The sequence below is a fragment of the Sulfurimonas sp. genome, from assembly GCF_047622445.1.
Classification (GTDB): Bacteria; Campylobacterota; Campylobacteria; order Campylobacterales; family Sulfurimonadaceae; genus Sulfurimonas.
The window spans coordinates 1-53,657 of the sequence record NZ_JBLHOE010000005.1 but is presented as its reverse complement, the minus strand read 5'-3'; the positions used below and the strand labels follow the sequence as shown (position 1 = coordinate 53,657).

75 protein-coding genes (1 of these 75 running past the window's edge) are annotated in these 53,657 nt (G+C 33.5%); 56 read left to right on the top strand and 19 right to left on the bottom strand.

Features of this window, described 5'->3' with window-relative positions; genetic code table 11:
• Nucleotides 1–1,192: the 5' portion of an NAD(P)H-hydrate dehydratase gene (locus ACI9TV_RS02300; protein WP_415249144.1), read on the bottom strand. 203 nt of this gene lie to the left of the window's left edge; only the first 1,192 of its 1,395 coding nucleotides appear in the window; the start codon lies at nucleotides 1,190–1,192; its stop codon lies beyond the left edge, outside the window.
• A gap of 85 nt (nucleotides 1,193–1,277) precedes the next feature.
• Here ACI9TV_RS02300 and ACI9TV_RS02295 point away from each other — a divergent pair, with 85 nt between their 5' ends.
• From ACI9TV_RS02295 to ACI9TV_RS02265, 7 genes are all read left to right on the top strand, one after another.
• The gene (locus ACI9TV_RS02295) at nucleotides 1,278–3,431 is read left to right on the top strand and encodes an EAL domain-containing protein (protein WP_415249143.1); all 2,154 of its coding nucleotides are present in this window, start codon (nucleotides 1,278–1,280) and stop codon (nucleotides 3,429–3,431) included.
• 37 nt (nucleotides 3,432–3,468) lie between these two features.
• Nucleotides 3,469–4,431: a KpsF/GutQ family sugar-phosphate isomerase gene (locus ACI9TV_RS02290; RefSeq protein ID WP_415249142.1), complete on the top strand. Its 963-nt coding sequence runs from the start codon at nucleotides 3,469–3,471 to the stop codon at nucleotides 4,429–4,431.
• A 2-nt stretch (nucleotides 4,432–4,433) separates the two neighbouring features.
• A complete protein-coding gene (locus ACI9TV_RS02285) occupies nucleotides 4,434–5,243 on the top strand; it encodes a pseudouridine synthase (RefSeq protein WP_415249141.1) in 810 nt (269 codons plus the stop codon).
• Between the two features lie 8 nt (nucleotides 5,244–5,251).
• Nucleotides 5,252–6,433 carry a replication-associated recombination protein A gene (locus tag ACI9TV_RS02280; RefSeq protein ID WP_415249140.1) on the top strand — a complete coding sequence of 394 codons (1,182 nt, stop codon included), beginning with the start codon at nucleotides 5,252–5,254 and terminating at the stop codon, nucleotides 6,431–6,433.
• Between the two features lie 63 nt (nucleotides 6,434–6,496).
• Nucleotides 6,497–6,784 carry a hypothetical protein gene (locus tag ACI9TV_RS02275; RefSeq protein ID WP_415249139.1) on the top strand — a complete coding sequence of 96 codons (288 nt, stop codon included), beginning with the start codon at nucleotides 6,497–6,499 and terminating at the stop codon, nucleotides 6,782–6,784.
• 1 nt (nucleotide 6,785) lies between these two features.
• Entirely contained in the window at nucleotides 6,786–8,768 is a 1,983-nt protein-coding gene (locus ACI9TV_RS02270) for a nitrate- and nitrite sensing domain-containing protein (RefSeq protein ID WP_415249138.1), read from the top strand.
• Entirely contained in the window at nucleotides 8,768–10,438 is a 1,671-nt protein-coding gene (locus tag ACI9TV_RS02265) for a response regulator (protein ID WP_415249137.1), read from the top strand. Before ACI9TV_RS02270 ends, ACI9TV_RS02265 begins: the two co-directional genes overlap by 1 nt.
• 22 nt (nucleotides 10,439–10,460) lie before the next feature.
• On the opposite strand, the gene rplT is transcribed toward ACI9TV_RS02265, so the two are convergent.
• Nucleotides 10,461–10,820, bottom strand: coding sequence for a 50S ribosomal protein L20 (gene rplT, locus ACI9TV_RS02260; protein WP_415249136.1), 360 nt, complete (start codon nucleotides 10,818–10,820; stop codon nucleotides 10,461–10,463).
• A 107-nt stretch (nucleotides 10,821–10,927) separates the two neighbouring features.
• Nucleotides 10,928–11,119 (bottom strand): 50S ribosomal protein L35, encoded by a 192-nt coding sequence (gene rpmI / locus ACI9TV_RS02255; RefSeq protein ID WP_415249135.1) that lies wholly within the window; start codon nucleotides 11,117–11,119, stop codon nucleotides 10,928–10,930.
• 96 nt (nucleotides 11,120–11,215) lie between these two features.
• On the opposite strand from rpmI, the gene ACI9TV_RS02250 reads away from it, so the two are divergent.
• Nucleotides 11,216–11,443, top strand: coding sequence for a hypothetical protein (locus tag ACI9TV_RS02250; RefSeq protein WP_415249134.1), 228 nt, complete (start codon nucleotides 11,216–11,218; stop codon nucleotides 11,441–11,443).
• A 12-nt stretch (nucleotides 11,444–11,455) separates the two neighbouring features.
• Here the strand turns inward: ACI9TV_RS02250 and ACI9TV_RS02245 are convergent, their stop codons facing one another.
• Nucleotides 11,456–12,004, bottom strand: a complete 549-nt coding sequence (locus ACI9TV_RS02245; protein WP_415249133.1) for a ribonuclease HII — start codon at nucleotides 12,002–12,004, stop codon at nucleotides 11,456–11,458.
• Between the two features lie 183 nt (nucleotides 12,005–12,187).
• Here ACI9TV_RS02245 and ACI9TV_RS02240 point away from each other — a divergent pair, with 183 nt between their 5' ends.
• From ACI9TV_RS02240 to ACI9TV_RS02230, 3 genes are read left to right on the top strand one after another with little or no spacing between them, the layout of a single operon-like run.
• Nucleotides 12,188–12,550 (top strand): hypothetical protein, encoded by a 363-nt coding sequence (locus ACI9TV_RS02240; protein WP_415249132.1) that lies wholly within the window; start codon nucleotides 12,188–12,190, stop codon nucleotides 12,548–12,550.
• Nucleotides 12,550–13,782, top strand: a complete 1,233-nt coding sequence (locus tag ACI9TV_RS02235; protein ID WP_415249131.1) for a hypothetical protein — start codon at nucleotides 12,550–12,552, stop codon at nucleotides 13,780–13,782. Before ACI9TV_RS02240 ends, ACI9TV_RS02235 begins: the two co-directional genes overlap by 1 nt.
• An 11-nt stretch (nucleotides 13,783–13,793) precedes the next feature.
• Nucleotides 13,794–14,102 carry a metal-sulfur cluster assembly factor gene (locus ACI9TV_RS02230; RefSeq protein ID WP_415249130.1) on the top strand — a complete coding sequence of 103 codons (309 nt, stop codon included), beginning with the start codon at nucleotides 13,794–13,796 and terminating at the stop codon, nucleotides 14,100–14,102.
• Here ACI9TV_RS02230 and ACI9TV_RS02225 read toward each other — a convergent pair.
• Nucleotides 14,099–15,163, bottom strand: coding sequence for an ATP-binding protein (locus tag ACI9TV_RS02225; RefSeq protein ID WP_415249129.1), 1,065 nt, complete (start codon nucleotides 15,161–15,163; stop codon nucleotides 14,099–14,101). The genes ACI9TV_RS02230 and ACI9TV_RS02225 overlap by 4 nt on opposite strands.
• Before the next feature lie 176 nt (nucleotides 15,164–15,339).
• On the opposite strand from ACI9TV_RS02225, the gene rpsJ reads away from it, so the two are divergent.
• The 23 genes from rpsJ (at nucleotide 15,340) to infA (ending at nucleotide 26,008) form a co-directional block, all read left to right on the top strand.
• Entirely contained in the window at nucleotides 15,340–15,651 is a 312-nt protein-coding gene (rpsJ, locus tag ACI9TV_RS02220; protein WP_415249128.1) for a 30S ribosomal protein S10, read from the top strand.
• A gap of 9 nt (nucleotides 15,652–15,660) precedes the next feature.
• A complete protein-coding gene (gene rplC, locus ACI9TV_RS02215) occupies nucleotides 15,661–16,236 on the top strand; it encodes a 50S ribosomal protein L3 (protein WP_415249127.1) in 576 nt (191 codons plus the stop codon).
• Nucleotides 16,236–16,850, top strand: a complete 615-nt coding sequence (gene rplD, locus ACI9TV_RS02210) for a 50S ribosomal protein L4 (RefSeq protein ID WP_415249126.1) — start codon at nucleotides 16,236–16,238, stop codon at nucleotides 16,848–16,850. The genes rplC and rplD overlap by 1 nt, the downstream gene beginning before the upstream one ends.
• Nucleotides 16,851–17,132, top strand: coding sequence for a 50S ribosomal protein L23 (locus ACI9TV_RS02205; protein ID WP_415249125.1), 282 nt, complete (start codon nucleotides 16,851–16,853; stop codon nucleotides 17,130–17,132).
• Between the two features lies 1 nt (nucleotide 17,133).
• Nucleotides 17,134–17,979 carry a 50S ribosomal protein L2 gene (gene rplB, locus ACI9TV_RS02200; RefSeq protein ID WP_415249124.1) on the top strand — a complete coding sequence of 282 codons (846 nt, stop codon included), beginning with the start codon at nucleotides 17,134–17,136 and terminating at the stop codon, nucleotides 17,977–17,979.
• 1 nt (nucleotide 17,980) lies between these two features.
• Nucleotides 17,981–18,256: a 30S ribosomal protein S19 gene (gene rpsS, locus ACI9TV_RS02195; RefSeq protein ID WP_415249123.1), complete on the top strand. Its 276-nt coding sequence runs from the start codon at nucleotides 17,981–17,983 to the stop codon at nucleotides 18,254–18,256.
• 2 nt (nucleotides 18,257–18,258) lie between these two features.
• Nucleotides 18,259–18,576 carry a 50S ribosomal protein L22 gene (rplV, locus tag ACI9TV_RS02190; protein ID WP_415249122.1) on the top strand — a complete coding sequence of 106 codons (318 nt, stop codon included), beginning with the start codon at nucleotides 18,259–18,261 and terminating at the stop codon, nucleotides 18,574–18,576.
• Between the two features lies 1 nt (nucleotide 18,577).
• Complete coding sequence (gene rpsC, locus ACI9TV_RS02185; protein ID WP_415249121.1) at nucleotides 18,578–19,294, top strand: 30S ribosomal protein S3; 717 nt, start codon at nucleotides 18,578–18,580, stop codon at nucleotides 19,292–19,294.
• Nucleotides 19,295–19,296: 2 nt separating this feature from the next.
• A complete protein-coding gene (gene rplP / locus ACI9TV_RS02180) occupies nucleotides 19,297–19,722 on the top strand; it encodes a 50S ribosomal protein L16 (protein ID WP_415249120.1) in 426 nt (141 codons plus the stop codon).
• Entirely contained in the window at nucleotides 19,709–19,897 is a 189-nt protein-coding gene (gene rpmC, locus ACI9TV_RS02175) for a 50S ribosomal protein L29 (protein WP_415249119.1), read from the top strand. Before rplP ends, rpmC begins: the two co-directional genes overlap by 14 nt.
• Nucleotides 19,898–19,908: 11 nt before the next feature.
• A complete protein-coding gene (gene rpsQ / locus ACI9TV_RS02170) occupies nucleotides 19,909–20,157 on the top strand; it encodes a 30S ribosomal protein S17 (protein WP_415249118.1) in 249 nt (82 codons plus the stop codon).
• Nucleotides 20,157–20,525, top strand: coding sequence for a 50S ribosomal protein L14 (gene rplN / locus ACI9TV_RS02165; RefSeq protein ID WP_415249117.1), 369 nt, complete (start codon nucleotides 20,157–20,159; stop codon nucleotides 20,523–20,525). Before rpsQ ends, rplN begins: the two co-directional genes overlap by 1 nt.
• Nucleotides 20,525–20,755: a 50S ribosomal protein L24 gene (gene rplX / locus ACI9TV_RS02160; RefSeq protein ID WP_415249116.1), complete on the top strand. Its 231-nt coding sequence runs from the start codon at nucleotides 20,525–20,527 to the stop codon at nucleotides 20,753–20,755. Before rplN ends, rplX begins: the two co-directional genes overlap by 1 nt.
• A 2-nt stretch (nucleotides 20,756–20,757) precedes the next feature.
• Nucleotides 20,758–21,303, top strand: a complete 546-nt coding sequence (gene rplE / locus ACI9TV_RS02155; protein ID WP_415249115.1) for a 50S ribosomal protein L5 — start codon at nucleotides 20,758–20,760, stop codon at nucleotides 21,301–21,303.
• Nucleotides 21,303–21,488 carry a type Z 30S ribosomal protein S14 gene (locus tag ACI9TV_RS02150; protein ID WP_415249114.1) on the top strand — a complete coding sequence of 62 codons (186 nt, stop codon included), beginning with the start codon at nucleotides 21,303–21,305 and terminating at the stop codon, nucleotides 21,486–21,488. Before rplE ends, ACI9TV_RS02150 begins: the two co-directional genes overlap by 1 nt.
• Before the next feature lie 76 nt (nucleotides 21,489–21,564).
• Nucleotides 21,565–21,963: a 30S ribosomal protein S8 gene (gene rpsH, locus ACI9TV_RS02145; protein ID WP_415249113.1), complete on the top strand. Its 399-nt coding sequence runs from the start codon at nucleotides 21,565–21,567 to the stop codon at nucleotides 21,961–21,963.
• A 9-nt stretch (nucleotides 21,964–21,972) separates the two neighbouring features.
• Nucleotides 21,973–22,509, top strand: coding sequence for a 50S ribosomal protein L6 (gene rplF, locus ACI9TV_RS02140; protein WP_415249112.1), 537 nt, complete (start codon nucleotides 21,973–21,975; stop codon nucleotides 22,507–22,509).
• 16 nt (nucleotides 22,510–22,525) lie between these two features.
• Nucleotides 22,526–22,882 (top strand): 50S ribosomal protein L18, encoded by a 357-nt coding sequence (rplR, locus tag ACI9TV_RS02135; RefSeq protein ID WP_415249111.1) that lies wholly within the window; start codon nucleotides 22,526–22,528, stop codon nucleotides 22,880–22,882.
• 9 nt (nucleotides 22,883–22,891) lie between these two features.
• Entirely contained in the window at nucleotides 22,892–23,332 is a 441-nt protein-coding gene (gene rpsE, locus ACI9TV_RS02130) for a 30S ribosomal protein S5 (protein WP_415249110.1), read from the top strand.
• A 3-nt stretch (nucleotides 23,333–23,335) separates the two neighbouring features.
• Nucleotides 23,336–23,734, top strand: coding sequence for a 50S ribosomal protein L15 (rplO, locus tag ACI9TV_RS02125; RefSeq protein WP_415249109.1), 399 nt, complete (start codon nucleotides 23,336–23,338; stop codon nucleotides 23,732–23,734).
• Nucleotides 23,735–23,736: 2 nt separating this feature from the next.
• The gene (secY, locus tag ACI9TV_RS02120) at nucleotides 23,737–24,999 is read left to right on the top strand and encodes a preprotein translocase subunit SecY (RefSeq protein WP_415249108.1); all 1,263 of its coding nucleotides are present in this window, start codon (nucleotides 23,737–23,739) and stop codon (nucleotides 24,997–24,999) included.
• Between the two features lies 1 nt (nucleotide 25,000).
• Nucleotides 25,001–25,759, top strand: coding sequence for a type I methionyl aminopeptidase (map, locus tag ACI9TV_RS02115; RefSeq protein ID WP_415249107.1), 759 nt, complete (start codon nucleotides 25,001–25,003; stop codon nucleotides 25,757–25,759).
• A gap of 30 nt (nucleotides 25,760–25,789) precedes the next feature.
• Nucleotides 25,790–26,008: a translation initiation factor IF-1 gene (gene infA, locus ACI9TV_RS02110; RefSeq protein WP_013326041.1), complete on the top strand. Its 219-nt coding sequence runs from the start codon at nucleotides 25,790–25,792 to the stop codon at nucleotides 26,006–26,008.
• A gap of 30 nt (nucleotides 26,009–26,038) precedes the next feature.
• On the opposite strand, the gene ACI9TV_RS02105 is transcribed toward infA, so the two are convergent.
• The 3 genes from ACI9TV_RS02105 to ACI9TV_RS02095 form a co-directional block, all read right to left on the bottom strand.
• Complete coding sequence (locus ACI9TV_RS02105) at nucleotides 26,039–26,332, bottom strand: chorismate mutase (RefSeq protein WP_415249106.1); 294 nt, start codon at nucleotides 26,330–26,332, stop codon at nucleotides 26,039–26,041.
• Nucleotides 26,333–26,467: 135 nt separating this feature from the next.
• Complete coding sequence (locus ACI9TV_RS02100; protein WP_415249105.1) at nucleotides 26,468–26,680, bottom strand: hypothetical protein; 213 nt, start codon at nucleotides 26,678–26,680, stop codon at nucleotides 26,468–26,470.
• Between the two features lie 2 nt (nucleotides 26,681–26,682).
• On the bottom strand, nucleotides 26,683–27,534 hold the full coding sequence (locus ACI9TV_RS02095; RefSeq protein WP_415249104.1) for a S1 RNA-binding domain-containing protein: 852 nt from the start codon (nucleotides 27,532–27,534) through the stop codon (nucleotides 26,683–26,685).
• 150 nt (nucleotides 27,535–27,684) lie between these two features.
• Here ACI9TV_RS02095 and ACI9TV_RS02090 point away from each other — a divergent pair, with 150 nt between their 5' ends.
• The 3 genes from ACI9TV_RS02090 (at nucleotide 27,685) to ACI9TV_RS02080 (ending at nucleotide 29,984) form a co-directional block, all read left to right on the top strand.
• Nucleotides 27,685–27,885: a hypothetical protein gene (locus ACI9TV_RS02090; RefSeq protein ID WP_415249103.1), complete on the top strand. Its 201-nt coding sequence runs from the start codon at nucleotides 27,685–27,687 to the stop codon at nucleotides 27,883–27,885.
• 62 nt (nucleotides 27,886–27,947) lie between these two features.
• Entirely contained in the window at nucleotides 27,948–28,688 is a 741-nt protein-coding gene (locus ACI9TV_RS02085; protein WP_415249102.1) for a M15 family metallopeptidase, read from the top strand.
• Entirely contained in the window at nucleotides 28,689–29,984 is a 1,296-nt protein-coding gene (locus ACI9TV_RS02080; protein ID WP_415249101.1) for a M99 family carboxypeptidase catalytic domain-containing protein, read from the top strand.
• A gap of 26 nt (nucleotides 29,985–30,010) precedes the next feature.
• Here the strand turns inward: ACI9TV_RS02080 and ACI9TV_RS02075 are convergent, their stop codons facing one another.
• The 3 genes from ACI9TV_RS02075 to ACI9TV_RS02065 are packed head-to-tail and all read right to left on the bottom strand — an operon-like array spanning nucleotide 30,011 to nucleotide 34,442.
• Complete coding sequence (locus ACI9TV_RS02075; RefSeq protein WP_415249100.1) at nucleotides 30,011–31,186, bottom strand: NnrS family protein; 1,176 nt, start codon at nucleotides 31,184–31,186, stop codon at nucleotides 30,011–30,013.
• Nucleotides 31,183–32,433, bottom strand: coding sequence for an SPL family radical SAM protein (locus ACI9TV_RS02070; RefSeq protein ID WP_415249099.1), 1,251 nt, complete (start codon nucleotides 32,431–32,433; stop codon nucleotides 31,183–31,185). The genes ACI9TV_RS02075 and ACI9TV_RS02070 overlap by 4 nt, the downstream gene beginning before the upstream one ends.
• Before the next feature lie 29 nt (nucleotides 32,434–32,462).
• On the bottom strand, nucleotides 32,463–34,442 hold the full coding sequence (locus ACI9TV_RS02065) for a methyl-accepting chemotaxis protein (protein ID WP_415249098.1): 1,980 nt from the start codon (nucleotides 34,440–34,442) through the stop codon (nucleotides 32,463–32,465).
• A gap of 165 nt (nucleotides 34,443–34,607) precedes the next feature.
• Here ACI9TV_RS02065 and ACI9TV_RS02060 point away from each other — a divergent pair, with 165 nt between their 5' ends.
• From ACI9TV_RS02060 to ACI9TV_RS02050, 3 genes are read left to right on the top strand one after another with little or no spacing between them, the layout of a single operon-like run.
• Nucleotides 34,608–34,952 carry a hypothetical protein gene (locus ACI9TV_RS02060; protein ID WP_415249097.1) on the top strand — a complete coding sequence of 115 codons (345 nt, stop codon included), beginning with the start codon at nucleotides 34,608–34,610 and terminating at the stop codon, nucleotides 34,950–34,952.
• Between the two features lie 23 nt (nucleotides 34,953–34,975).
• A complete protein-coding gene (locus ACI9TV_RS02055; protein WP_415249096.1) occupies nucleotides 34,976–36,190 on the top strand; it encodes an ATP-binding protein in 1,215 nt (404 codons plus the stop codon).
• Nucleotides 36,180–36,857, top strand: coding sequence for a response regulator transcription factor (locus ACI9TV_RS02050; RefSeq protein WP_415249095.1), 678 nt, complete (start codon nucleotides 36,180–36,182; stop codon nucleotides 36,855–36,857). Before ACI9TV_RS02055 ends, ACI9TV_RS02050 begins: the two co-directional genes overlap by 11 nt.
• Nucleotides 36,858–36,870: 13 nt before the next feature.
• Here the strand turns inward: ACI9TV_RS02050 and ACI9TV_RS02045 are convergent, their stop codons facing one another.
• The 3 genes from ACI9TV_RS02045 to ACI9TV_RS02035 are packed head-to-tail and all read right to left on the bottom strand — an operon-like array spanning nucleotide 36,871 to nucleotide 39,786.
• Nucleotides 36,871–37,545, bottom strand: coding sequence for an anaerobic ribonucleoside-triphosphate reductase activating protein (locus ACI9TV_RS02045; protein ID WP_415249094.1), 675 nt, complete (start codon nucleotides 37,543–37,545; stop codon nucleotides 36,871–36,873).
• The gene (gene nrdD / locus ACI9TV_RS02040; protein WP_415249093.1) at nucleotides 37,535–37,687 is read right to left on the bottom strand and encodes an anaerobic ribonucleoside-triphosphate reductase; all 153 of its coding nucleotides are present in this window, start codon (nucleotides 37,685–37,687) and stop codon (nucleotides 37,535–37,537) included. Before nrdD ends, ACI9TV_RS02045 begins: the two co-directional genes overlap by 11 nt.
• Complete coding sequence (locus tag ACI9TV_RS02035) at nucleotides 37,684–39,786, bottom strand: ribonucleoside triphosphate reductase (protein WP_415249092.1); 2,103 nt, start codon at nucleotides 39,784–39,786, stop codon at nucleotides 37,684–37,686. Before ACI9TV_RS02035 ends, nrdD begins: the two co-directional genes overlap by 4 nt.
• A 370-nt stretch (nucleotides 39,787–40,156) precedes the next feature.
• Between ACI9TV_RS02035 and rpmJ the strand changes: the two genes are divergently transcribed.
• The 14 genes from rpmJ (at nucleotide 40,157) to ACI9TV_RS01965 (ending at nucleotide 48,751) form a co-directional block, all read left to right on the top strand.
• Complete coding sequence (gene rpmJ, locus ACI9TV_RS02030) at nucleotides 40,157–40,270, top strand: 50S ribosomal protein L36 (RefSeq protein ID WP_011371958.1); 114 nt, start codon at nucleotides 40,157–40,159, stop codon at nucleotides 40,268–40,270.
• 2 nt (nucleotides 40,271–40,272) lie between these two features.
• Nucleotides 40,273–40,635 carry a 30S ribosomal protein S13 gene (gene rpsM, locus ACI9TV_RS02025; RefSeq protein ID WP_275848990.1) on the top strand — a complete coding sequence of 121 codons (363 nt, stop codon included), beginning with the start codon at nucleotides 40,273–40,275 and terminating at the stop codon, nucleotides 40,633–40,635.
• A 10-nt stretch (nucleotides 40,636–40,645) separates the two neighbouring features.
• Nucleotides 40,646–41,038, top strand: a complete 393-nt coding sequence (gene rpsK / locus ACI9TV_RS02020) for a 30S ribosomal protein S11 (protein ID WP_415249091.1) — start codon at nucleotides 40,646–40,648, stop codon at nucleotides 41,036–41,038.
• An 11-nt stretch (nucleotides 41,039–41,049) separates the two neighbouring features.
• Nucleotides 41,050–41,676, top strand: coding sequence for a 30S ribosomal protein S4 (gene rpsD / locus ACI9TV_RS02015; protein WP_415249090.1), 627 nt, complete (start codon nucleotides 41,050–41,052; stop codon nucleotides 41,674–41,676).
• Nucleotides 41,677–41,696: 20 nt separating this feature from the next.
• On the top strand, nucleotides 41,697–42,695 hold the full coding sequence (locus tag ACI9TV_RS02010; protein WP_415249089.1) for a DNA-directed RNA polymerase subunit alpha: 999 nt from the start codon (nucleotides 41,697–41,699) through the stop codon (nucleotides 42,693–42,695).
• A gap of 14 nt (nucleotides 42,696–42,709) precedes the next feature.
• Entirely contained in the window at nucleotides 42,710–43,060 is a 351-nt protein-coding gene (gene rplQ / locus ACI9TV_RS02005) for a 50S ribosomal protein L17 (protein WP_415249088.1), read from the top strand.
• Between the two features lie 85 nt (nucleotides 43,061–43,145).
• Complete coding sequence (locus ACI9TV_RS02000; RefSeq protein ID WP_415249087.1) at nucleotides 43,146–44,363, top strand: aldo/keto reductase; 1,218 nt, start codon at nucleotides 43,146–43,148, stop codon at nucleotides 44,361–44,363.
• 93 nt (nucleotides 44,364–44,456) lie between these two features.
• A complete protein-coding gene (locus tag ACI9TV_RS01995) occupies nucleotides 44,457–44,732 on the top strand; it encodes a NifU family protein (protein WP_415249086.1) in 276 nt (91 codons plus the stop codon).
• A gap of 14 nt (nucleotides 44,733–44,746) precedes the next feature.
• On the top strand, nucleotides 44,747–45,328 hold the full coding sequence (locus ACI9TV_RS01990) for a hypothetical protein (RefSeq protein WP_415249085.1): 582 nt from the start codon (nucleotides 44,747–44,749) through the stop codon (nucleotides 45,326–45,328).
• 2 nt (nucleotides 45,329–45,330) lie between these two features.
• Nucleotides 45,331–46,623: a UDP-N-acetylmuramoyl-L-alanyl-D-glutamate--2,6-diaminopimelate ligase gene (locus ACI9TV_RS01985; RefSeq protein WP_415249084.1), complete on the top strand. Its 1,293-nt coding sequence runs from the start codon at nucleotides 45,331–45,333 to the stop codon at nucleotides 46,621–46,623.
• Nucleotides 46,624–46,695: 72 nt separating this feature from the next.
• Nucleotides 46,696–47,070, top strand: a complete 375-nt coding sequence (locus ACI9TV_RS01980) for a (2Fe-2S) ferredoxin domain-containing protein (protein ID WP_415249083.1) — start codon at nucleotides 46,696–46,698, stop codon at nucleotides 47,068–47,070.
• A 19-nt stretch (nucleotides 47,071–47,089) separates the two neighbouring features.
• Entirely contained in the window at nucleotides 47,090–47,455 is a 366-nt protein-coding gene (gene panD, locus ACI9TV_RS01975; protein WP_415249082.1) for an aspartate 1-decarboxylase, read from the top strand.
• Between the two features lie 3 nt (nucleotides 47,456–47,458).
• Entirely contained in the window at nucleotides 47,459–47,767 is a 309-nt protein-coding gene (locus tag ACI9TV_RS01970) for a YbaB/EbfC family nucleoid-associated protein (RefSeq protein ID WP_415249081.1), read from the top strand.
• A complete protein-coding gene (locus ACI9TV_RS01965; RefSeq protein ID WP_415249080.1) occupies nucleotides 47,768–48,751 on the top strand; it encodes a PDZ domain-containing protein in 984 nt (327 codons plus the stop codon). It begins immediately after the preceding gene.
• On the opposite strand, the gene ACI9TV_RS01960 is transcribed toward ACI9TV_RS01965, so the two are convergent.
• The 4 genes from ACI9TV_RS01960 to ACI9TV_RS01945 form a co-directional block, all read right to left on the bottom strand.
• Complete coding sequence (locus tag ACI9TV_RS01960; protein WP_415249079.1) at nucleotides 48,748–49,290, bottom strand: hypothetical protein; 543 nt, start codon at nucleotides 49,288–49,290, stop codon at nucleotides 48,748–48,750. The two genes, ACI9TV_RS01965 and ACI9TV_RS01960, sit on opposite strands and share 4 nt — an antisense overlap.
• Nucleotides 49,290–50,501 carry a gephyrin-like molybdotransferase Glp gene (gene glp, locus ACI9TV_RS01955; protein WP_415249078.1) on the bottom strand — a complete coding sequence of 404 codons (1,212 nt, stop codon included), beginning with the start codon at nucleotides 50,499–50,501 and terminating at the stop codon, nucleotides 49,290–49,292. Before glp ends, ACI9TV_RS01960 begins: the two co-directional genes overlap by 1 nt.
• A 162-nt stretch (nucleotides 50,502–50,663) precedes the next feature.
• Entirely contained in the window at nucleotides 50,664–51,101 is a 438-nt protein-coding gene (locus tag ACI9TV_RS01950; protein WP_415249077.1) for a molybdopterin synthase catalytic subunit, read from the bottom strand.
• Between the two features lie 3 nt (nucleotides 51,102–51,104).
• Nucleotides 51,105–51,326 (bottom strand): MoaD/ThiS family protein, encoded by a 222-nt coding sequence (locus ACI9TV_RS01945; protein ID WP_415249076.1) that lies wholly within the window; start codon nucleotides 51,324–51,326, stop codon nucleotides 51,105–51,107.
• 88 nt (nucleotides 51,327–51,414) lie between these two features.
• Between ACI9TV_RS01945 and ACI9TV_RS01940 the strand changes: the two genes are divergently transcribed.
• Together ACI9TV_RS01940 and ACI9TV_RS01935 are read left to right on the top strand one after the other, a co-directional pair.
• The gene (locus ACI9TV_RS01940) at nucleotides 51,415–52,056 is read left to right on the top strand and encodes an MqnA/MqnD/SBP family protein (protein ID WP_415249075.1); all 642 of its coding nucleotides are present in this window, start codon (nucleotides 51,415–51,417) and stop codon (nucleotides 52,054–52,056) included.
• A gap of 18 nt (nucleotides 52,057–52,074) precedes the next feature.
• The gene (locus ACI9TV_RS01935) at nucleotides 52,075–52,695 is read left to right on the top strand and encodes a hypothetical protein (RefSeq protein ID WP_415249074.1); all 621 of its coding nucleotides are present in this window, start codon (nucleotides 52,075–52,077) and stop codon (nucleotides 52,693–52,695) included.
• A 24-nt stretch (nucleotides 52,696–52,719) separates the two neighbouring features.
• Here ACI9TV_RS01935 and ACI9TV_RS01930 read toward each other — a convergent pair.
• Nucleotides 52,720–53,657 (bottom strand): malic enzyme-like NAD(P)-binding protein (locus ACI9TV_RS01930; protein ID WP_415249073.1); only part of this gene is annotated, 938 nt, incomplete at its 5' end.

Genomic DNA, 53,657 nt, shown 5'->3' with positions numbered 1-53,657 from the left:
GATTTATAAAGAACCGATCATTTTGAGCAATAATAACATTTGCTCCCTTTAGTAGTAAAGTAATATTGGGATATTTTTTACAAAATACTTCACTATACTTAAATCGATCGTTTTGTAATTCATTAATACTGATATCAGCAATATTTGTTCGGTGTAAAAGAGCAATAAATTCTCTAGGATGGGGAGTTATTACAACATTTTCTTTTTTGAGTAAATCTAAAAGGATAGGCATATGAAATATATCAGCATCTAAGATACAAGGAAGTGAATTGTCAAAAAATGAACGTAGTTCTTCTTCACTAAATTGATTTCCTATGCCCATTCCAGAAGCTATTGCAGTTGTGTTGGCTGGAATATTTTGTGCATGCATAAGTGTATAGTGCATAGTATTAGGCTCTTGCGGACCTACTAATGTAACAAGTCCGGTACCAAATTTGTGAGCTGCGAGAGCACTAATCATACTGGCACCATACTTATAGCCACAAGGAATACTAAGATGACCAAAGTGCCCTTTATGTGTATTTTTTTGATTTCTATACGGTAATTTTAGGTCTTCTTGATCAAGTAAGTTCCAATTTGAAGATGTTTCATAAACACTTCTTGCAACTCCTAGGTTTATAACTTCTATTTTACCAACGAATTCCTTCGCTGCATCACTAAACATTGATCTTTTTAAGGCACCCATAGTAAGTGTTATATCTGCATGAAAAATATCTTTATCACATTCACCATTTTGTTTTAATCCAGATGGAATGTCGCAAGCAATTTTATATGCACTCATTTTATTAATCGTTTGTAATACTGATTTGGATTCATTATCAAAATCTCGTGAAAAGCCTGTCCCATATAAGGCATCAACTAAAATATCACATTTGTTAAGTTCTATGGTTGATTTAACTCCAATGGCATGTGCACGATCCAGTTGTAGTCTCGCCATTGGGGACTTTGGCTCTTGCACGTAAAATATTTCAACATTATAATCCCCGTGCAAAAGACGAGCAAGAGCTAACCCGTCAGCACCATTATTTCCACTTCCACATGCGATAATTATTTTTGAGTTTTTATCAAAGGTATCACGAATAAAAATATTCATACCATTTGCCGCATGTTCCATTAGAATGTCTTCACTTAATCCAAAGACATTGTAACAACTATTATCCAGTGTCCCTACTTCATCAAAAAGTTTTTGCATATTTTCTCCAGTTCTTGTTATCCTAAGTAATTATTAACTTATTAGAAGATAACATATATCTATATAAGTAATAGGAGAAGAATCTATGTCAAAAGATAAAAACTGTATGATATTAGAAAACAGTTCCATAGACGAAGTTCCTATTACAACTCTAGAGTACAATAATATTTTAAACATACAAAATGAAATCCTCGGTATGATAGCTTCTCAAGTAAAGGCTAATGATATTTTGACTCATTTATGTAAAATGGCAGAAAATTTACTTCCCAATTCGGTAGCTTCGGTTATGATTCAAGACAAAATCACAGGGCTTTTGAGTGTATTATCTGCCCCATCTGTTCCTAAAGTAGGCCATGAGGCTTTAAAAAATTTAAAACCTGGTCCAACGGGGGGTTCGTGTGGTAATGCTGTGTTTAATAATGAAGCACAGTATGTCAGCGATACATTTAGTGATAGTAGATGGGAAGATCTCAGACAAGTATCGCATGATTTTAATCTTTGCGCATGTTGGTCTATGCCAGTTAGAAATAGAGACAATGAGCCTATCGGTACATTTGCCCTCTCATCGTTTGAACATCGTTCTCCTGCTAGTTTTCATAAAAAACTTCTGGAAACTACCGCATCTATTGTGAATATTGTTCTTTCAAATAAAGAAGATGCACAAAGATTAAAACTTTTTTCTAGCTCCATGCAAAATGCTGCAGAGGGAATGATTATTACAAACTCTGATAATAATATAATAGAAGTAAATAGTGCTTTTGAAAAAATTTATGGATATACAGAGAATGAAGTGATAGGGAGAAATCCAAAAATATTTGCGACGAAACACAATACTAAAGAACTATATAACGAAATGTGGTCTAGTATAGATAAGAATGCTTCATGGGCTAATGAAATTATTAATATAAAGGCTGATGGAAGTGAAATTACGCAGTGGTTAAGTATTAGTAAAATTGTTTCAGATGAAGGGGAAGCTAATTATCTGGGGATATTTACAGATTTAACAGAGTTAAAAAACACACAAGAACTTCTAAAAAAAACAGCATACAGAGACCACTTGACTGAGTTGCCAAATAAAGCACAACTTGATGATTTAATTATTGCAAACAAAGAACAGACACTTCTTTTACTTAATGTAAATAATTTTTCTTATATAAATTCTGCATACGGATTTGATACAGGAGATAAGCTTCTTATGAGCTTATCTAAAATCTTAAATGATACATTTGCAAAAGGTATGACCTTTAGAATTAATTCGGATGAATTTGGATTGTTGCTAGATAAGGCTCTAGATGTTAAAGCGCAAGTGAAGAAGATTAAGAATTATTTTTATAATACTGAAATATCTGTAGAAGATATCACGTTAAATATTTCTTTTACATATGGTGCTTGTGTGGCAGGAGAAAATCTTTTAAGAAATGCGTCCTCTGCATTAAAGTATGCAAAACAACGCGGAAGAAATAACCTTGTTATTTTTGATCTAGAAATGTCCAAAAATCAAGAAAGAGAATCTTTTATAGAATCAAACAGAATACTCTATAGAGCTATTGCTGAAGATAAAGTTATTCCATATTATCAGGGTATTAGAAACAACTTGAGTAAAAAGATAGAAAAATTTGAAGTACTTGCCAGAATTGAAGTTGATGGTGAGATTATCACACCAAATAAATTTTTAGAACCAGCAAGACTTTCTGGGATATTACCGGAGATTACGAAGATTATGATAGATAAAAGTTTTAAGTGTTTGGGGAAATATGAATGTGACTTTTCTATAAACATTACAGAAGATGACTTAACCCGAGATTATCTTTTGGAGTACCTTGATACAAAATGTATAGAGTATGGCATAAATCCACAAAGAGTTATTTTAGAGATTTTAGAAGGTGTAAGTTCAGACGGAAAGAAAAACCATATTAAACAACTTCGTGCTATCAAAGCGAAGGGCTATTCTTTAGCCATTGATGATTTTGGTTCAGAGTATTCAAACTTTGAGAGAGTCTTAGATCTGGATATTGACTATTTAAAAATAGATGCAAAATACATAAAAGATATTCATACAAATAAAAAAAGTTATGAGGTTGCCAGAGCTATAGTATTTTTTGCAAAAAATGTAAAAATACCATGTATCGCTGAATTTGTACATGATGAAAATGTACAGACTATTATAGATGAATTAGGTATAGATTTTTCCCAAGGTTTTTATTTCTCACAACCTCATGCTACTCCAAAATTAGCTTAACTTATAAACTTAAAGAGTAAAATGATATAATCTCCTTATGAATTATAAAAGTATTGCACAAGAAACTCTTAACATAGAAGCACAAACTCTTTTAAGCGCTGCAAAGAACATGAATGATGTTTTTGAGAAAGCAGTTACTATGATTTTAGAATGTAGCGGTAAGCTTGTTATCACAGGTGTTGGTAAGTCAGGTCTAATCGGTGCAAAGATGGCAGCTACTTTTGCTTCAACAGGAACGCCAAGTTTTTTTCTTCATCCAACAGAAGCCTTACACGGCGACTTAGGTATGATAAGTCCAAACGATGTGGTAATTGCAATCAGCTATAGTGGTGAAAGCGAAGAGTTAAGCTCGATACTTCCTCATATAAAACGCTTTGGAACTCCACTTATTGGGATGACTAGAAATAGAGAGTCTTCTTTAGGTAAGCATTCTGATTTAGTGATAGACGTAGTAGTTGAAAAAGAAGCATGTCCACTTGACATTGCTCCTACAAGTTCAACTACTTTAACTTTAGCACTTGGCGATGCCCTTGCAGTTTGTTTGATGAAAGCAAGAGACTTTAAAAAGAGTGACTTTGCTTCTTTCCACCCAGGTGGAGCTTTAGGAAAACAGCTTTTTGTTAAAGTCTCAAACCTTATGCAAAGTGAAAATATTCCCGTTGTTGGTGAAGATGCAAAAGTAAAAGATGCAATTATGAGTATTTCTGAGGGTCGTTTAGGAACTGTTTTAGTGATAGACAAAGACGATAAACTCGTAGCACTTGTAAGTGATGGAGATATTCGTAGAGCACTCCTTCAAGATAATTTTTCCATTGAAGATAATGTCTTACAATACGCTACACACAGTCCAATGACGTGTACAGATGAAGATATGTTAGCAAGTGATGCACTTGTAATAGTGGAAGAGAAAAAGATACAACTTTTAGTAATTACAGATACAGAAAAAAGAATTAAAGGCGTACTACATATACATACGCTGATAGAAAAAGGTATATCATAACAATGATGAGATTAAACAAATATGTAGCGCACCACTCAAGCTACTCAAGAAGAGAAGCAGATAAAGCGATCCAAGATGGATTTGTAAGAGTAGATGGTGAAATCCAAATTAACCCCGCTACACAAGTCGATGAAAAAGAAGTAATCGTTTATGTAAGTGGAAAACAAGTGGCCCATAGAGATAAATATACAGTGATTGTATATAACAAACCAAAGGGTGAACTTGTAACGAAGAATGACCCAAGAGATAGACGTACTATCTATGATGGTTTAGATGCAAAGTATAAGCATTTTATTCCAGTAGGACGTTTAGATTATGCAACTGAGGGAGTGCTTCTTTTAACAGATGCCTCAAAGGTTGCAACAGCACTAATGAACTCTGGATTAGAGAGAATATATAAGGTGAAAATCAAAGGTTTAGTAACACCTGAGATGGAAGCTGGCATGATGAATGGTTTAGAATTAGCAGATGCAACTGCTGGTGGCCATTCTCACTCTACTGTAACAAGTATGACATTTGCACCATTTATAGGGTATAAAATTCAAAAGAGTGAACATAACTATTCAATTTTAAAAATAGCTATTTCTGAAGGTAAAAATCGTGAGATTAGAAGATTTTTTGCACACTTTGGGGCTGAAGTAGCAGATTTAAAAAGAGTTTCATTTGCAGAGATTGAGTTAAATAATTTACCAACGGGTAAAACAAGATTTTTAACACGAAGTGAATACTCAGCTTTATTTACATTTTTAAAAGCAGATGAAAAAGAGCAAAGAGAAATAGGTAAGACACAAAAAGATCCAAGAAGAAAGTAGAAATTAACGTGGATTTCACTTCAGCTTTACGACCTAAAACTTTTGATGCTTTTGTTGGACAAGATCATCTAAGTTTACCAACTTCACCACTTCGCATTCTTTGTGAGAAGAAAGCCTTAGGGCATAGTTTTTTCTATGGTCCAGCAGGTGTAGGTAAAACATCACTTGCTAGAATTATTGCTTCCTCAATGGACTTACCATTTTATGAATTTAACGCTACTTCACTAAAAATAGAACAACTACGCAAGATATTTGAACAATATAAAAATGCTTTAGAAAAACCTCTCATATTTATAGATGAAGTTCACCGTTTAGCAAAAAACCAACAAGAAGTCTTACTTCCAGTAATGGAAAATAATGCTGTTCTTATCATTGGTGCGTCAACCGAAAATCCTTTCTTCTCACTTACTTCTGCTATTCGTTCTCGGTCTATGCTTTTTGAATTGAAAAATATTAACAATGAAGCACTTGATAGGCTTGTAGATTTAGCCAAAGACAAGAGTGAGATAACTTTAGAAGAAGATGCAAGAGAGTATCTTGTGAGGAGTTCTTCAGGAGATGCAAGGGCAATGCTTAAACTATTAGAGTTTTGCTCTAATATTGATACGCATATCACTGTAGACTTATTGAAATCCTTACGTCCTAATGCTATAAGTGCAGGGAGTAGTGAAGCAGGGGTTCATTATGATTTGATCTCTGCGATGATTAAATCTATTCGGGGTTCTGATGCTGACGCTGGGATGTATTATTTAGCTCGTCTTATCGAGGGTGGAGAAAGTGCTGATTTTATTGCACGAAGACTTGTCATTCTTGCTAGTGAAGACATAGGAAATGCAAATCCTCAAGCATTAACACTTACAACATCTGCAATGACAAGTGTGAGTAAAATAGGTTTTCCAGAGGCAAGAATTATCTTAGCACAAGCAGTAGCTTACCTTTGTGCTTCACCAAAATCCAACTCTTCATATTTGGCCATTAATGAAGCAATAAATGTTGTAAAAAGTGGAGTTATGTTGGAAATTCCAGAGCCTCTAAAAAATAATGCCAATGGATATTTATATCCTCATGACTTCGGTGGGTATGTAAAGCAAAAATATCTTACAAAAAAAATGAAGTTTATAGAATTTAAAAGTATTGGTTATGAGAAAAAAATGAAAGAATGGGTGGAAAACTTAAACAGTTTTAGTTAACTTTAACTATCTTAGTACTACACTAATGAGGTAGATAGTAAATATTTTATCTAAGGACTCAAAATGGAAATTGTAACTTCTTCAAATACTGTAACAATTACAGGTAATATTAAAAGTATAAGTGATCATCAAAATATTAAAAACTCGCTGGATGCATTAAAGGGATCCAATAGCACGATAATTGTTGAATTAAAAGACTCCATATCTATCACTTCTTCTGTTATAGGATATTTTAATAAGTTAGTATTAAAAGATAAGATACGCTTAGAAATGAAAATAGGTAATCCTCAATTAATGGAATTATTAGATGACTTACATCTTAGTAAAACATTTAACGCACTAAAGGTATAGAATGCTCCAATCAATCAAAGCTAAATTAACCCTTATCAATGTACTTGTAGTTATATTTTCAGTTTTGATTATATTTTTTACGATATTGGATGCCTTATCTGAGCGACGCGCGATTATACAAGTATATGAGCTCAATGTACTCTCTCAAAAATTAAGTTTATTGATTCATGAGACACAAAAAGAAAGAGGCGCTAGTGCGGGATTTCTAGGTTCAAAAGGAAAAAAATTCTCAGATATTCTTCCCAAACAAAGAATACTAACAGCAGGGAAGAATACTGACTTGGATGGATATATTAAAAGTTTAGATTTAAGTACATTCTCCAGTGAATTACAAAAAGAAATTTCTAATTTTAGAGATGATATGGGTAGAATTCATAGTATAAGATCTCAAATTGACACCTTAAGTATTAGTGTAAAAGATGAAGTAACGTACTATACGAAAATGAATGCGAAAATACTAAATATTGTATCACTTACTGCAAAACTTGCAAATACTTCGGAGTTGGTAAAGTCACTTGACGCGTACACAAACTTTTTAAAATCAAAAGAAAGGGCGGGAATTGAACGTGCAGTTTTAAGTGCAACTTTTGCAGCAGATAAATTTGGAAATGGAATGTTTGCTAAGTTCATCAACCTTACTGCAAAACAAGATGCATTTATGGATTCATTTTTAAGCATGGCAAGCGAAGAAGCAATTGAACTTTATAAAAATACGATGGATTCGCCGGTAGTTACAGAAGTAAATAGTATGCGCTCCATTGCGATATCTAAAGCGAGCATAGGTGGTTTTGAAGTTGATAGTGTTGTATGGTTTGAAACAATTACAAAAAAGATTAACCTTTTAAAGAAAATTGATGATACTTTAGCAAAGCAAAATACAGAGTTATTGAATGAACTTGTATCGAGTTCAAAAAATAAAGCATTAATTACTGTTGCAGGGTACGCAAGTTTTGCAATATTTCTTTCAGCGATATTGTTCCTGGTAAGTCGTGGTATTAACAATAGTGTTAGTGATTCTTTAGAGAAAATTAAGTTTGTATCGAGTGAACTTGATTTAACACATAATGTAGTCGTAGAAGGAAGAGATGAAATCTCACATATTTCATGGGCACTCAATGATATGATAATTGCCTTTAAAGATAGTGTGACTAGTTCTCAATCTGTTGCAATGACTACATCTAGTGAAAGTCAGAGTTTAAATGAGGTTGTTACTAAGCTCTCCGAGAATGGTAAAGTAGCTGACGAAAGAGTTAAAAATATTAATATACTCGTGACCGAGGTTGGAGAAAGGTTAGATACGGTTGAACATGATTCTATAACCGTATCAGAAGACTTGGAACATACAGGTGTAGTTTTAGGTACATTTGTCAAAAAACTTGAGGCTGTTGTTATTGACATCGAAGATGGAAGTGAACGCCAACATGAGTTAGTACACAAGGTTTCATCACTGACAGAACAGGCAAAAAACATTAAAGAAGTGCTTTCTATTATTGGAGATATTGCTGATCAAACGAATCTTCTTGCACTAAATGCAGCGATTGAAGCAGCTCGCGCTGGTGAACATGGACGTGGATTTGCAGTTGTTGCAGATGAGGTCAGAAAGCTTGCCGAGAGAACTCAAAAGTCTTTAGGTGAAATTGGTGCAAACGTAAACTTAATCTCACAAAATGTTACGGAGATAGCCCAAGAGACAAATCATACATCTGAGAATATGAATAACATTTCAAATTCTGCACAAGAGCTAATTTCTGCCTCAGAAGATACAAAAGCTAATCTTGTTTTAACAACTGAGAAATCGGCGGATGTTATGCATCAGAGTACATATATCGCAACAAAGACAAAAGCACTTATCTCAAATATGGATGAAGTGATTGAGATTTCCCAAAAGAATATTATACATAGACAAGAAGTTGAAAGAGTCGCTAAAACACTTTCAAATGATGCAGCTATCTTAACTAGTGAATTATCTAAATTCAAAATTTAATGAAAAATGAAATACAAGATTTAGAAACCCTTCAATATTTAAAGACCTTAACACTCCTATGTGTTGAGGACAACAAAACTACACAGCTTTTATACAGTTCCATTTTTGAAGACTTAGTCAAAGAAATAATTTGTGCTCATGATGGAGAAGAAGGTTATCGAAAATTTATGGATGAAGATATCGATATCATTATTTCTGATTATTCTATGCCAAAACTAGATGGTCTCGGGATGATAAAGAAAATTAGAATGCAAGATACAAATATCCCTATTATTTTAGTCTCTACTATTGAAAATATTGCCATTATGCTAGAAGCAATAAAGTTAGATATTAATGGTTTTGCTAAAAAACCTATTGAGTATGAAGAGGTAGTTAAACAGCTCCAAAATGCTGCTAAATTACGTATAGCAAATAACGTTTTGAGAAAACAAAAAGCAAAAGAAGTGTATACCTCCTACCAAGAAGATTTAGGCCTATCTAAAGAACTAAACATCTTACGTAATGACTTTTATTATCAGATGCTTGATTCTCAAGCTATTTACCTTTTGGACTTTTTGTACCAGCCTTTAGATGTTATGAGTGGTGATGCTTATTGTGCAAGACGTATTGATGAGCATAGTACATTTTATTTGATGGTTGATGGTATGGGTAAGGGTCTCTCAGCATCACTAACAGCCATGATAATGACATCTTTTGTAAATCATATGATAGACAAAATGATAGTACTAGATAGTTTTGATTTGGCAATATTGGTTCATGAGACAATGGAATATATAAAGCCAGTTCTTTTAGATGAGGAAGCCATTTCCATTGATTATATACATATCAATGATGAGGAAAAAATACTTTATTATGCAAAGTTTGCTATGCCTGTACTACTAATGGAAAATAATGACTCAGAGCTTGTTAGAGTTAAATCAAATAATTCACCACTTTCAAAATGGCAGGATACATTTAACATAGATAGTTATGATATAAGTGAAATAAAAAAGTTTCTTATTTATAGTGATGGGATTGTAGAAAATGAGACTATCCATGATTCTAAACCATATTCAGATTTTATTGAAAATGATTTTTTACATTCCTTTACTCGAGAAGATTTAAAAAATAGTTTTTTTGAAAAAATTACTACTCAAGAAGATGACATTAGTTTAATATATATTCATAAGCTGATCCCAAGTAGTATAGATGTAGCAAATAAATCATTCTCTAGCAGTATGAATGCACTGGAAGTTGCGGGCCTATGGTATGAAAATATTTGGAAAAGTATATCTCAAAATCAATCTCTAAATGATAATGCAGGACTTGTATTTACAGAACTACTTATGAATGCGTATGAGCACGGAAACCTCGGGATAGATGCAGGATTTAAACATCGTCTACTTGAAGATGATATTTATTTTGAAACTTTAAAAGAAAAAGAACAAATATGCAATAAAAAAATAAACGTAAAAATCAATAAAGTGAAACACTATTCTTCTTGGTATATTGTTACTCAAATTACAGATGAAGGAAAAGGTTTTGATACACAAATACTAAGTGAGATATTTAGAAACTCTGCTACTTTCAATGGTAGAGGTGTTTTTGTATCGAGAAAAAATTCTTTAGGGATTTATTATAATTCGAAGGGAAATAGTGTGGTGTTTTTAAATAAGATAGAGCAAAGCTAAAGACCTAAAAAGGTCTAAAAACTTATGCTGCTAATGCTGCTTTTGATGCTTCAACAACTGCACTAAATGCTGCTGCGTCATTCATCGCCATATCAGCAAGAATTTTACGGTCAAGCTCGATGCCAGATTTGTGAACGCCGTTCATGAAAGTTGAATAATTCATTCCATTTAAACGAGCCGCTGCATTGATACGAACGATCCATAATTTACGGAAGTCACGTTTCTTTTGCTTACGATCTCTATGAGCATATACCCATGAACGTTCAATTTGTTCCTTAGCTTTTCTGAAGTGTTTACGACGACCACTATAGAAACCTTTTGCTAATTTTAATATTCTCTTATGTCTTTTTCTACGAACAGTACCTGTCTTAACTCTTGGCATTTCTTTCCTTTTTTCTTTACCCAGTCACTTTGTGTGCTTAAGGTGCCATTTTTCATGGACTTGCCCAATTTATTTATTTAAATTGGAGATGAATGATGTAACTATTTCTAGTTAATCATAGCCTTGATGTTTGCTGCGTCAGCTTTAGCAATTACGGCTGGACCGTTTTGCTCACGACGAGTTTGTGCATCTTGTTTAGTTAGAATATGGCTTCTAAACGCTTTACCACGTTTAATCTGACCGTTCTTCTTCACTTTAAAACGCTTAGTAGCGCCTTTTACCGATTTCATTTTTGGCATCGATGTATCCTTGCGTATTATTCTCACTAAAGCCCATTCGGACTTAGAGAACGGGATTATACCCAAATTATTCTAAATTTTTGTTATACTCTCATTATGAATTCAATTAAACATATAGAAAATGCCCTGAAAGAGCTAGATGATGAAGTACAAAAAATACTTTTAAATTGGGATATACCTCTCAATGAAAAAGATAATTTAATGCTTCCAATTTTACAACAAAAAAGAGTTTTAGATCAAACAAAAGAAGATCTTACATATTTAAAAGAGAATCCTCCAACACCTAATCAACCATGTGGAATTTCAAAATACAGGGAAGAGTAAACCTTAAAGAATTTAATCAAAGAGAGTTGCTTCAAGAGCTTTTAACTTATAGCTTCTTCGGTGAATATCGCAGTAGCCATGTTTTTTTATCATTTCAATATGTAACTTAGTTCCATATCCTTTATGTTTTTCAAAATGATATACTGGATATTTTTTAGACTCTAGAACTATATTTCTATCATGGGTTACTTTTGCAAGGATTGAAGCTGCGCTAACTTCAGCTACTTTAGTGTCAGCCTTTACCATTGTAGCGAGTCCCTCAACCCCAAATGTTGTGTTCCCATCAAAAAGGTATTCTTCAGATTTTAGATTTTTCATTATCTCTCTCAAACCAGATGCTAAACATTTTGAGATACCATCATCATCGATCTGTTTAGGGGAAAATTTTACAATATGGTAGGATGAGTTTATAACTATTTTTTCAAACAGTGTCTCACGTTTTTTCTCAGTAAGCTTTTTAGAATCATTCAATCCTTCTACTAAGGTATGTAAGATACATCCAGCTATCACTAAATCTCCAGCAATAGGTCCTCGACCAGCTTCATCAATTCCACATAACATATATATTTTCCTTTTATATTTGTAAAATTATACATATATTTTTACATTTTACATCTTTCGTTTTAAATTAGAAATTCTGTCGTGCTAACTTAGATTAAATTTTTCAAGTATATTATTACAGTAAGAGAGAATTTATTTCAATTCCGATAATCTTATAGTAATTAAAATAAAAGGTATGAAAACATGAATTTAATTCCAGAGAATGCACAAGAAGTAGAAGTGAATGGAGCTACAGTTCCTTTTTACAAGTATGATAAAGACGGTAAAGTAGTATATCAATTTGATAGTAGTAGTTGCGGACATCCTGAGCCTATGATTAATGCAATGTCAGGCTTACAAATGTTGTCAGGTAATGAATTATTAATAATGATTAATGCTAAAGCACCTATGGGACTATTCCCAAAAATAGAAGCAGATTTTAACTTCAAAGTAGAAGACATGGAAGGTGGTAAATTTAAGATTACTTTTACAAAAAAAACTAAGAATGATGAGGCTACAGACTTTGATGATACAGGATGCGCTGGCGGCGGTGGATGTACTAACTAATGGCTGTCTCACAAGATTTCGCACCACCATTTAAACTTATAGCACCTTATTTTATTATAGGCGTTAGTTTTTTTGTTGTGAGTGTGGTTCTATTATTTGGATTTGATATCACACAACTCGGTAGCGCAGATGCATCTACACTTTCATGGGTACATGTCTTTTTATTAGGCTTTGTCATGATGGTAATATTTGGAGCTATGGCTCAGTTAGTGCCGGTAGTCTTAGAGGTAGGACATTTTGCGGTGGATCTTTACTACATCATATATCCTTTACTCATGATTGGTACACTTCTTATGGGATATGGTTTTCTTGATAATGTAGCTTTACTCCCATATGGAGGGGTAGTTGTACTAATATCCTTACTCATTTTTGTCTTAGAGACTTTCCTAACAATAAAAAAAGTAAAGAAATTAAATCTTGTTATGACAACTGTTGTGGTAGCAAATAGTTTTTTATTTCTTGGTTTAATTTTTGGAATACTCATGGCGCTGGCTTATGCTGGAGTGATTGATGTTGATATAGCAAATCTACTTAAAGCACATATCTACTTAGTACTGATTGGTTATGTAGGCATCACAATAATGGGGATGAGTTTAGTTCTTTTACCTATGTTTTGGCTTTCACATAGTTTTACATGGAAACCGGTAAAGATAGCAGTTGGAGTAATTAGCATAGCAGTTTTATCAGTTATGTTTTCTGCAATACTAAAGAGTGAGGTTTTAGAGTATATAGGTTATATCTTAACTATATCTTCATTAGGATTATACTTTTATCAGGTTTATATCATCTATAAAACAAGAGTACGTTTAGATAAAGATATCTATCTGTATTCACTTTTATTCTCGTATGCAAGCTTATTTATTGGCTTAATTATGGGAGTGATTTATCTTCTGATACCAAGTACAAATCTACTCATGAGTATGGCTTGGGTTATTTTTTTAGGGTATATAACTTTTATCATAAATGGACATCTCTATAAAATAGTTCCTTTTTTGGTTTGGTATGAAAGGTTTTCACCTTTAATAGGGAAAGAAAAAGTTCCGATGCTAGCAGATATGGTACCTCTAAGAAGTGCAAAGGTTCAGTTTATTTTTAGTGCTTTAGGTGTAGTAGTAACAGCTTTTGGAATATTTTTCACTAATAATGATGTTTTTAAAGCGGGTATTAGTTTTTTAACATTAGGAAGTATCTTTATGTTAAAAGATTTAATATATATGATTAATTATAAATAATGGAGATAAAAATGGTTACAAAAGAAGAATTATTTAAAGCGGTATCAACAGTGAATGATCCAGAGGTTGGATTCAATCTAGTTGAGATGGGTTTAATTTATGATGCAATGTGTGATGAAAAAGGTGATGCTACAGTTATCATGACATTAAGTACAAAAGCATGTCCTTTGCATCAAATGATAGTTCAGTGGGTTGAAGAAGCAGTAATGAGAGAGTGCGTAGCTGTTGAAAATATTAGCGTAGAAGTTGTATGGGAACCAGCTTGGAATATATCTATGGCTACTGATGAAGTAAAACAAAAACTGAGCGGTGGAGCCTAATCTCCCAAAGCCCAAATATCAAAAGGAAGCATTTCTACACTTGAAAGTGGATGGGAGATACTTCCTTCTGTATTCATTGTAATAGCTGTAATCTTTTCTATACTATGTGTAAATATAAAAGCTTCTATTTGTTCTATTTTTTTAAACAAAGCTCTTTCATCTGAAAATGGCATACAAAGAATGATTTCATTCAGATGTGGCATATAAAATTCTATCTGTTCATCATAGTAACATGTAACATCAGATTTCAATAATTCCAAGTAAACCATGTTTTCAAATAATCTTCCAAAATGTTTATCTGTTGTCAATGCAGCTTTTAAAGATATATCGCAAAGGTAGATTTTTTTTGTTGCACGAGAATGTTCAAATTTCTCTAAAGTATGTATATAGTTTTTTTCTACAAGTGCATCAAATGATTTATAAAGTTTATCTTTGGAAATTTTTCTAATGCTTTTTAATCTCTCATATATTGTAAAAGCAGAAATTTTTTGTGACATCATTTTTGTACAGAACTTAAGTATGTCAAATTCTACATTATCAAGTGCGTTAAGTAATGTCTCTTGGATATAAAGATGACGCAGATCAGAATGTACCTTGTGCATAGATGGAAATCCACCAAGTTGGAAAAAGTGATTGAGTGCACTTGAGTCATATTTATGTTCATACGCTAAAAACTCTTCATAATCAAGGGGATAAAGACGTATAGTTTGTAGAATATCAACTGGATGGTGAAGTGTAGATGTAATAATGAGTTGGGAAACATTCACAAAAGTAATTACTTGGAGATAGTTATCTAAAACAAGTACATCTATTTTGTTTTGTATACAAAACTTAGACAGACTATTGTTAAGTTCATCGATATCAATTCTAATGTCATTACAATTAATATACAAATAGGTATTTTTTTTTAAGCCAAGGAGATAATGCTTAACCAATTTTGTCTTTCCACTTTGTGATACTCCATTTATCTGATAACTCTCTTCACCTAAAGATATCTTTCTATCATGAAATTTATCTATATATAAATCAGTTTTATAAAATTCTTCAAGTAAAGTTTGCATAAAATTCCTAAAATTTAGTCTATAGTATTTTATCATTTCCTTATTAAAAGGAAATAAATTTAATAGTTTTTCATCTTTTAGACCCTAAATCCTTGAATAAAAGCACTGCTTTGGATACAATTCCGTTCCCTTAAATAGTTGGGCAGGGATCCAACGAGTTCTTTAGAAGGAAAAACATGGAAAAAATTCGTTTAAAATTGAAAGCTTACGATCATCGTGTATTAGATAGATCAGTAGCGTCAATCGTAGAGGCTGTAAAGCGTACAGGTGCACAAATTCGTGGACCGATACCTTTACCAACAAAGATTCGTAAATATACAGTTCTTAAATCAGTTCACGTTAACAAAAAAGCGCGTGAGCAATTTGAAATTCGTATGCACGGTAGAATGATTGACATCGTTTCAGCTACACCTGAAACTGTTGATTCATTAATGAAGCTTGATCTTGCACCAGAAGTGGATGTTGAAGTTCGCTCTATGGATAAGTAGGAGTAGGTCGTGGAATATATTGTTGAAAAAATCGGTATGAGCCGTACTATCACTGTGCCAAGTAAACCTGTTACTCTTTTAAGAGTACTTGATCAAAAAGTATGTGAAGTGGAAGAAGGTACTGCAATTGTTGCTTACAATAGCGGTAAAAAAATGAACAAAGCAATTGAAGGTCAGCAAAAGAAGTATAGCCTTCCTGCTGAATTTAATCGTTTCGCAACACTTGAAGTTGCAAATACTGAGGCTGGTGATTTAGATATCGCTCCATTAGCAGAAGCTAGTGTAGTTAGATCTAGTTTTAACACTAAAGGTCGTGGTTTTGCTGGTGCAATGAAACGTTGGAATTTTAGTGGTGGACCAGCTTCACACGGTCATAGATTTGGTCGTAGAACAGGTTCAATCGGTAATGCTGAGTGGCCAGGTCGTGTAATGAAAGGTAAGAAAATGCCAGGACATTACGGAAATACACAAATAAGTGTTAAAAATGAGATCGTTTCTTACGATGCTGAAAATAAAATCATTGCGGTTTTAGGTTCTGTATCTGGTGCTAACGGTGCTTTAGGTCGTGTAAAGGTAGCTAAGTAATGAGTGCAATCGTTTTAAATGAAAAAATGGAAAAAGCATCTGAGTTAGCATTACCAGAGTCTTTCTCTGGTATTAATCCTCATAACCTTTATCTTTATGTAAAATCTGCTCAAGCTGCACAACGTGCAAATACAGCGATTGCTAAAGGTAGAAGTGATGTACGTGGTGGTGGTAAAAAACCATGGGCTCAAAAAGGTGGCGGTCGTGCTCGTGCGGGTTCAAGACGTTCTCCTATATTCGTAGGTGGTGGTAAAGCTTTTGGTCCTCAAAACAACCGTAACTACGATTTAAAAGTAAATAAAAAGCAAAAGAAATTAGCTTTAAACTTTGCTTTAAATGAGCATGCACAAAATGGTACTCTTTTTGTAGTTGATTCTATTGAAATCGCATCTGGTAAAACTAAAGATGCAATGGCAATGTTCAAATTACTAAACCAAAGAGATACTCTTTTTGTTAAATCATTATTAGATGAGCCAACATTCTTAGCTTTTGAAAATATTCAAGCTACTTACGTTGTTGAATCTAATGAATTAAACGCTTTTTTAGCTGCTAATTATCGTTCACTAGTGATCGAAAAAGCAGTATTTGAAGCTCTAGTAAGTGAGGCTAAGTAGATGGCAGATATTACAGATATTAAATCTATTCTTTATACAGAGAAGACTCTAGGAATGCAAGAAGATGGTATTATCGTTGTACAAACATCTCCTCGTATGACTAAAACAGGTCTTAAAGAGGTTTTTCGTGAGTATTTTGGAATTATTCCAAGTAACATTAACTCATTGAATCAAAGCGGAAAGCGTAAAACATTCCGTGGTGTAAAAGGTAAACAAAATGACTTTAAAAAGTTTTATGTTACTTTACCTGAGGGTGCACAAATAGAAAGTTTGGCGGTATAACATGGCAATTAAAACTTATAGACCGATAACTCCGTCTCGTCGTTTTTATACAAATGTTGATAGTTCTGATATCACTGCAAAAGCAAGTGTTCGTTCATTACTAATTAAACTTCCAACTACTGCTGGACGTAATAACAATGGTCGTATCACATCTCGTCACCGTCAAGCTGGTGCTAAGAAACTTTACCGTATTGTTGATTTCAAAAGAAATAAGTTTAATATTCCTGCAACTGTAGCAGCTATCGAGTATGATCCATACCGTAACTGTAGAATTGCACTTTTAAACTATGCTGATGGCGAAAAACGTTATATCCTTCAACCGAAAGGTTTAAATGTTGGCGATTCAATTATGTCAGCAGATGATGGTCTTGATGTTAAAGCTGGTAATACTATGAAACTTAAAAATATCCCAGTGGGTACTTTAATTCATAATATCGAGATTAAAACTGGTAAAGGCGGACAAATGTGTCGTGCTGCTGGAACTTCTGCTCAGATTATGGGTCGTGATGGTAGATATGTATCATTAAGAATGCCTTCATCTGAAATGCGTTTAGTTTTAGGTGAGTGTTTAGCTACTGTTGGAAGTGTTGGAAACGAAGAGTTTGGTAACATTGTTATCGCTAAAGCTGGTCGTCAACGTCACTTAGGTATTCGTCCACAAACTCGTGGTTCAGCAATGAATCCAATTGATCACCCGCATGGTGGTGGTGAAGGTAAAACGAACTCAGGTCGACATCCAGTTACTCCATGGGGTAAACCAACGAAGGGTGCTAAAACTCGTCGTAAGAAAGCAAGTGATAAGTTAATTATTACTCGTCGTAAACCAAATGCTAAAAGGGTAGGATAATATGGCTCGTTCACTAAAAAAAGGTCCATTTGTTGATGACCATTTAATGAAGAAAATTGTTAAAGCAAAAGCTGAAAACAATAAAAAACCTATCAAAACTTGGTCAAGAAGATCAATGGTTACACCTGATATGGTTGGTTTCACATTAAATGTTCATGATGGACGTAAATTCGTTCCTGTGCATGTATCAGAGAACCACATTGGTTACAAGCTTGGTGAATTTGCACCAACTCGTACATTTAAGGGCCATAAGGGCTCTGTTCAGAAGAAGGGGTAGGCATGGCTAGAGCATTATTAAAATTTATCCGTGTATCTCCAATTAAATCTCGTCTTATTGCAAGAGAAGTTCAAGGGATGAATGCTGAAGCAGCAATCGCAGCTTTAGAATTTACTCCAAATAAGGCAGCTAAAATTATCTCTAAAGTAATTGCATCTGCAGTAGCTAACAGTGGTATGGAAGCAGAAGATTGTATTGTTAAATCTTGTCGTGTTGACAATGGTCCAGTTCTAAAACGTTTCCGTCCACGTGCTCGTGGTATGGCTTCAGGAATTAGAAAACCAACAGCACATATCTTAGTAGAAGTAGAGGGTAAATAATATGGGTCAAAAATGTAATCCTATTGGTTTACGTCTTGGTATCAACCGTAACTGGGAGAGCCGTTGGTTCCCTAACTTTAAAACAGCTCCAGCTGCTTTAGGTGAAGATCACAAGATAAGAACATTTTTAAAGAAAGAACTTTATTATGCTGGTGTTGCAAACATCATTATAGAAAGAACAGTTAAGCGTTTACGTGTAACTATCGTTGCTGCTCGTCCTGGTATCATTATTGGTAAGAAGGGTGCAGACATTGAGAAACTTAAAACTGCTGTTCAAAAGTTAGTTGGTAAGCCAATCTCAATCAACATAAAAGAAGAGAAAAAAGCTCAAACTTCAGCACAACTTGTTGCTGAGAATGTAGCTACTCAACTTGAGCGTCGTGTTGCTTTCCGTCGTGCTATGAAGAAAGTTATGCAAGGTGCACAACGTTCTGGCGCTAAAGGTATCAAAGTAGCAGTTGCTGGTCGTCTTGGTGGAGCAGAAATGGCTCGTACTGAGTGGTACTTAGAGGGAAGAGTTCCTCTTCATACTCTACGTGCTAAAATTGATTACGGTTTCGCTGAAGCACATACACAATACGGAATTATCGGTGTTAAAGTATGGATATTCAAAGGGGAAGTTCTTACTAAAGGCGTACCTGTTGAAGTAGCTGAAGAGAAAAAAGAGCGTCCACGTAAACGTGCACCTCGTCGTGAAAATAACGAAAAGGCTGATTAATCATGTTGATGCCAAAAAGAACTAAATACCGTAAGGTAATGAAGGGACGTAACCGTGGTTACGCTCGTTCAGGTTACAAACTAGCGTTTGGTGACATTGCGTTTAAAGCTGTAGAAGCTGGTCGTATCGATTCTCGTCAAATAGAATCAGCACGTATCTCTGCTACTCGTCATATTAAACGTCAAGGTAAGATGTGGATTCGTGTATTCCCTGCTAAACCTTTAACTGCTAAGCCTCTTGAAACTCGTATGGGTAAAGGTAAGGGAGCTGTTGATAAATGGGTTATGAATATTAAGCCAGGTCGAATTATATTTGAAATTGCTGGTATTCCACATGATATTGCACGTGAAGCGTTAACTCTTGCTATGCATAAGTTACCATTTAAATGTAAAATAATTACTGAGGAGATGAGCAATGAAATATTCTGATTTAGAAGGAAAAACTTCAGCTGACCTTCAAGCTATGCTTAAAGAAAGAAAGACTGAACTTTTTACTTTAAAAATTAAACAAAAGATGATGCAACTTCAAAATACTAGTGAACTTACAGTAGCTAGAAAAGATATCGCAAAAATTAATACTGCACTTACTGCAGTAGCAAACTAAGGAGCCTCTATATGACACATAAACGTGAAGTACAAGGTAAAGTAGTAACTATTTCAGGCGATAAGACAGTATCTATTGTTGTTGAACGTCGTGTAATGCACCCACGTTACCACAAAGTTGTAAAACGTTTCAAAAAGTACTTAGTACATGATGAGCGTAACGAAGTTAAAGTTGGAGACGAGATTGTTGCAATCGAGTGTCGTCCACTTTCAAAGACTAAATCTTTTAGACTTAAAACAGTAGTAACAGGAGCTAAATAATGATCCAAGGTTTTACTCGTTTAGTAGTAGCTGATAATACAGGTGCTAAAGAGATTATGTGTATCAAGGTACTTGGTGGTTCAAAGCGTCGTTATGCTTCAATTGGTGACGTTATCGTTGCTTCTGTTAAGAAAGCGACTCCAACTGCTAAAGTTAAAAAAGGTAAAGTTATTAAAGCTGTTGTCGTTAGAACACATAAAGAGGTTCAACGTGAAAACGGTTCTCTAATTCGTTTTGATGATAATGCAGCTGTAATACTTGATGACAAGAGAGAGCCTATCGGTACTCGTATTTTCGGCCCTGTTGGTCGTGAAGTACGTTACGCTGGATTCATGAAAATTGTTTCTCTTGCGCCGGAGGTTGTTTAATGGCAAAGTTTAATTTCAAAAAAGGCGATACTGTAGAAATTATCGCTGGAGATGACCGTGGAACTAAGGCTACTGTTTTATCAGTTATGCCTAAGAAGAACAAGGTTATTGTTGAGGGTTGTAAGGTAGCTAAAAAAGCGATCAAACCAACAGAAGATAATACTAAAGGCGGACATATCAATAAAGAAATGCCAATAGATGCTTCAAATGTACGTAAAGTGGAGGCATAATAATGGCTCGTTTTAAAGAAAAATATTTAGGTTTAAAATCTGAGTTACAAACTGATTTAGGAATTACAAATCCTATGCAAACACCAAAAGTAGAGAAAATAATTATCTCTGTTGGTGCTGGTTTTGCAATGAAAGACAACAAACTTATTAAAAATATCGAAGACACAATTACTACAATTGCTGGTCAAAAAGCAACTACAGTAATCGCGAAAAAATCAGTTGCTGGTTTTAAAGTTCGTGAGGGTATGCCAGTTGGTATCCGTGTAACACTTCGTGGTGAAAACATGTATAACTTTCTTGATCGTCTCGTATCTATTGCACTTCCTCGTGTAAAAGATTTCCGTGGTGTTCCAAGAAATGGTTTTGATGGTCGTGGTAACTATAACTTCGGTCTTCAAGAGCAACTAATTTTCCCAGAAGTTGGCTATGATTCAATCATGCAAATCCATGGTATGAATATTACTATGGTTACAACGGCTGATTCAGATAAGGCTGGTTTTGCTCTTTTAGAGAAAATGGGTATGCCTTTTACTAAAGGGAGCAACTAATGGCTAAGAAGTCTATGATCGCAAAAGCGGCACGTGAACCTAAGTTTAAAGTTCGTGGTTATACAAGATGTCAAGTATGTGGTCGTCCACATTCTGTTTTAAGAGATTTCGGTATTTGCCGTATCTGTTTTAGAGACATGGCAAGCAAAGGGTTAATCCCAGGTGTTAGAAAGTCTTCTTGGTAACCCAAGAGGAAACTTCTACTCATTAGCAGTTATTTTATGTTTATTCATAAAATAACTACAAATAAGGAAAATATAAATGGCAATTAATGATCTAGTATCAGATGCGTTAACGCGTGTTCGTAATGCGGGTATGAGAAGATTACCAGTTACTACTTTAGTTCACTCTAAGAGTGTTGAAGCTGTAGCAAATATCTTAGTAGAAAAAGGTTACTTAGAGTCTTGTAATGTAATCGAAAATGGTCCTAAAAAAACTATCAAAGTTGTACTAAAGTATAACGATGAAGGTAGAACTGTAATTAATGAAATGAAAAGAGTTTCTAAGCCTGGTAGACGTGTTTACAAAGGTAAAGAAGATATCAAACGTTTCAAAAATGGTTACGGAACTATTATTGTAAGTACATCTCATGGCGTTCTAGCTAATGACAAGGCATATGACCTTGGAATTGGTGGTGAAGTTATGTGTACGATATGGTAGGGGTATAGTATGTCAAGAATTGGTAAAAAACCTGTAGAATTTGCAGCTGATATTAAAGTTAGCTCAAATGGCGATATATTAACTTTTGCTAAAGGCAAAAATAGTGTTGATTTAGATACAAAGGGAAATGTTGACTTCAAAATTGATGGAAATGTTTTAACTTTTGCTGCTAAATCAGAAGAGAAAGCTCACAGAGCATTCTGGGGAACGTATAGAGCATTAGCTGCTAATGTTGTAACTGGTTTAACTACTGGATACTCTAAGCAACTAGAGATCAATGGTGTTGGTTATAGAGCTGCTGTTAAAGGTAAAGTTCTTAATCTTCAACTTGGTCACTCTCACGATATTAACTTTGATTTAGTTGATGGTCTTGAAGCTAAAGTTGAAAAAAATGTTATTACTCTTAGTAGTCATGACAAACAACTTTTAGGTTCTGCAGCTGCAAAAATTAGAAGTTTCCGTCCACCAGAGCCGTACAAAGGTAAAGGTGTTAAATACATGGAAGAGCATATCGTGCGTAAAGCCGGTAAGACAGCTAAGAAGTAAGGGAGGATATTAAAAAATGAATGCAAAAGTATTAAAAAATAAAATTGCGAACCGTATTAAGCGTAAGCAACGTATTCGTGCAAAAATATCTGGTTGTGCTTCACTTCCTCGTGTTTCTGTATTTCGTTCAAACCGTTATTTAAGTGTACAAGCTATTGATGATGCAACAGCAACAACATTATGCGCACTTAATTCAAAGGCTACTGGTCATAAATCTAACAAAGAAGGTGCAGCTGCACTTGGTGAAGCGTTTGCGCACAAACTAAAAGAAGCTAAACTAACTGAAGTTGTTTTTGATCGTAATGGTTACCAATATCACGGTGTTATCGCTGCATTTGGTGATGCACTTCGTGCTAACGAAATTAAGTTTTAAGGAGACATGATGGAAATTAACAGAGATGATTTTGAAGAATCAATTGTAAATATTGGTCGTGTTACTAAAGTTGTTAAGGGTGGTAGAAGATTTCGTTTTACTGCACTTATCGTTGTTGGTGACAAAAATGGTACTATCGGTTATGGTATGGGAAAAGCGAAAGAAGTTCCTGACGCTATCCGTAAAGCTGTAGATAATGCATTTAAGAACATAACAACTGTTAGCATTAAAGGTACTACTATTGCACATGATATTGAGCATAAGTATAACGCTTCACGTGTTTTACTTAAGCCAGCATCAGAAGGTACAGGTGTTATCTCAGGTGGAGCTATGCGTCCAGTTCTTGAGCTTGCAGGTATACAAGATATTCTTACTAAGAGTATTGGTTCAAATAATCCAGGTACGGTGGTTCGCGCAACAGTTGAAGCACTTGGCCGTTTAAAAGGATAGTATATGGGTATTGAAAATTTATCACCTGCTGAAGGTTCTACTACAAATCGTAAACGTACAGGGCGTGGACAAGCTTCTGGAACTGGTAAGACTGCAGGTCGTGGTCAAAAAGGTCAGAAATCTCGTTCAGGTTACAAAAGAAAAAGAAACTTTGAAGGTGGTCAACAACCACTTGCAAAACGTTTACCAAAAATTGGTTTTACTTCTAGATTAGTAAAGCCATATGTAATTAACGTTGGAAAAATTAAAGCTGTAGCTGAATTAGCTGAGATCACGGTAGAGTCAATCCGTGGTGTTCACAAAATGGGTGCTGCTGTTGTTAAGGTTAAATTAGTTGGAGCATCTGCTAAAGATTTAGCTTCAAAAATTAAAGACGAAAACGTTACTACTACAGGTAACTAATTGTGAATAAAAATCTAGTTAATAAGTTACTTATTACAATAGGGTTTTTATTCATCTACCGTTTACTGGCATATGTGCCAGTACCTGGTGTAGATACTGCTGTTATCGCATCATTCTTCGACTCACATCAATCAGATGCACTTGGACTATTTAATATGTTTAGTGGTAATGCTGTTGAGAGACTTTCTATTATTTCACTTGGTATTATGCCTTATATTACTGCTTCAATTATTATGGAACTTTTAGCTGCAACTTTTGCACCTCTTGGTAAAATGAAAAAAGAGCGTGATGGTATGGTTAAATATATGCAAATTATTCGTTATGCGACTATTGTAATTACAATTATTCAAGCTATTGGTGTAAGTGTTGGACTTCAAAGTTTAACAGGACCTAGTGGAAACTCTGCAATTTTAGCTGATCAAAATACATTTATATTACTTGCTGCTGTTTCTATGCTTGCTGGTACAATGTTATTAATGTGGATCGGTGAACAAATTACGCAAAGTGGAATCGGTAATGGTATATCGTTAATCATCTTCGCAGGAATCGTATCGGCTATCCCATCTGCTATAGGTCAAACTATTACTATGGTAAATTCTGGTGCTATGAGTTTCTTAACAGTAATAGCTATTTTAGCTCTTATTTTAGGTACTGTAGCCATTATTATTTATGTTGAACTCGGTGAACGTCGTGTTCCTGTTACATATGCTAAAAAAACTATGATGCAAAATCAAAATAAAAGAGTTATGAACTATATTCCAATAAAGGTTAACTTAGCTGGTGTTATTCCAGTAATCTTTGCTTCGGCAATTTTAATGTTTCCTATGACTGTAATGAGTAGTAGTACAAACCCTACCGTTTTAGCTTTTGCAGATTATTTAAATCCAAATTCATACTTTTTTAACTTCTTAACTTTTATGTTTGTTGTTTTCTTTGCATTCTTTTATGCTTCGATTACATTTAATGCAAAAGATATAGCTGACAACTTAAAAAGGCAGGGTGGATTTATTCCAGGTATTAGAACTGGTAATGCTACGATGGAGTTTTTAAATGAAACTGCAAGTAGATTAACATTTACTGGTGCACTTTACCTTGGTCTTGTGGCTACTTTACCATTTATGATTATCAAAGGGATGGGCGTACCTTTCTTCTTTGGTGGAACTGCTGTTCTTATCGTTGTTCAAGTTGCTCTTGATACAATGAGAAAAATAGAAGCTCAAGTTTATATGGGTAAATATGAAACATTAAGCGCAGTCGGTCTATAAAATGGCGATTGCGCTAAGAAGACCTGACGAAATACAAAAACTAAGAGCTGCTAATAAAATTGTTGGTGGTGCCTTAGAACTACTTCAAGCAAATACAAAAATCGGAGCTTCTTTAAAAGATCTTGATGCAATGGGTGAGGATTATATCCGAAGCTGTGGTGCCAAACCTTCTTTTAAGGGTCTTTACGGCTTTCCTAACTCTGTTTGCTGCTCACTCAACGAAGTAATTATTCACGGTATTCCTACTGATTATAAACTACAAGAAGGTGATGTTATCGGATATGATATCGGAACTGAACTTGAAGGTTATTTTGGTGATGCTGCTGTGAGTGTTGGCGTAGGTAAAGTGAGCGATTTAGATATCGCTTTAATTGCATGCGCGAAAGATACTCTCTATCATGCAATTGGTGAAATCAGAGATGGTATGAGATTTAAAGAGCTTTCTTTAATTATGGAAGACTTTATACATTCTCGTGGTTTTGTTCCATTACATAATTTTTGTGGACATGGGATAGGTACAAAACCTCATGAAGAGCCTGAAATTCCAAACTATCTTAATGGGAAAAATCCTAAGGCTGGTCCTAAAATTAAGAATGGTATGGCTTTTTGTCTTGAACCTATGATATGTCAAAAAGAAAATAGACCAATTATTTTAGATAATAAGTGGGATGTTGTTAGTGCCGATGGTTTACGCGGTTCACACTATGAGCATACGGTTGCAGTTATCAACGGTAAAGCTGAAATATTATCTCTTGCGTAATATTACTAAAGAGAAACTAAAGGACTATTAATGGCAAAAGCTGACGTTATTGAAGTTGATGGTAAGATTATTGAAGCTTTACCAAATGCAACTTTTCGTGTTGAATTAGAAAATGGACATATTATTTTATGTCATATCGCAGGAAAAATGCGTATGCACTATATCAAAATACTTCCAGGTGATAAAGTGAAACTTGAGTTAACTCCATACTCACTAGATAAGGGTAGAATTACTTACCGTTACAAATAAAAAGAGGATTTATCCTCTTTTTACCTCTGCTTAAAAAGCATCCTTATTTCTAAACTCTGCAATTTCTGTTTCAACCATTTCATCTATCATAATTGTAAATAATTCTGAAATCATATTTGGGGAAACCTCCATCTGGATTGCTTTATGTCTTACTTTTTGTTTTATAAATTCGATTCTATCATCGGCTTTGATTTCGTCTACACTATTTTTAAATGAAGCTGCTTTTTTAATATAGTGACTTCTTTGTGAGATAAGTTCTACTAACTTATCATCTAATGTATCTATTTGTATCCTAACATCTTCTAGTGAAGTACATTCTTGCATATCTGTTCCTTTTCTAATTATTATATCTTAAATTAACACTTTTGTAACAAATGATTTGTACAATGATGTTCTCCTTGATTACTATAAGATTTTAAGCCGAATCTCTTATATAAACCTAACTAATATTTTCATAGTTTAGTTGGGTTTTATCATTTTTTTCACTTCTTTTGGAATATGTGCAAAAGCAAGACTAACAACTCCAACTTTTTTACCATCTTCATCAAATTCCATAGCATCTAAATTCATAGAAGTTGGATAGTATCGTATAGCCTTAAAAAATCTTTTCTCTATATTAAAGCTTATTTTCTTATCAGAGAGTTCTACACTCTTTTTTTGCTTTTTCCCCATTATCAATCCTTTATGTATATTCCAGTATCTTTTACTTCTATCTTATTAGAGTCAACGAGTGTTGTAAGGGAACGTTTAAAGTCTTTTTTACTTAGACCAAATGTATCTTTGATTAACTCAGCATCGCTTTTATAATTATAAGGCATTGTTCCACCATTATATTTTAATAGGGTAAGTACTTTTTCATGAGAACCACCACTTTGTTTGCCCCCTGGTTTTTGTAAACTTAAATCAATATTTCCATCTTTTCTAATTGTCTTTACATAAGCAATTCTTTTATCGCCAAGTTCTAAGTTTTCAAAGATTTCATTATGATAAATGAGGCCCTCATATTTTTCACTTACGATACATTTAAATCCAAGTGGAGTTTTTGCAATGATTAATATTTCTGCTTCTTTATTTACCGTTAGACCTTTAACTCGTCTCTCAAAGAACTCGCCCAGTTTCTCAGTTCCAACAAGTCGGTGTGTTCTTTCATCGTAGATTACTTTTATAAATCTTTTTTCACCTACAACAAATGGAGTCTTTTGAAACATGTTTGGTACGAGAAGGTCTTTAGTTAAACCCCAGTTCATAAAAGCACCAAAAGGGGCTACATCTACAACTTCAAATAAGGCGAATTCATCTAGCATCGCAGTTGGTTTAAGCGTAGTTGCAACAAGTCTATCTTCAGAGTCTGTATATAAAAATACATCTACTAATGTGTCTTGTACCATAGCTTCTGTAACATATTGTCCTGGAAGAAGAACATCTAGTTCATCCTCCGCCATAAGATAAATCCCTGGAGCTGTGTCTCTATCAACTCTGAGGGTATTTATGCATCCTAGTTCTAAATGTGCACTTAATGTATTCATTGGTTTTTCCGTCTTAATTTATTTTAGAGTATTATAGCTATTTACTCATGTTAGAATGTTTATTTTTGCTTAAAGAATTAATGATTTTAAATTAGATAAGTAGATATAGTAGTCATTTTGCTAATATTCCAAAAAAATTAAGGATAAATAATGTTTAAAATAATAGTAGAAAGACAATGTGGTTGTTTCAAAAGAAGTGACATGGAAGCTGATACTACAATGGATTCTAAAGACGAAGCACTTTTAAAAAGTATAGAGATGAGAGACACAATGAATAATGATTTTTGTGCAAAACATAAATTTACAGTAAAAGAGGAAGATAATAATTTTATTATTGCAATGAATGCGTAAATAGAAAAAAAATAAGTGCTATAAAATATATCACTTATTTTAAATTTTGATATAATACTCATATGAATAGAAGAAACTTTTTATCGTGTGCAGTGTTAACTCCTCTTTTCGCTCAGGAGCTTATGGCAGATAGTGATGATATTTATTTGAGTAAGGAAGAATGGGAACTTCTAGTAAGTGTAAACTCTCGCCTAAAACGTGTTAAACGACATGTTGGATTTGCTAACTTTAACCTTCTTTCCTTCACTGATACACTTTTTTATGCAAGAAATTATTACCGTATAGGTGCTTTTAGTAAAAAAGAACTTGACCTCATAGATAGGCTATTTGGTGAAGATCAAAATCAATATGGCTTTTACGGTAAAAAAACTTGTAACAATATAAATAATAAAATTTCAAGAAAAGAAGTAGAGAAAATTCCTTATACTGGGCATTATTTATTTAAAGGTAAAGCACAAGAGGATTATGAAAGTCTAAAAAAAGATGTTGGGAATACTCTTATCCTTACTTCGGGTGTTAGAAATGTGGTGAAGCAATTAAGTCTTTATGTCAATAAAATCTATAACTGTAGAGGTAACATCACAAAAGCTTCAAAAAGTATTGCTCCTCCTGCGTATTCTTACCATACCATTAGTGATTTTGATGTTGGCAGAAAAGGATGGGGATATAAAAACTTCACCGCTGATTTTGCTTCTACGTATGAGTTTAATAAAATGATAAAACTTGATTACATTGGTATGCGATATAACATGAACAATAGTGACGGTGTTCGTTTTGAGCCATGGCATGTTGAAGTAATATAAATGAAATTCTCTTATTTTCTTATACTAGCAATTATCGCTAGTGTTTTATCTGCAAATAACCATTATGATTTTGACCTTATAAAAAAAGGTAAAGATGATGGAAACACGCTTTTAGTTGTTGGTGGAATACAAGGCGATGAGCCTGGTGGGTTTATATCAGCATCGCTTCTAGCTACACATTATGAGATTACAAAAGGTTCTGTATGGATCGTTCCTAACCTTAACTTTTATAGTATTATTAAAAGAAGTCGTGGTCCATATGGAGATATGAACCGTAAATTTGCACATCTTTCTACAAAAGATCCTGAATACAAAACAATCCAAAGAATTAAGTCATATATTAAAGATGATAATGTTAAGTTAGTCGTCAATTTACATGATGGAAGTGGTTTTTTTAGACCTACGTATGAAGACAAACTACATTCACCACATAGATGGGGACAATGTTCTATCATTGATCAAACAAAGCTTAATATACCTCTTTATGGGAATCTCAAAGAGATATCAGACGAAGTGGTAAAATATGTAAATAAAAACCTTATGAAAAGTGAACATAAATACCACGTGCATAACACTCGAACAGTTGAGGGCGATAAGGAGATGGAAAAAACATTAACTTATTTTGCCATTAACAATGGTAAAGCTGCTTTTGGGAATGAAGCAAGTAAAAGTTTAGTAACACATGAGAGAGTTTACTATCATCTCTTAGCCTTAGAAAAATATATGGACATTATGGGGATTAAATATAAGCGAAAGTTTGAATTCACTGCTAAGGGTGTATATGCTGCGATAAACAATGATATCTATATCTCAATGTATGACAATAAAATAAAGCTTCCCCTTTCTAAAATACGGGGCTTTCTAAAATACTTTCCTATCAAAAAAGATAAAATACTTGACTTTGAAGCGAGTAACCCACTTCTCGCAATTGTTAAAGAAAAGAATATATATACAATTCATTATGGAAATAGAAGACTTTCAAAACTAAAAGCTGATTATCAAGAATATGATGAAGAAAGTAATACAGTAAAGTTTCTTGTGGATGGTAAACTTCAAGATGTAGAGTTTGGGTCTATAGTTGATGTATCTAAAAATTTCTTGGTGAAGTATGATGAGAATTTTCGTGTGAATATTATTGGTTACACAAACAAGAAAAAGATTGAAACAGATATAAATATTCGTAAAAACCAGATTGCTACAAAGTTTTCTGTTGATAAGAGTGGCGATATATATAGAGTAGAATACTACACTAAGAACAAGTTTGCAGGAATGATACTCGTCAAGTTTAGAAGTTAAATTTTTTTTAGTCTTTTATCATAGAACTACATTTTAGTTCCAAAAATAAGAACTTTCCCATATCTAGCACCCCAAAGTAAAAATAATACTAACCAAGCACTAAAAGATATATCAAACAGGAAAGGCAGATTCCATTCAAAAGCGACATTAAAACTCAATAATGCACGTAGAATTACAACAACTTGTATGAAGAAAAAAAGACCAACTGCAAATGTATCAGCATTCGGAGCTTGTCCAGAATGACCAAGTGTAACTCGAGTTCCAAAACCTATAAGAATGGTTGTTAAAAAGCCTATAGCTATAAGGTGAACACCTAAAAAGTAAAATGATGTACCAAGCATAAGCTCAGCAGTTAAACTCATAGCAGATAAAAGAAGAGCTGTAGGTAACCAAAATAGTCCGAGGTGAAGTACCCAAAGAATTGCGTGAGAAGTTAGTGGGGTAAACTTCCAAGAAATAAACTCACGCAGTAAATATAAACCTAAGATTACATCTATTATTATTTCACCAACGAGAATATCAAATGCACTAAAAATTGTTTTGAGTGTAAGAAATACAAAGGTTCTTATAAGAAGCTTTTCATCTTTAATCTCATAAGAGTGAGAGAAAAATGGAATCATTCTTTGTGCAACTGCAAAAGTTAAAAAGATGAGATAGAGATAAAATGAAATATTAATTGCTACGCTTTGTAGTTCAGAAATAAAGTTTGAACATATAAATAAGAGATGTCCAAAAAGACCAAAATAGTTAGCCACTAAAATCCAAAAAGCATCTTTTTTATCTGCTGCTTGTCCCTCTTTAAATATCACATGTAATTTATAGACAATAAAAAATTGAGAGAGTAAAAGTATTAGCATTCCTACCTGCATAACTAAGTTTATAGATAAAGCTCCATATATGAAAAGAACAGAACCAATAAGGTTAGTAAAAAAGATTCTTGTATAGTAAGGGCTCTCAATGGAAGGTGTTTGGCAAAATCTTGAAAAAGTAGTAAATAAAAATCCAGTAAACACATTGAGAAACACGGTAAATATTAATGTGTATGTGTGAAAATTAAGGGTGTCCATCTGTAGTGAAAGTATACCCTTGTAAGAAAGTGCAAACAAAAGCATCATTATGAGTGCATTAGCAATACCTAAAATAAAAAAAGGTTGATGTGGTTGGGACAAGAAAAAGTTCTGTTCTTCATCTACTAACGTCATAGTAAAAACTCCATATCTAGTTTATTTGCATAAGAAGCAAGCATAGCTCTCTCAAAATCATTATTTGTTGAATACTCATAACCAAAGGTCTTCGCCCACATAGAATGCTCTTCCATACATAAGTAAAAGAAAACGTCTTTGTGCCAAGGTTTAAAACTTTCATAGGCATGTTTAAACATCTCTACTTTTGTCGCATCAGGGTAAGATGTTTTTCCACTTGCGTTAACGTGAGGTATTTGTGTGATTTTTGTTCGAAATTCACGTTCACGAAGTTGTTTTATAACTGGTTTAATAAAGGTAAGCGTTCCAAAACTAATAAGAGCTACTTCACCTACTTTAAATTCATTGATAAGTTTGTCATAAACTTCTTTGTATTCTTCTAAATAGTTTTCATACTCTACAATAGGGTGAAAGTGAAAGCCAACTTTTACACCTTTGTCAGCTAATTTTCTAGCAGCCTTAACTCTTTTGTTAAGCGAAGCAGTTAAATGTTCTTCGTTATCAATAATAGTTTGGGTGTTAAGTGAGTAGGTACATAAAATATTTGTAGGTACATCATTTTCCAAAAAATGTTTGATGTTGTCGGACTTTGTTTTGAATTCTAAGATTACATTTGGATTCTCACGTGCGAAGCGAAAAAGGGAATCAAGTATTCCCTCACGGTTTCCCCACATAAGTGAATCAGAACTCTGTCCTGTTCCTATATGGTAGGTTTTATTTTGATCCAAATTTAAGTTAAGGAGTTTATCTGCAAATCCACTATCAAAAGTAATTGTGTTTTGGTTGTAAAAGCTTTGAATAGAACAATACGAGCAATCAAATCCACAAGATTCCACAGCATCAAGTGTTAGAAGATTACAACATCTTGTTTTTTCAGATGCAACAGGACAAAGTCCAAGTCCAAATCCTTCTTTGGTTTCAGTAGTAAAAGTATATTTTTGTTCTTGAGGGATGTTTTTAAGTTCAAAGTTTTTATAAGAATTTGGTTTATCACGTATATCTTCATAAGCTTTACGAAGCCTAGTAAAAACAACTTTTTTTTGATTATGGTCTGGAAAAATTTCTAGAATATTTTTCTCATGCCACATGCTAAGATCGCGTGCTATATCGATAATTTGTTTTAATTCTTGGTACGAAAACTTCAGTTGGAGAGATTTTTCTTTTATAAATGTTTGTTCATTCTCTGGAAGTTTCGCGTAAAAAGTATTTTCAATAGTGTCATTAAATTTTTCTAAGTATGTATTCATACTGAGATTTTAGCAAAATTATGAACAATCTATTCTACTTTGAATAAACCAAGTTGTTTATTTAGCTCATTTGCACTTTCTTGCACTTTTGTAACTTTTATTTCGATATCTTCTAGTGATGTTTTATTATTAGCAGATAAATCTTCTACATCATTGATATTTTGAATGATCGCTCTGGCATCTATTGCTAAGTTTTCTGCGGTAGTTTCAGAATCTTTGGCAATTTTTGAAGCATCTTGTATATACGCAGAGCTATCTGTAATTTTGTCTTTTACATTGTTTGTGTAGCGTACTAGATCTGCAACAGATTTCGCATTTGAATCCATTTCTACACTTGAATCAATTATAGATTGAACTATAACATTAATCGTTGCATTTATATCACCTAAACTATATTGTGTTTTCTCTGCTAGTTTTCTAACTTCATCCGCTACAACAGCAAACCCTCTTCCATGTTCGCCAGCCCTTGCCGCTTCAATAGCAGCATTTAAAGCAAGGAGGTTCGTTTGATTAGCAATTTCAACTATTACATTAAGTACTGATTTTATGTTTGCAGCATCTTTACTTAAATTAGAGAGGGATAGAGCAATCATATTTTCTTTTTCTGATGCTTTTTCAACTAGCTGAACTAGTTTAATAATATCCTCGTTTGCAAAAGATAAATTATCAACAGCAAGATTTACTTTAGTTGTAGTTTCTATACTCCCTTCAATTGATTCACTTAGGCTATTTTGTACTTTCTGACCTAGTTGTGTTGTTTCGTGTAAAAACTTTCTTTCTTGTGTCATACGCTTGTTTATTTGAGAAAGTGTAGTTGTTACCTCTTCTGCATTTGTAAATGTTTTTTGTCCAGAAACCATGACGTTCAAGACCATGTCTTGAACTTTTTCAATGAAGAGGTTAAATGAGTGTGATGTTTTTCCAATTTCATCATTTGACTTCTCAATAAGTCTTTTTGTTAAATCACCTTTACCAGTCGATATATCTTTTGAAATTTCTGCTAGCTCATAGAGTGGAGAGATAAATAAGACACGAATAATTATGATTAAAATAATAAGGATGATAATACAAGCAGCAAGAAATATACTGATTAAATAGATTAACGCTTTAGTAGATTCTTCAGCTGTTGCGTTAACTTCTTGGATAGGTTTTGCTAAGAGAAACATACCTATGGTATTACCATTGTTATTTTTAATATCTTGAAATGTATAAAAGTACTTGTCATCAACAAGATAGCCTTCTTCTTTTAGTACTTTTAAATCAATATTAGATACTGAATCTACAAAGTTTTGATCAGGTTTTTCATTTCCATGATCTACGTAATAAGAACCAACCATTATTGGGTCTTTTACAATGCTTGCGACCTCAAGCATTTTTTTATCAACAAGGACTAATATATCTCTGGTGTCTTTAGGATTGTTTTTTTTGTAAATGAGAGAATTAAAACGAAGTATGAAATCAACACTACCTACATATTCTTTTTCCTCGTCTTCGATATATATTAGTGGTGCTGTCGCAACCATCATAATACCACCTCTCGTTATTTCTGTTCCAATAAACGCAGTGTTTTTTTCTTGAACAAACTGTATACTTTCTCTCATCCCTACATTCGCACCATAAGCTTGTTTATCCCATGACTTTACATAAGAGGAACTCATTAAGTCGACTATTTGTATGAGAGGGTTGTGAAAAGAATTACTTTTAGATAAAGATTCTCTCAGTTTAAAAATCTCTTCAAAAATCACTTCTCGTTCTTCGTTGTACATACTATCAATTACAACACTATTATTAGCTATAGATGTAACTATCATATTTAGTGATTCTAGTTTTGTATTAAGATCTTTTTGGATTTCATTTTTAAGTGATGATTCTTCTTTTTTATATATGGAGTTCTCTATAGAAGTAATTTGAAAGTACATAATAAAAGATAAGAAAACAAAAACCAATATTAATAAGGGAAGAAGTGCGATTAATAGTTTACTGAGTAATGTTAGATTTTTTGTAGACATAAAAAATATCCTTAATGAAATATAATAGTTAATTATATCTTCAATATGTAAAATATAAATAAAATGTAAGTGGAAAAACTAAACTAAATCATGACAAATTGACATACTTTAGTTGATTTTCTTCTTTTTTATGTAAACTTATTTAGTAAATAAATAGGAAAAAAAATGATTTTAGGAAAGTGCCCATATTGTGATGATGGTAATATTGAAGTGCGAGATAAAGAAGTGAGTGGAAAAAAAGTAAAGCTCTACGCTTGTACAAATGCAAATTGGAAAACAGAAGATGGTGAAATGTTTGAATTAACAGAGAACTCAATTTGTGATTTTAAGATTTGGCAGAATTCGCTTGCGAAATATGGGAAATGGCTTTCATATAAAGAAGTAAGAACTTTACTTGATGAAGATTCTATAGAAGTTGAACTATTAAGTAAAAAATATGGAAAAAAACTTTATTACAATAAGTATATATCTTTAAATCAAGAGTATGGGGTTAGTGTAATTTGGGACTAAATACTTTTTAGATAAAATAGATTATGTTGATACAATATAAAGAAGCGATAGAAAAAAGCAATATAATCTCTAAAACAGATATTAAAGGGATAATTACTTTCGCAAATGATGAGTTTTGTAAAATTTCTGGTTACTCCCAAAATGAACTCATAGGTGAAAATCATAATATTGTAAGACATCCAGATGTTCCCTCTTCAAAGTTTAAGTCTCTTTGGGAGACGATTAATTCAAATCAGATATATAAATCCACAGTTAAAAACTTAGCTAAAGATGGGTCTACTTTTTATCTTAATACTACGATTATCCCCATACTTGATGAAGCTAAGAACATAGTTGAGTTTATGGCTATTAGATACGATGTTACAAAAGAGGTTTTTTACAAACTCTCTCTTGAAAAAAAAGAATTAGAGCTTCAAGAATTAAATAGTAATCTTGAAAAAAGAGTAAAAGAAAAAACAAAAGAACTGCAAGAACTCAATGAAACATTAGAACTTAGAATTAAAGATGAAATACTTAAAAATGAAGAGAAGCAAAAGATGATGTTTTGGCAATCAAGGCTAGCAAGTCTTGGTGAAATGTTAGCTAATATTGCTCACCAATGGAGACAGCCCCTTACAGAATTGAATCTCACTTTATTTACACTTAAGAAATCTGCATTAAATCAGGATGAAGATGAGGTGAAAAAGCTCTATAGTGAAAGTAGGCATATTATTAAGAATATGTCACAGACGATAGATGATTTTACAAACTTTTTTAAACCAGGGAAGATGAAGCATCACTTCAAAGTAGACAATAGTATAAAAGAGGCACTTACTCTCTTAGACAAAATGATAAGAACAGAAATTATAAATGTTAAGACTCACTTAAAAGAGTTTGAAGTACTTGGAATTGAGAATGAGCTGACACAGGTAATTATTAATTTAATAAAAAATTCTAAGGATGCTTTTGTACTTAATAGTATTCTCATACGAGAAATAAGTATTACAATTAAAAAAGATAATAATTTTGTTCTCATTGAGATAGAAGATAATGCAGGTGGGATATCTAAAGAAAATATAGAGAAAATTTTTGAACCATATTTCACCACTAAATATAAAAGTAATGGAACAGGACTTGGACTTTTTATGTCAAAAATGATTTGTGAAAAAGGCTTGAATGGTTACTTAGATGTAAAGAGTAAACAAAACTCCACCACATTTAGTATTAAAGTCCCATTAGAGATTCACAATGAAAAGTAGAGTTTTAAAATACTTAAAAGTTCTTCTTGTAGAGGATGAAGAAAAACTTGCCTCACTTTTACAAAATGCTATTGGAGACAGCTTTCATAGTTTTTCTTTAGCAAAAGATGGAGAAGAGGGCTTAGAGAAATTTTTAAAAATTTCTCCTGATATCATCATTACAGATATCATGATGCCGAATCTAACTGGTCTGGAAATGGCTAGAGAGATAAGAAAAATTGACTCTGATATACCTATTATTGTACTGAGTGCCTTTAGTGAGAGTGATAAGTTTTTAGACGCAATTGATATTGGAGTTGTAAAGTACTTCATAAAACCATTTGATCCTGAAGAGCTTTTAGATTACATACAAAGTGTTGGTGAAAAATTAGATAGTAAGTCTATAGAACTTTGTGATAGTTTTACATTTAATCAGACCACAAATAATTTATACAAAAATACTAGATATGTTTCATTGACAAAAAATGAAAAGATGTTTTTAAAATTACTTTTAGAAAATGCTAAAGATACTATTGTAGGTGAAGATACGATTAAAATTAGTGTATGGCAAAATGAAGAGGTAAGCTCGGAGAGACTGAGAAGCTTTATAAAAAGACTCAGAAGTAAAACTTCAAAAGATTTAATTATAAATATAAAAGGACAAGGTTATAAAATTTCTAGACTATAGATTATTTGGAATTTTACCTCCACACTACTTTTAATACTTTTGAGAGTTTAGATTCATCAAAAAGGTTTCTGCTATTTTGAAGGTCTCCGATATTATTATCAGTATTTAAAAATCTTTGAATATAGTATATTTGAGCGTAACCTCTCTTGGATAAATCATTTATTATTGTATTTAAGTCCTCAATATTAAGAAGGTCGTTGTGCAGTGTGGTTCTCACTTCAAAGGTGATGTTTTTGTGTATAAGTAAATCTAGCGTTTTTGAAAATGCATCATACTTATTTGAATGAGTAATTTGAGTAAACTTATCTTTGGGAGCTTTATAATCGAGTGCTATATAGTTGAGTAAATTTAAATCAAGTAATTCTTTTATGGAGTTGTAATTTGTCCCATTTGTATCTAGTTTTATTGCAAAGCCAAGTTTTTTTACTTCTTTACAAAATGCAATTAGGTTGTGAGTTGTAGCTTCACCACCGGAGAGTACAACACCATCGAGTAATGAAACCCTAGTTTTTAAAAAGTCAAGTACATTATTAAAAGAGTAGACTCCATTTTCAGCGTAAACAATATCAGCGTTGTAGCAGTAATCGCAACGCATATTGCATCCAGAAAACCAAACTATACATGCAAGATGATCAGTATAATCAAGATGAGTGAATCTCGTTATGTCATAAATGACTTTAGTGTTCAATAAATTGTTTTCTTTGTTTATGTTCACCGGTTTTACCTATATTAAAACTCTCAACAGGTCTATGGTAACCCATTACTCTTGTATAGACTATGCATTTTTGTCTTTTAGTTTCTAGTATTTTTAATATCTCATTGTTACTCATGATACTTTTTCCTCCTTATATTGATGTATTAACTCTTCATCACACTTTGGACAAAATTCATGTTCTCCAGAGATATACCCATGTTTGGGACATACAGAGAAAAGCGGTGTGACTGTGATATATGGTAGTCTGAAATTAGAAATTACGTTTTTTACTAACTTCCGGCAAGCCTCCGTGGAACTAACTTTTTCTTGCATATAGAGGTGAAGTACAGTACCCCCAGTATATTTTGTTTGTAAATCATCTTGAAGTGTTAGTGCCTCAAAAGGGTCACTTGTTAAATCAACTGGAATCTGTGAAGAATTTGTGTAGTAGATATTTTCATCCATCCCAGCTTGAATGATTTCATCGCCGTATCTTTTCTTATCTTCTTTGGCAAATCTATATGTTGTTCCCTCAGCAGGTGTAGCTTCAAGATTGTATAGATTTCCACTCTCCTCTTGAAAGGCAATCATTTTATTTCTCATATGATTTAAAATTTCAGTTGCAAACTTTATGCCTGAGTTTGAACTTATGTCATCTGCTCCATCTGTAAAGTTTAAGATCATCTCATTCATTCCATTTACACCAATGGTAGAAAAATGATTTTTAAACCCAGGTAAATATCTTTTTGTATAAGGAAATAATCCTCTATCGTACAAGTCTTGAATTAAGACTCTTTTTTTCTCTAAAGTTGCATAGGCGTGATTCATAAGTTGGTCAATCCTAAGAAATAAAGTCTCAGTGCTTCCTTTATGTAAAAACCCAAGTCTCGCCATATTTAGGGTCACAACACCTATACTCCCAGTCATTTCAGCACTGCCAAAAAGGCCACCACCTCGTTTAAGTAATTCTCTTAAATCAAGTTGTAGCCTACAGCACATACTTCTTACATCTCCAGGTTTATACGCGTCTTCATTTGGAATTAGTTTACCATTAGAATCTTTTTTATATTGGCTTCCTATAAAATTTTGAAAATACGAAGAGCCAATTTTGGCAGTATTTTGAAAAAGTAAATCTGTATTATCTCCATACCAGTCGAAATCTTGGCTAATGTTTACAGTAGGTATGGGAAAAGTAAACGGCTGTCCGGTTTTGTCCCCTTCGGTCATTACTTCATAATAAGCTTTATTTATCATGTTCATCTCTTCTTGAAAATGTTTATAAGTCATACTCTCGAGGGACAGAGCACCTCTCTTAATTGCTTTGGTAGATAGATGAGTATCTTTAATATCTTTGAAAAGATGATTTTGTTTACAAGTTGGTATTTGATCTTTGAGGTCATTTGGTATGTTCCAATCTATTGTAATGTTAGTAAAAGGTGACTGTCCCCATCGAGCTGGCACGTTAAGGTTATATATAAAACTTCTAATATTCTTTTTTACCTCCTTAAAAGTAAGATTGTCTTTAAAGACATATGGAGCTAAGTATGTATCAAAAGATGAAAAAGCTTGAGCCCCAGCCCATTCACTTTGAAGTATTCCTAAAAAGTTTGCCATTTGCCCAAGAGCTTCACGGAAGTGTCTAGGAGAATCACTCTCAACTCTACCTCTCACTCCGTTAAATCCTTCATCAAGAAGGACTCTTAAGCTCCAGCCTGCACAATAACCGGTTAGACAATCTAAGTCATGAATATGGTAATCACCATTTCTGTGGGCATGGCCTTCCTCCTTAGTGTAAACTTTGTCAAGCCAGTAGTTTGCTATTACTTTTCCAGCTGTGTTGTTAACAAGACCTGCATTTGAATAGCCGGTATTTGAATTTGCTTTGATTCTCCAATCACTTCCACTTATATACTCTTCTATAGTTTGAGTAGAGTTTATATAGGTAGTATCTTCTTCTAGTATATTGTCTCTTTGCATCTTATGCATATGACGGTAAAGAATAAAAGAACGCATGACCTCGAAGTATCTTGCTATATAAAGCTCTTGTTCTATAGAATCTTGAATATCTTCTACAGCAACTACTCTTTTAGTTTTTAGAATCTCTAATACATTGAAATATATAGAACTATTGTACGTTATATGTTCACTCTTAAAAGCTTTTTTTATTGCATCTTTAATTTTAAAAGCTTGAAATTCTTTATAAGAGCCATCTCTTTTTAAAATATTCTCAACCATGGAGTAACCTTCAACTGTTTTTCATAGTTTATATAAAGATAGGTTAAGCACTAATAATAAAAGTGGTCACTTTAATGTCACTAATAGGAAAGATATTTATGAGAAAAGTAAATAAAAGGAGGCAATAGGTATCCATTTAATAAATCTTTTACATTAATTTGGATACAATCCACGTCCGCTTTGCTGTTTTAACAAACAAATAGAGTATTTCTATCTATATATACAAATATATGAATAAAAGTATTGGCAAGCTAGATTCTCACCAATAGGTGAAGCTTTAGTGTTTGAACCAGAACCGAATGATTTCGGGTCAGGTGAGCAATGATAGCCAGCCTAAGAGCAGTGAAGACAACGAAATAAGGACTTACAGATGAAAGTAAGAGCTTCAGTAAAGAAGATGTGTGACGACTGTAAAGTTGTTAAGAGAAAAGGCATTGTAAGAGTAATCTGCAAAGTTAAAAAACATAAACAGAGACAAGGATAACCATGGCTCGTATATCTGGTGTTGATTTACCTAAAAAGAAAAGATTAGAGTACGGTTTAACGTACATCTATGGTATCGGTTTACATGCGTCTCGCTTAATATTAGCAGCGACTGGTATAGACCCTAACAAAAGAGTTTTCGAATTAAACGAAGCTGATGTAGCTGCAATTACTGCTGAAATCCGTGCCAACCATATGGTTGAAGGTGATTTACGTAAGAAAGTAGCTATGGATATTAAGGCACTTATGGATTTAGGTTCATACAGAGGTCTTCGTCACCGTCGTGGTCTTCCATGTCGTGGTCAAAAAACAAAGACAAATGCGCGTACTCGTAAGGGTAAACGTAAAACTGTCGGCGCAGCGTAAGGGATAATAGATGGCAAAAAGAAAAGCTGTTAGAAAAAAAGTAGTAAAAAAGAATATTGCACGTGGTATCTGCCACATTGCTGCATCATTTAACAATACACTTGTAACTATTACAGATGAGATGGGTAACATGATTGCTTGGAGTTCTGCTGGTTCTTTAGGATTTAAAGGTTCTAAAAAATCAACTCCATTTGCAGCTCAAGCTGCTCTTGAAGATGCGGTTGCTAAAGCTCAAGTTCATGGTATTAAAGAACTTGGTATTAAAGTTCAAGGTCCTGGTTCAGGTCGTGAAACTGCAGTTAAGGCTGTTGGCGCTATTGAAGGTATTCGTGTTACATTTATGAAAGATGTTACACCATTACCACACAACGGTTGTCGCGCGCCTAAACGTCGTAGAGTTTAAGGAGATTACTGATGGCAAGATATAGAGGTCCAGTAGAGAAGATCGAAAGAAGATTCGGTGTAAGTCTTAACCTTAAAGGTGAGCGTCGTTTAGCGGGTAAGTCTGCTTTAGAGAAAAGACCTTATGGTCCTGGTCAACATGGTCAGCGTCGTAAGAAAGTTTCTGAGTATGGTTTACAACTTAATGAAAAGCAAAAAGCGAAATTCATGTATGGTGTTTCTGAAAAGCAATTCCGTGCATTATTCGTTGAAGCAAAAAGAAGAGAGGGTAATACAGGTACAAACCTTATTACTTTAATTGAAAGTAGACTTGATAACATTGTTTATCGTATGGGTTTTGCTTCAACTCGTCGTTTTGCTCGTCAACTTGTTACTCATGGTCATCTTTTAGTAGATGGTAAAAAACTTGATATCCCTTCTTACCGTGTTAAACCTGGTCAGAAAATAGAAGTTCGTGAAGCAAGTAAGAAAAACAATCAAATTGTTCGTGCTATTGAGTTAACTAACCAAACAGGTATCGCTCCATGGGTTGATATTGATGCTGATAAAGTATTTGGTATCTATACTCGTTTACCAGAACGTGATGAAGTTGTTATTCCTGTTGAAGAACGTTTAATCGTTGAGCTTTACTCTAAATAATAGCTACTAAAAGGACTTAGATGAAAAAGATTAAAACTACTCCACTTGCTCCACAAGAGTTTGAGGTAGAACAAATTAGTGAGAATGAAGCTAATATTATGGCATACCCGTTTGAAATGGGTTATGGTATCTCTTTAGCTCATCCTCTTCGTCGTTTTTTACTAAGTAGCTCGGTTGGATATGCTCCAATCGCTATTAAAATAGAGGGTGCCAAGCATGAGTTTGACTCTGTACGTGGTATGCTTGAGGATATTTCAGACTTCATTTTAAATCTTAAAGAGATTCGTTTTAAGCTTAATAATGATGTAACTGAAGCAGAGATAAACTACAGCTTTACCGGTCCTTGTACTATCAAAGGTAGTGATTTAAATAATGATGAAGTTGAGGTAGTAACACCTGATGCTCCATTAACTATATTAAATGAAGACTCTGTACTTAATTTTGTAATTAAAATAGCGCAAGGTATTGGGTATGTTCCTAGTGAAGATACTCATGATGAACTTGAAGAAGGATTTATTGCACTTGATGCATATTTTACTCCTGTTCGTGCAGCTACATACAAAATTGAGAAAGTTCTTGTAGAAGATAATCCTAACTTTGAGAGAGTTATTCTAAATATTAAAACTGATGGTCAAATTTCACCAGTTGATGCGTTTAGAAACTCTCTAGAAGTTATGTATGCTCAGTTAGCAGTATTTAATTCAGAGATTAGTATCAAAGCTCCAGTAACAATTGAGAGAGTTGAAGAATCTCCTGATTTAAAGAAACTAACTACAAATATAGATAGCTTAGGTTTAAGTGCAAGAAGTTTTAACTGCCTTGATCGCTCAAACATTAAACTAATAGGTGAAATAACATTAATGAGTACTAACGACTTGAAAAATGTTAAAAACCTTGGTAAAAAATCATATGATGAAATCGTTGAAAAAGTGCAAGAGTATGGTTTTGCAGTTGGCGCGGATTTAGCAGATGATTTAGTAACAGCATTAAAAAAGAAAATAGAAGCCGTGCAGGCTTAATAAGAGGATATTAGATGAGACATCGTCATGGATACCGTAAACTAGGTCGTACAAGTGCACACCGTGCTGCTTTACTTAAGAACCTTAGTATTTCGTTAATTGAACATGGTAAAATAGAAACTACTGTAATTAAAGCAAAAGAATTACGTTCATATGTAGAAAAACTTATTACAGTTGCTACTAAGAATGATTCTAACGCTCACAGAACAGTATTCGCTGCGCTTCAAAGTAAAGAAGCAACAAAAACTTTAGTAAATGAGATAGCTCCTAAGTATGTTGACCGTAATGGTGGATATACTAGAATTACTCGTACTAGAATCCGTCGTGGTGATGCTACGACTATGGCATTTATCGAATTAGTATAATTACTACTTGATATGCTTATTGGGCTTTGCCCAATACCCCCTTTAAACCTTCCGCATTCTAAAATACTTTAAGAGAGAATATAAAATGAGTAATTTCGCATTTGGAACATATAGAATTAGTGATCATAATCCTCAACACATAGCAGCATTAAAAGAAGCAATCAACGCGGGTGTCACTATGATAGACACATCGTCTAATTACATGGATGGTGGAGCAGAACGTGCTATTGCTTTAGCTTTTAGAGAATTTGATGAAGATATTTTAGAAGGCATAGAAATCGTATCTAAATTTGGATATATACAAAATGAAAATATGCAAAGACATCAAGAGACACCTTTTGATGAAGTTGTTGAATATTCACCAGAATGTTTTCATTGTATCTCTCAAACTTTTATAGAAGATCAACTTACCCAAACACTTAAGAGACTTGAGAGAACTTCTCTTGATTGTTACCTTGTACATAACCCAGAATATTATCTTTTGGATGCTATTAACAGGGGTGTTACAAAAGATGATAGGCTTGATGAAATGTATAAAAGATTATTTGATGCATTTATGACACTCGAAGTTGAAATAAAAAATGGACGTATAAAATCTTATGGAGTAAGTTCAAATAGTTTTTCAAAGCTTAGAAGTGATGAAGAGTTTCTTCCCTTTGAAGACCTCATTACCTTAGCTGAAGATGCCGCGGATGAGATAGGTAATGACAAACATGGATTTACTACAATTCAGCTTCCGATTAACATATTAGAAACTAATGGACTAAAATGTGCTACATGGTCTCATGAGAACGGCTTAAGAGTTTTAGTCAACAGACCATTAAATGCGCAATACGAAGGTCTAATGTACCGTCTTGCAGATTATGATGAAAGTACAGAGTATTATAATCATTTCAATGAACTTATGGAAGTGTGTGATAATGATATGTTGCGACCTTTATTTAACCTTCTTGAAGAATTAGATGATAATAAACACAAGTTTGGCTGGATTGGTGATTATGATGCTTTTCTTTATTCGAATATAATACCTCATATTAAAACATCACTTGAAGTTGTAGATGAGGAAAATCGTGAAACTATGTATAACTTTATAGATATGTTTTTAACTGAGTACAGAAAAATGGTAGCCTATGAATGTTCTCGAGCTACTCGAACAAAACTAAAAGAGCCTTTATCTGAGTGTACTGGCAGGATGCAAGAATGTGCCATAAACTTTTTATTACAAAGAGAAAGTATTGATTTTATTTTAGTTGGGATGAGAAAGCCTTCTTATGTGAATGAAACAATGTCACTGTTAGACTAAAAGTAGAAACTTAGTTTAATTCTTTATGACTTGTTAAGCGATATTGTCATATTTTATACTTACAAAAATAAATAACTATATAAAGGATAGTATATGATTCCCTTTAGTGATGAAGAGTTAATGGATCCAGTAAAAGTTGTTATAGATAAGGTTCGTCCCTCTCTAGCTCTTGATGGTGGAGATATTGATTTTATAACGGTAAAAAATTCAAGTGTATATGTACAACTCAAAGGCGCATGTATTGGCTGTGGAAGTAGTGGAAATACACTAAAGTATGGAGTTGAGAGACAACTCAGAATGGATATCCATCCAGAACTATGTGTAGTAAATGTACCAATTGGTATGGAAAACGATATAGACAAACTATAAGAAAAGAGTAAAATATGGCTACTATCAGTAAGTTCAAGACTTTAACACAAGCAAAAGATAGCTTTTCTCAAGCAGATTATAAAAATGCTTTAGAAAAGTTTGCCTTTGTTTTAGAAAACTATCCTAATTCTAAAGAGGCTTATAATGGTGTGATACTCTCTGAAATGGCTATGAGTGGGGAAGGTGGAGCTGAAGCTTTATTTGACTACTATGAGATTCTTAAAGAAGAAGATCAAGAAGCTGCAGATACTATTATGGGTGATATTTTACAAAATATGGATGGAACCTTAGAAAAACTTGGTCAAATATTTGCAGAGCCTATTCGTGATAGAATTGAACTTGAAGATGGAATTCTATATCAAGATTTTAAAAATATTATAAAAGATGGAGAAGGCTTTAAAGAAACCTTTGAAAATATTATGTTTTCAACGAAGGTTATTATCACAGAAAAAGCTGACTTTATTGATTTTTTAGATAATTTGATTGAACATGATTATACTGATATGGCTTTGACATACTTAGAAAATGCTTTAGGTGTGTATCCTTCGGACACATCTTTGAGAAAACTACTAAAAAAACTTGCAAAGGCCAAGTAACATTGAAAATTGAATTACCAAATTTAGAATATAAATATGTAAGTGAAAACTCACAAGAATGTGATCCTCAAACAGCCTTTGTTTTGACAACTCAAAATGAAAAGTATCTTCAAAATGCAAAAGATAATAATGCTCATTCAATCATTAAAGTTGAAGATATAGCAGAACACTTTGGCGTAGATAAAATTAAGATTATTGGTATTACTGGAACAAATGGTAAAACTACTACAGCAAGTGCCCTTTACTCATTTTTACTTGATCTAGGCTACAAGGTTGCTATGCAAGGCACTCGTGGTTTATTTATGAATGACGAGATAGCGGAAGGTAAAACGCTAACTACTCCTTCTGTACTTAATACATACAAACATATTTATCAAGCCGTAATGCAAGGCTGTGAATACTTCATTATGGAAGTGAGTTCTCATGCCATTGTGCAAAAGAGAATTGAAGGTTTGAATTTTCAGTTAAAAATTCTTACAAATATTACGCAAGATCATTTAGATTATCATAAAACACTCGGTGAGTATATTTCGGTAAAGAATAGCTTTTTTCAAGATGAAGGAATGAAGTTAATTAATCGTGATGAGGAAAAAGCTGCTTTCAATATAAAGAATGCATATAGTTACTCGATTGAAAATCCTTCTACGTATAGACTTATGGCATATTCACTTAATGATGCTTCGAGCGGTATAATTCAGCATTTTAAAGAGATAGTTCCTTTTACTGCCTCCCTTCATGGATTTTTTAATCTTTACAATCTTATGGCCGCAATTGCAGCGGCAAATCTTTTAACAGGTAAAAAACTCGAAGAGATAGCGGAAGTTGTAGATAATTTTGCAGGTGTAAGTGGAAGAATGGAGCAAGTTTGTGAAGCACCTAATGTTATTGTTGATTTTGCGCATACTCCAGATGGCATGCAACAAGTTTTGAATGCACTCAAAGAAAAAGAACTTTTAGTTGTTTTTGGTGCTGGTGGAAATAGAGACAAGTCTAAACGTCCATTGATGGGTAGAGTTGCTGCTTCACTTGCTAAAAAGACCTACATAACTAGTGATAACCCACGTCATGAAGATCCTTCACTTATTATTGCAGATATTCTTGAAGGCATTGATGATAGAACAAATGTTACAGTGGAACTTAATAGAAGAAAAGCAATTGAGATGGCTCTTGATGATCAAGAAGGTGAAGAAGTAGTTGTAATCCTTGGTAAAGGCGATGAAGTACATCAAATTATTTATGATGAAAAATTCCCATTTGATGATAGAGAAGTAGTAAGAGAACTCTTAAATATCTAAGTTAAGTTACAAAAATTCTTTTTAAAATCTTTTTTTTGATATAATTCCATTAAAAAATTTAAGGAAATTTAAATGGGAATCCCTCAACCGGCATTTTATATCTTCAAATGCGAGCAATCAGCTCCACCAGGTATGCCAAAACCATCATGTGTTACACCAGATTCAGAAGGCCTATTTCAATATGCTGCAAAGAAACTAATGATGGAAGGTGTTATGATGACAGCTCCAATTATTCGTACTTCATGTATGAATAGATGTGCGCAAGGTCCAATTATGTTAATCGAACCTGGTCATACTATGTATGTAGGTCTTACAGAAGAAAGAATTGATAGAATCATCACAGAACATATTATTGGTGGGAAAGTTGTAGAAGAGTATGTAATTGCTGAAGAATTCTGGGATGCTCCAATGAGTCCAGCTGATGCACGTAAAATGATGGGTAAATAATAAATAGGTAGGAAGAGTTATGTTAATTGATATGCTTTATAGCAAAATTCATCGTGCTACGGTAACGGATGCCAACCTTAATTATGTTGGTTCTATTACTATAGATGAGGAGCTTCTAGAAGCTGCTAAGATGAGAGTTGGGCAAAAAGTTGAAATATTAAATATTAATAATGGTGAACGTTTTAGTACATACATTATTTTAGGCGAACGTGGTAAACGTGACATTTGTTTAAATGGTGCTGCCGCGCGTAAAGTACATAAAGGTGATAAAGTAATTATAGTTGCTTACGCAACGTATGATGAAAAAGATCTCGAAACGTATCAACCAAAAGTTGTTATCTTAGATGACAATAATGACATAGAAACTATAGCGGATAGTATATAGTATATGTTTGGGAATATGGGCGATATGAGTAAAATGCTTGAAGGTATGCAAGAAAATGCTGCCAAACTTCAAGGAGAACTTGAATCAAAAACCTTCAATGTGAAAACTGGAGGTGGGCTGATTGAGCTTAGTGTGAACGGGAAGGGTGAAGTGATTGATTTAAATATTGATGACTCTCTTTTATCAGATAAATCATCCTTAGAAATTTTACTTATTGGTGCTATTAGTGATGCTAATAAGATGGTACAACAAAACCAACAGCAGAGTGCTATGGGTATGCTCGGTGGTATGAACCCATTTGGGGCAAAATAAATGCTAAGAGTTGTTTTAACTCTTAGTTTTCTCTTTTTAAATCTCTATGCCTGTGAAGGTGGTTTTGACTCATGTATAAACAAAGTTAAAGACTCAAACTCTCTGCAAAACCAAACAATACAACTTCCCATTACAAAATATACAAGACTTGTGTTCTCTACAATAAAACCAAAGGGAAAAATTCTTAAACACGATCCATTCTTAGCACTTTATATTGTTAAAGACTCAAAAAGATTTAAACATCCATTTAGAATAAACATGAGAGAGCCATCTGGGGTTGCCGCAATAAATAAGTCATCTTCCATTGAGGGAAGAATCTTTAAAAGACAAATTGGTTTGAATCAATTTGCATATTTTAAGTATGAGGTAAAAGCACCCGCTATTTTAACGAACAGTTGTTGTTCTTTAGAAGGTATTCTAACACCTCGTGGAGTGATTGAAAAAGTATACATTAATAGGTTTATAAATAAAAAAGATATTAGATACTCTGATATCGGTATACGTGTTAAAGATACTAACAAAGGTATCAAAGTAACTTCCTACGATCCTTTTATGAAAAAAAATCCATTTAAAATAGGTGACTACGTTTTGTCTATGGATGGAAAAAAAGTAAAGTATAGCTCTACACTTATGAGACGTATTTTATTTGCAAAAGTTGGATCTACACATAATGTAAAAATAAAACGAAATGGAAAAACTTTAAATATAAAAGTAAGAACCCAACAAAGACTAAGCGGTGGCTATAAAGTTGAAACGTACTTAGAAAAGTATGGACTTACTTTTGATAAAAACTTATATATTATTGCTATAGACACAAAGAAAAAAGACTATGGTTTAAAAGTTGGAGATCAACTTCTTAAGGTCAATGATAAACATGTTAAAAATCAAAAAGATGTTATGAAATATATATCAGACTTTAAATTTCACCCGACACTTCTTTTTGAGAGAAATGCAAACTTTCAGTTTTTTATAAATATGAATTAGGCAGCGTTTAGCGCTAATCCTGCCATCTTCTGTATAAACACTTCAGTCTCTTTTGTAGAGCTTAGTGATTTTTCTAATTCATTTAAAAAATACTTTTTTGTTCTCTCATCAGCGATGTTGAAAGTGTAAAGTACCCACTCCGTGCTTAAAGGGATGTTTTCAGTATCTTTAGAAACAAAAAATGGGCGGTAGATGTTGATATCTGTCGCTGAGAGAAGAGAAAGTGTATCTAGGTAAAACTTGCTTACATTGTAAGATATAATCTCTTCTAGCTCTTTTAATGGGATTGTAGTGGCCTTTTCACCTTCATCGGACTTACCTGTTATCAAAGCATTCCCTATAACTAATTGTTCACCAATGAAAAAAGCTGTTTTTAACTCAGAGAGTGCATTAGCATCTGTGTGAATTGTATGTTTAGTAAGGGTCTCGATCTCATCAATCAAAATAGAGTTAAAAAAACTATAGACTGTGTCGGGTTTTATTTCAATGTCTAATTCTTGAATGTCTTTATTGCTAATGTTTATAGAAATGGCTTTCATTAGAAATTCTCCAATAAAATTACATTTACAAAGGTTCCTTCTTCAAGGTTCTTGTCCTCTTCACCACTTATCATTAATGCGCTACGTTCAAGCATATTTGTTAAAATTGCTGAACTTCCTACTTTTTTCCCATCAAAGTTTACAAAGTACTGACCATCTTCTATTGTTACGTTACAAGCGGTGAATTCAGTGAAGCGACTTCTTTTGTGAAAGTCTTCAGAGAGTTTTGCTTCTACAGTTTTAAAAGAATTTTCTTTGCCTAGCATCTTTGCAATGAGAGGAAGTACATAAAGCATAGATACAACAGTTGATGAGTACGCAAAACCAGGAAGTGCTAGAACAAACTTATCTTCACGTTGTGCTACCATGATATGACGACCTGGTTTAATCGCTACACCTTTAAAAATCACTTCTGCACCGAGGCGCGGAACGATGTCTTTAACAAAGTCATAATCTCCAACACTCACGCCACCCGTACTTACTAAAATATCAGCAGAACATAAAGCATTTTCAAAAGTTTTCATGATGGAGTCTTTGTCGTCCCCAACAGTTCCAAGTTGAATCACTTGGGCACCTGCTTGCTCAAAGAGTGCCGCTAAAGTGTAGTTGTTAGAACTACGTATTTGTGATGGATTATCACTCTCAACTCCAAGGTCAAGGATTTCACTTCCAGTTGATATAACAGCAACACGAGGACGTACAGCTACGTTTGCCATAACAATGTTCAAACCAGCCATAACGCCAATCTCAGCAAAGCCAATTTTCGTCCCTTTTTTGATTAAAACATCGCCAGATTTATATCCTTCACCAATAGGACGAACTGCATTAGCTAAGGGAACTTTTTCTTCGATAGTAATTTTTCCATCAATAGCATCTACATTTTCAATTTGGATGAGAGTATCTGCACCTTGAGGCATTTTAGAACCAGTAAAAGTTTTAATACATGTGCCCTCAGTAACAACTCTTGTTTCATCATGACCAGCAGGATTATCTCCTAGTACCCTAATGCTATCAGAATCTAAGTCAGAATGAATAACAGCATACCCATCCATAGAAGCCGTTGGAAATCTAGGGTCATTGTATTTTGCAATAACATCTTTACTTAAGGTTCTTCCCAGAGCTAAGCTTAAAGGTACGTTCTCATTTTTTGAAGCATTAACTTCAAGTAGTTCGAGCATATTTAGACTTGTTTCGTAAGATATTAAATTCATGTATTAAATTCCTTGATTTTATTCCATAAAATGAAGGAAACCTTCATCGATAGTCCCATTAAGGAACAAAGTCCCTTAATTCCGCTAAGACCGCTGTGGTCACTTCTGTGTTAAAGCACGATACTGTAAATCACTAAAAGATTTTCAGTGAAAGCTATTGGCTTAAGCCAATAGTCCACTTCCTTTGATTGCAGTAGAGCGATCAAGAGCGTAAATTCTTTTTCCATTTTTGAGATCGTATTTCCAAATTGGTGCTGAGGCTTTAAAGTCTTCAACAAATTCGTCTATAAACTCTAGTGCAACACGTCTTTTTGGTGAAAAGACGCAAGCAATATATGAAGACTGGTGAAGTAAGACATCTCCGCGAGAATGTGCCATTTTTATAATTGCATTTTTAGCTTTTGCTTTTTCTTGCCAAGCTTTAAACCATTTTTCTAAAATGGGTTCATAAATGTCAAAACTTAGACCATCAATGTTATCTTCATCACGAATGGTACCTATAAAGGGGATAAAGGCACCGTAGTTACTCGTAGACTCTTCTTTGTACCAGGTTTCTAGAATGTGTGGTACATTTAAACCACCATCATAAATTCTTAGCACGTTCTATCCACCACAAACAGGAGGAAGCATTGAAACTTTGTCTCCATCTTTGAGTGGGTAATCAAGTGAAGAAACAAGTGTGTCATTTACAGCTACAGCTGAGTTGTTAAGCCACTCTAACATCTCAGGAGTTTCTTGTAAAATAGTAGCTAATTCACTGAGGTTTGTTATCTCTAACTCGAGGGCATCTTTTTGTATAGGTCCTAAGAATTCGACTCTAATCATAATCTAGACTCCTTATATAATTAAAGTGATTATATCAAAGATAAGTTAAGTAGTGTATAATTCCACTTATTAAACTTTAAGGGCATGCATGGTTTTTGGCAAAATTGAATATCTTAACCTTTTACCATTTCATGTCTTTATGAAAAGATTTACTTCTAGCTCACAGCAAAAGATGAGTATGCAGTATTATCGTGGTGTACCAGCGCAGGTAAATAAAAAATTTACTTCAAGACGAGTAGATGCAGCATTTATCTCAAGTGTTAGTGCGAAAAAGTACCGACATGTTGGACTAGGGATTATTGCAAAAGCAGAAGTTCAGAGTGTTATTGTTGTTCCAAGTGCAAATAATGAAGCTGACTGTGAATCAGCAAGCTCTAATGTTTTGGCCAACATCTTACATATTAAAGGTAAGGTTCTCATTGGAGACAAGGCTTTAAAATATGCACTCTCTTCTTGCGAGTATATAGATTTAGCTGAAGAATGGCATCGTAAATATAATTTACCATTTGTTTTTGCATTGTTATGTTTTCATAAAGATGTAAAATTATATAGATCTATTGAAAAACAATTTTTAAAGCAAAAAATAAAAATTCCACAGTATATATTGGAAAAAGCATCACAAAGAACAAAGATAGATAAAAAAGAGATAAACAATTATTTAAACTATATTTCATATCGACTTGATTCAAAAGCAAAATTAGGTTTAAAAAAGTTTTACTCACTTACTTAGTATAAAAAGGATTACATATTGAAAGAAAACGAAATAGAAATTGTAGAAATCATTGAAGAAGATAAAGAAGGGCATGGAGATATGCTTCCTCAAAAAAATATTACAGTAAGTCAGCTACTGCAAAAGAATAACGAACTTCTTGAGTATCACAACAATATTTTACTAGAAAATAAAAAAACTACAAATATAAATAGCATGGCAAATATATTTTTCAAACTTGTATTAGTTGCAGCTGCGGCAATATTTAGTTTCTTTTTATATAAAATATATGAAGAAATAGTAATAAGTAATCAAAAAGAGATGCAAATTGTTAATAATCTACCTGCACAAGAAGCACCGATTGTTAATGTGAGTGTTCCTGAAACAAACGTGGCGATAACAAATCATGCTGTATTGGATAAGGTTTCTTTTTTCAAGGGTGGTTACTATGGTTTTGTATATAAAAATACATCTCAAAATATAATTTATTGTAGAACAAAAGAGAGTGAGGCTGTTCATGATGCAATTTTATCTCCGAACTCAATTGTTGAATTAGTTTCTCCAATCGAGTCCTGTAGAGATGCAGTACTTGTTGAGATTAGAGATCCAAGTAAGCCGATAGATCATAAAATGCCACATCAGGATCTCTTTAAAATCTAGCTTAGATTATTGAGACTTGCAGGACTAAATAAGCTCTGCAAGTTCTTTTCTATAGTTTTCTAAATCAAAATCTTTGAGTTGTGAAGAACCACTATCGATTGCGGCTTTTGCAACAGCAGAAGATATTTCAACTATAAGTCTTTTATCGAATGGTTTTGGAATGATGTAATCCTTACCAAATTTTAATTCTTTTTTATAAATTTTGTTGAGGTACTCAGGTACTTCTTTTGTAGTTAGCTCAGCTAAAGCATGCGCTGCTGCCAGTTTCATCTCTATATTGATTTTCCTAGCTCTTACATCCATTGCCCCTCTAAAGATAAATGGAAATCCAAGAACATTGTTTACTTGATTGTCAAAATCACTTCTTCCTGTTGCAACAATAGCGTCAGGTCTTACTTTAAGTACATCATTTGGAAAAACTTCTGGAGTAGGGTTAGCAAGAGAAAAAACGATAGGATTCTCAGACATTCTCTGTATATCTTCTATACAAAAGCTACCTGGCTTTGAAAGCCCGAGAACAACATCAGCATCTTCAAATACTTCCGAATGTGTTTTATAATCTTGATTTGCAAACTCACGTTTAAACTCATTCAAGTCACTTCTCCCTGCGTGAATAACACCCTTGGAATCAATCATATGTATACTTTTAACACCTAAGTGGCGGTATAGTCTTGCACAAGAAATTGCAGCTCCCCCAGCTCCAACTACTACAACGTTTAAATTTTCAATAGATTTTCCAGCTATTTTACATGCATTAATCATTGCTGCACTTGAGATAACAGCAGTACCATGCTGATCATCATGCATAACAGGGATATCTAACTCTTCAATTAAACGACGTTCAATTTCAAAACATTCGGGTGCTTTTATATCTTCAAGGTTAATTCCACCAAATGTCGGTGAAATAGCTCGTACTGTATTACAAAAACTATCAGTATCTTCTGTATCAATTTCTATATCAA

Coding starts and splice junctions, on each gene's coding strand:
- ACI9TV_RS02065 (WP_415249098.1), bottom strand. CDS start 34,442: ATGTCTACAAAAAATCTAACATTACTCAGTAAACTATTAATCGCACTT.
- rplT (WP_415249136.1), bottom strand. CDS start 10,820: ATGCCAAGAGTTAAGACAGGTACTGTTCGTAGAAAAAGACATAAGAGA.
- ACI9TV_RS02050 (WP_415249095.1), top strand. CDS start 36,180: ATGAAAAGTAGAGTTTTAAAATACTTAAAAGTTCTTCTTGTAGAGGAT.
- infA (WP_013326041.1), top strand. CDS start 25,790: ATGGCAAAAGCTGACGTTATTGAAGTTGATGGTAAGATTATTGAAGCT.
- ACI9TV_RS02070 (WP_415249099.1), bottom strand. CDS start 32,433: ATGAATACATACTTAGAAAAATTTAATGACACTATTGAAAATACTTTT.
- rpsK (WP_415249091.1), top strand. CDS start 40,646: ATGGCAAAAAGAAAAGCTGTTAGAAAAAAAGTAGTAAAAAAGAATATT.
- rplV (WP_415249122.1), top strand. CDS start 18,259: ATGGCTAGAGCATTATTAAAATTTATCCGTGTATCTCCAATTAAATCT.
- rpsE (WP_415249110.1), top strand. CDS start 22,892: ATGGAAATTAACAGAGATGATTTTGAAGAATCAATTGTAAATATTGGT.
- ACI9TV_RS02225 (WP_415249129.1), bottom strand. CDS start 15,163: ATGCAAACTTTACTTGAAGAATTTTATAAAACTGATTTATATATAGAT.
- rplP (WP_415249120.1), top strand. CDS start 19,297: ATGTTGATGCCAAAAAGAACTAAATACCGTAAGGTAATGAAGGGACGT.
- ACI9TV_RS02205 (WP_415249125.1), top strand. CDS start 16,851: ATGGCAGATATTACAGATATTAAATCTATTCTTTATACAGAGAAGACT.
- ACI9TV_RS02295 (WP_415249143.1), top strand. CDS start 1,278: ATGTCAAAAGATAAAAACTGTATGATATTAGAAAACAGTTCCATAGAC.
- rpsQ (WP_415249118.1), top strand. CDS start 19,909: ATGACACATAAACGTGAAGTACAAGGTAAAGTAGTAACTATTTCAGGC.
- ACI9TV_RS01995 (WP_415249086.1), top strand. CDS start 44,457: ATGATTCCCTTTAGTGATGAAGAGTTAATGGATCCAGTAAAAGTTGTT.
- rpmI (WP_415249135.1), bottom strand. CDS start 11,119: ATGCCAAAAATGAAATCGGTAAAAGGCGCTACTAAGCGTTTTAAAGTG.
- ACI9TV_RS02035 (WP_415249092.1), bottom strand. CDS start 39,786: ATGGTTGAGAATATTTTAAAAAGAGATGGCTCTTATAAAGAATTTCAA.
- rplE (WP_415249115.1), top strand. CDS start 20,758: ATGGCTCGTTTTAAAGAAAAATATTTAGGTTTAAAATCTGAGTTACAA.
- rplF (WP_415249112.1), top strand. CDS start 21,973: ATGTCAAGAATTGGTAAAAAACCTGTAGAATTTGCAGCTGATATTAAA.
- rplN (WP_415249117.1), top strand. CDS start 20,157: ATGATCCAAGGTTTTACTCGTTTAGTAGTAGCTGATAATACAGGTGCT.
- panD (WP_415249082.1), top strand. CDS start 47,090: ATGTTAATTGATATGCTTTATAGCAAAATTCATCGTGCTACGGTAACG.
- rpsD (WP_415249090.1), top strand. CDS start 41,050: ATGGCAAGATATAGAGGTCCAGTAGAGAAGATCGAAAGAAGATTCGGT.
- ACI9TV_RS02290 (WP_415249142.1), top strand. CDS start 3,469: ATGAATTATAAAAGTATTGCACAAGAAACTCTTAACATAGAAGCACAA.
- ACI9TV_RS02000 (WP_415249087.1), top strand. CDS start 43,146: ATGAGTAATTTCGCATTTGGAACATATAGAATTAGTGATCATAATCCT.
- ACI9TV_RS01945 (WP_415249076.1), bottom strand. CDS start 51,326: ATGATTAGAGTCGAATTCTTAGGACCTATACAAAAAGATGCCCTCGAG.
- ACI9TV_RS01940 (WP_415249075.1), top strand. CDS start 51,415: ATGGTTTTTGGCAAAATTGAATATCTTAACCTTTTACCATTTCATGTC.
- ACI9TV_RS01960 (WP_415249079.1), bottom strand. CDS start 49,290: ATGAAAGCCATTTCTATAAACATTAGCAATAAAGACATTCAAGAATTA.
- rpsJ (WP_415249128.1), top strand. CDS start 15,340: ATGGAAAAAATTCGTTTAAAATTGAAAGCTTACGATCATCGTGTATTA.
- rplX (WP_415249116.1), top strand. CDS start 20,525: ATGGCAAAGTTTAATTTCAAAAAAGGCGATACTGTAGAAATTATCGCT.
- rplQ (WP_415249088.1), top strand. CDS start 42,710: ATGAGACATCGTCATGGATACCGTAAACTAGGTCGTACAAGTGCACAC.
- ACI9TV_RS01965 (WP_415249080.1), top strand. CDS start 47,768: ATGCTAAGAGTTGTTTTAACTCTTAGTTTTCTCTTTTTAAATCTCTAT.
- ACI9TV_RS02275 (WP_415249139.1), top strand. CDS start 6,497: ATGGAAATTGTAACTTCTTCAAATACTGTAACAATTACAGGTAATATT.
- rplB (WP_415249124.1), top strand. CDS start 17,134: ATGGCAATTAAAACTTATAGACCGATAACTCCGTCTCGTCGTTTTTAT.
- glp (WP_415249078.1), bottom strand. CDS start 50,501: ATGAATTTAATATCTTACGAAACAAGTCTAAATATGCTCGAACTACTT.
- map (WP_415249107.1), top strand. CDS start 25,001: ATGGCGATTGCGCTAAGAAGACCTGACGAAATACAAAAACTAAGAGCT.
- nrdD (WP_415249093.1), bottom strand. CDS start 37,687: ATGAGTAACAATGAGATATTAAAAATACTAGAAACTAAAAGACAAAAA.
- rpsC (WP_415249121.1), top strand. CDS start 18,578: ATGGGTCAAAAATGTAATCCTATTGGTTTACGTCTTGGTATCAACCGT.
- ACI9TV_RS02230 (WP_415249130.1), top strand. CDS start 13,794: ATGGTTACAAAAGAAGAATTATTTAAAGCGGTATCAACAGTGAATGAT.
- rpsM (WP_275848990.1), top strand. CDS start 40,273: ATGGCTCGTATATCTGGTGTTGATTTACCTAAAAAGAAAAGATTAGAG.
- ACI9TV_RS02095 (WP_415249104.1), bottom strand. CDS start 27,534: ATGAATACATTAAGTGCACATTTAGAACTAGGATGCATAAATACCCTC.
- ACI9TV_RS02085 (WP_415249102.1), top strand. CDS start 27,948: ATGAATAGAAGAAACTTTTTATCGTGTGCAGTGTTAACTCCTCTTTTC.
- ACI9TV_RS02240 (WP_415249132.1), top strand. CDS start 12,188: ATGAATTTAATTCCAGAGAATGCACAAGAAGTAGAAGTGAATGGAGCT.
- ACI9TV_RS02090 (WP_415249103.1), top strand. CDS start 27,685: ATGTTTAAAATAATAGTAGAAAGACAATGTGGTTGTTTCAAAAGAAGT.
- rplD (WP_415249126.1), top strand. CDS start 16,236: ATGAGTGCAATCGTTTTAAATGAAAAAATGGAAAAAGCATCTGAGTTA.
- ACI9TV_RS02235 (WP_415249131.1), top strand. CDS start 12,550: ATGGCTGTCTCACAAGATTTCGCACCACCATTTAAACTTATAGCACCT.
- rpsH (WP_415249113.1), top strand. CDS start 21,565: ATGGCAATTAATGATCTAGTATCAGATGCGTTAACGCGTGTTCGTAAT.
- rplO (WP_415249109.1), top strand. CDS start 23,336: ATGGGTATTGAAAATTTATCACCTGCTGAAGGTTCTACTACAAATCGT.
- ACI9TV_RS02080 (WP_415249101.1), top strand. CDS start 28,689: ATGAAATTCTCTTATTTTCTTATACTAGCAATTATCGCTAGTGTTTTA.
- ACI9TV_RS02250 (WP_415249134.1), top strand. CDS start 11,216: ATGAATTCAATTAAACATATAGAAAATGCCCTGAAAGAGCTAGATGAT.
- ACI9TV_RS02010 (WP_415249089.1), top strand. CDS start 41,697: ATGAAAAAGATTAAAACTACTCCACTTGCTCCACAAGAGTTTGAGGTA.
- ACI9TV_RS02100 (WP_415249105.1), bottom strand. CDS start 26,680: ATGGGGAAAAAGCAAAAAAAGAGTGTAGAACTCTCTGATAAGAAAATA.
- ACI9TV_RS01970 (WP_415249081.1), top strand. CDS start 47,459: ATGTTTGGGAATATGGGCGATATGAGTAAAATGCTTGAAGGTATGCAA.
- rpmC (WP_415249119.1), top strand. CDS start 19,709: ATGAAATATTCTGATTTAGAAGGAAAAACTTCAGCTGACCTTCAAGCT.
- ACI9TV_RS02265 (WP_415249137.1), top strand. CDS start 8,768: ATGAAAAATGAAATACAAGATTTAGAAACCCTTCAATATTTAAAGACC.
- ACI9TV_RS02270 (WP_415249138.1), top strand. CDS start 6,786: ATGCTCCAATCAATCAAAGCTAAATTAACCCTTATCAATGTACTTGTA.
- rpmJ (WP_011371958.1), top strand. CDS start 40,157: ATGAAAGTAAGAGCTTCAGTAAAGAAGATGTGTGACGACTGTAAAGTT.
- ACI9TV_RS02105 (WP_415249106.1), bottom strand. CDS start 26,332: ATGCAAGAATGTACTTCACTAGAAGATGTTAGGATACAAATAGATACA.
- ACI9TV_RS02285 (WP_415249141.1), top strand. CDS start 4,434: ATGATGAGATTAAACAAATATGTAGCGCACCACTCAAGCTACTCAAGA.
- rplR (WP_415249111.1), top strand. CDS start 22,526: ATGAATGCAAAAGTATTAAAAAATAAAATTGCGAACCGTATTAAGCGT.
- ACI9TV_RS02245 (WP_415249133.1), bottom strand. CDS start 12,004: ATGTTATGTGGAATTGATGAAGCTGGTCGAGGACCTATTGCTGGAGAT.
- ACI9TV_RS01990 (WP_415249085.1), top strand. CDS start 44,747: ATGGCTACTATCAGTAAGTTCAAGACTTTAACACAAGCAAAAGATAGC.
- ACI9TV_RS02075 (WP_415249100.1), bottom strand. CDS start 31,186: ATGACGTTAGTAGATGAAGAACAGAACTTTTTCTTGTCCCAACCACAT.
- ACI9TV_RS02055 (WP_415249096.1), top strand. CDS start 34,976: ATGTTGATACAATATAAAGAAGCGATAGAAAAAAGCAATATAATCTCT.
- ACI9TV_RS02150 (WP_415249114.1), top strand. CDS start 21,303: ATGGCTAAGAAGTCTATGATCGCAAAAGCGGCACGTGAACCTAAGTTT.
- ACI9TV_RS01980 (WP_415249083.1), top strand. CDS start 46,696: ATGGGAATCCCTCAACCGGCATTTTATATCTTCAAATGCGAGCAATCA.
- rpsS (WP_415249123.1), top strand. CDS start 17,981: ATGGCTCGTTCACTAAAAAAAGGTCCATTTGTTGATGACCATTTAATG.
- ACI9TV_RS02060 (WP_415249097.1), top strand. CDS start 34,608: ATGATTTTAGGAAAGTGCCCATATTGTGATGATGGTAATATTGAAGTG.